The organism is Streptomyces sp. SID9727 (assembly GCF_010550605.1).
Lineage (GTDB): Bacteria > Actinomycetota > Actinomycetes > Streptomycetales > Streptomycetaceae > Streptomyces.
Window position 1 is genome coordinate 56,597 of record NZ_JAAGNI010000106.1, and the last position, 56,903, is coordinate 113,499.

Here is a 56,903-nt window from a genome sequence, read left to right on the forward strand (position 1 = left end):
GGCGACGTCGTAGACGTCAAGGACGGGTACGCCCGTAACTACCTGGTTCCGCGTGGCTTCGCCATCCGCTGGACCAAGGGTGGCGAGAAGGACGTGGCGCAGATCCGCCGCGCCCGCAAGATCCACGAGATCGCCACGATCGAGCAGGCCAACGAGGTCAAGGCCAAGCTGGAGGCCGTGAAGGTCCGTCTGGCCGTTCGCTCCGGCGACGCCGGACGCCTCTTCGGCTCCGTCACCCCGGCCGACATCGCCTCGGCGATCAAGGCCGCCGGTGGCCCGGACGTCGACAAGCGTCGCGTCGAGCTGGGCTCGCCGATCAAGACGCTCGGCGGGCACCAGGTGTCCGTGCGTCTGCACCCCGAGGTCGCTGCGAAGCTCGGCGTCGAGGTCGTTGCTGCCTGATCGGGCCGCACCTCAGCAGAACAGTGAAGGGCCGCACCCTCCGGGGTGCGGTCCTTCGCCGTTTCACGTGAAACGTCCCGGGGCGGTCAACGGGTCGCGCCGGTGACCAGCCACTTTCCCGAGCGGGTACGAAGCCAGAGCGTCGCCATCCGCACGATCATCATCAGTGCCATCGCGCCCCACAGGGCACCGAGCCCTCCGCCCAGGGCGGGGACCAGGAGGGCCGTGGGGGCGAACACGGCCAGCGTCACGAGCATGGCCCACGCCAGGTACGGTCCGTCGCCGGCGCCCATCAGTACGCCGTCCAGGACGAAGACGACGCCGGCGATCGGCTGGGTGGCCGCCACCACCAGCAGTGCGGGCAGCAGGGCGTCCCGCACTGCCGTGTCGCTGGTGAACAAGGGGACGAACAAGGGGCGGGTCAAGACGATCAGCACGCCCAGCACCACACCGGACGCGATTCCCCACTCCACCATCCGGCGACACGCCTCGCGCGCGCCCTGCGCGTCGCCCGCGCCGAGGTAGCGCCCGATGATGGCCTGCCCGGCGATGGCGATGGCGTCGAGGGCGAAGGCCATCAGGCTCCACAGGGAGAGGATGATCTGGTGCGCGGCGATATCGGTGTCGCCGAGCCGGGCAGCGACCGCCGTGGCGATGAGCAGGACCGCCCGCAGCGACAGCGTCCGGACCAGGAGGGGCGCACCCGCCTGGGCACAGGCCCTGATGCCCGCAGCGTCGGGGCGCAGCGACGCGCCGTGGCGTCGGGCCCCCCGGACGACGACGACCAGATACGCCGCGGCCATCGCGAGTTGGGCGATGACGGTGCCCCAGGCCGATCCGGCGATGCCCAGGCCGGCGCCGTAGACGAGGCCGGCGTTGAGGGCCGCGTTGGCGGCGAAACCGCCGATGGCGACGTAGAGCGGCGTGCGGGTGTCCTGCAGGCCTCGAAGGACGCCGGTTGCGGCCATCACCACCAGCATCGCGGGGATGCCGAGGCTGGAGATCCGGAGGTAGGTGATGGCATGGGGCGCCGCTGTGGAGGAGGCGCCGAACACCTCGGTGAGCCAGGGGGCGAGGGGGAGCGTCAGGGCGATGACGGCGACTCCGAGCAGGAGCGCCAGCCAGATGCCGTCCATGCCCTGCCGGATCGCGGAGGCGAGATCGCCGGCGCCCACCCGGCGGGCGACCGCTGCGGTGGTGGCGTACGCGAGGAAGACGAAAATGCTCACCGCGGTCGTCAGAAGGGCGGCGGCGACCGCCAGTCCGGCCAGCTGAGGGGTGCCGAGATGGCCGACGATCGCACTGTCGACCATCACGAACAGCGGCTCGGCCACGAGCGCGCCGAAGGCCGGGACGGCGAGCGCGATGATCTCGCGGTCGTGCCGTCGGCGGCGGGAAGACGGGGTTCCCGGTGGCTGGATCATGGCAGCCAATCTAATCTTCCACAGGTAACAGATGCAATGACGCAGCAGTCCTTACACTTGCTTCCCTGTGGGCAACTCGTGTGCAGGACGCGCGGTGATCTCGCCCCGACTGCCCAACTTTTTCTCCCCCACAGCCGGTGGATGGGAAAAGGGCAGGTCACAGGGGTCTTTGCGGCGGGTCTATGAGTTTGTCCACAGTGCTGTCCCCTGCTCCGTGCACAGGTTCCGGGCGGTTCTCCACAGCATCTGCTCTCTCGTCCACAGGGCCTGTGGATAACCAGATTGGCTGACGGTGCGGAGCCGCCTACCGTAGTCCGGCGCCCCCACCCTGTTTTGGCTCTGCGACACCGCAGAACTCGACACACCGGAACCGGAGTCGGGGGTCTTGTTTGTCGGTGCCGTGCCGTAAGAAAGAGAAGCACGGCTAGGTCCGCGGAGCGGACGGGAGGAGGTGGCCGGATGAGCATTCCCGAACCCTTGGACGACCCCTGGGCGGACACCGGCCCCGGTGACCGGCTGCCCGTATCCCGCCAGCGCAGGGGTGAGGACCGGGACCGTGGCGACCGCCACGACCGCGGTCGCGAGTCGCGCGACTGGGAGGGCGGATCCGCGGGCTTCGAGCGGGTTCCGCCCCAGGATCTGGACGCGGAGCAGTCCGTGCTCGGCGGCATGCTCCTGTCCAAGGACGCCATCGCCGATGTCGTGGAGATCATCAAGGGCCACGACTTCTACCGCCCCGCGCACGAGACCGTCTATCAGGCGATCCTCGACCTCTACGCCAAGGGTGAGCCCGCCGACCCGATCACCGTGGCCGCCGAACTGGTCAAGCGCGGCGAGATCACCAAGGTGGGCGGGGCCCCGTATCTGCACACCCTGGTCCAGTCGGTACCGACGGCCGCCAACGCCTCGTACTACGCGGAGATCGTCCACGAGCGCGCGGTCCTGCGGCGGCTGGTGGAAGCCGGTACGAAGATCACGCAGATGGGATACGCGGCCGACGGCGATGTCGACGACATCGTGAACTCGGCCCAGGCGGAGATCTACGCCGTCACCGAGCAGCGGACCAGCGAGGACTACCTGCCGCTCGGCGACATCATGGAAGGCGCCCTGGACGAGATCGAGGCGATCGGCTCCCGCAGTGGCGAGATGACGGGAGTGCCCACCGGGTTCACCGACCTCGACGCCCTGACCAACGGTCTGCACCCGGGCCAGATGGTCGTCATCGCGGCCCGCCCCGCCATGGGTAAGTCGACCCTCGCCCTGGACTTCGCCCGCGCCTGCTCGATCAAGAGCAACATGCCCAGCGTGATCTTCTCCCTGGAAATGGGGCGCAACGAGATCGCGATGCGTCTGCTGTCCGCCGAAGCGCGGGTGGCCCTGCATCACATGCGTTCCGGCACGATGACCGACGAGGACTGGACGCGGCTGGCCAGGCGTATGCCGGACGTCTCCGCGGCGCCGCTCTACATCGACGACTCCCCCAACCTCTCCATGATGGAGATCCGGGCGAAGTGCCGTCGCCTCAAGCAGCGCAACGACCTCAAACTGGTGGTCATCGACTATCTCCAGCTGATGCAGTCCGGCGGTTCGAAGCGCGCCGAGAGCCGTCAGCAGGAGGTCTCCGACATGTCGCGAAACCTGAAGCTTCTGGCCAAGGAACTGCAGTTGCCGGTCATCGCGCTCTCCCAGCTGAACCGTGGCCCCGAGCAGCGCACGGACAAGAAGCCGATGGTCTCCGACCTCCGTGAGTCCGGCTCCATCGAGCAGGACGCCGACATGGTCATCCTGCTGCACCGCGAGGACGCATACGAGAAGGAGTCGCCGCGCGCCGGCGAGGCGGACCTGATCGTGGCCAAGCACCGAAACGGCCCCACGGCGACGATCACCGTCGCCTTCCAGGGCCACTACTCCCGCTTCGTGGACATGGCGCAGACCTGACCGGCACCGATGCGGCTTCTCACATCCCGTGTCATTTTCTCAATCGCCGCTACGTCATGTGACTGACCGCTCCGCAACGGAATCGATAATCGTCGGTCAATCCCGTGGCTCGTTGGGGCGGCCCAATGGGGGCAGCGGCACTATGCGGGAACCGCCGAAGGGCTCGTCGGGAGCTGACGAGAGAAGACTTCGCGCGCCTCTACGCGGGCGAACACCAGTCCCTCAACCAGATCAGCGCGGCCACCGGTTTCTTGCGTCACGTGCTGACCGCTCGCGCACACGACTACGACGTCCCGCTCCGCGACGGGCCCCAGCACTACCAGCCCCGCGGGACAACCGACCGGAACCGTCTGATCGAGCACTCGGAGCCGCCGACGAGGCTGGCTGCGCATCGCGCATCCTCCGACCCGCACTCACCGGCCGAGGCGCCGACGAACGCCCGTTCCGATTCGCCGCCGCGTTCGCCCGCCCCAGCCTCAGCGCGGCGGCAGCAGCCCTCGGCCTCAAGACCGCCACCCTCGTCGCACAGATCAACCGGATCGAACGCCGCTGCTGGTGCCCGCGTTCACTTGTCGGGGGATTCCGTTGCCCGTGGGATACCGCACCGCCAGCAGTCGTTTGTGTGGTCGTCTTGGCAGACGAAGCGGATGGCACCCTCCACGCACCATTCGGCGGCCTCCTCGGACAGCAGGTCGGGCCCGGCAAGGAGTAGCCGACGAAATTCCTTTATGTCCGCAATATCGGACGGGCGGTTGGTGAACCACTCGTCGAACCAAGGCTTGTCCCGGTGCAGGCGCCAGTGCGCGTTCTCCCGGTCGTCGACAGCCGTAAGGAACCGATCGACGATGCGCCCCCAACTCGGTGCACCGAACCAGCCGTTGTCGGAAGCGCAAAAGTATTCGATCAGGGTCCGCAGGCCGAACTCTTTCTCGTGAAGGCGGTACCTTCGCCCCCAGGAGATCGCGTCCTGTGCCATCTCCGCGAGTTCTTCTCGCGGATCAACCTCGTGCGCCGGGTCGTCAGCGTTGTGGCAGGCCAGCCCGAGCTCGAGCACGGACTGCCCTGTCGGTAGGACCCGGGACGGGTCGACGATCGCGAGACCGACAGCGATCCAGTCGACATGGTCGAACGAAAGCATCGAGCGCACGAGGCGGGTGGTTGCCACGTTGATCCGCATCATCGTGCCGTCGTGGAGCGGACTGATACCGGCATGCCAGTTCTCGACGGGTGTGTTGCGCCACACGGCGAGCGTGACGCGGGTGGCAGCCAGCCACAGCAGGGAGTCGTCGTCAAGGTGCCCGAACCGCTTGGCGCACTCCTGGGCCCCGTAGGGGATCAACTCTCCCGGTTTCGGCCACCTCTGGCTGTCAGGCTCTTCAGGCGCGTACTCGTAGTCGTCGGCGTACTCGTCGAGAATCCCGCTCAACTCGGCCGCGCTGTGAGCCTCGCTGTAATCGGAGCCGTCCGGCCCCTCGACGGTGTACATGTCGTGGTCCCATGACACATATACGTCGTCCCAGAGCACGACGGCTTCGCACTCAATGGCGTTGTCCGTCACAACCGGTCTGATGGTGATGGGCGCAGTACGCCCGTCCGTTCGCTCGCCGTCCTTCTCGGCGGCCCATGCGGTGATGATCCCGAGCGGCCTCGGAAGGAGAGGGCCGACCTCGTTGATGCTGAACGGCTCGTCGTCGTCATCGGTGTCGAACCGGCTGTTGACGAACGCAACCGCCTCGGAGGGCGTGCTGACGATGGACTGGGTACCACTCTGGTTGTCAACGACTCGCCACAACGCGCTGTCCTTCACGCCGCTCTCCTATCGCGGTGCATGCACCCGGGGCGGGTGCGCTGCACCGGCTCGCTCGATACTGACTTCGATCAGGTACTGAAAGGGGCCGGACTGACAGGCTGCACTTGTGGCTCGTCACGATGCCTGGACGCCGGTTGGGTCGAGACCAGTCCGAGCAGGCCGGGGAGGCTGCCGTCTTCCGATGCCGGCGGCCTCGGACCGGCCCCATCTCGCCGCACCCTAAGCGCAGGGTCTGACAATTCAGACCGGGCAGCACCTTCATGTGGTCGACAATGAGCGCATGGACGTCTCTGAGGTGCTCGAAGCAGCCTCTCTGCTGGTTCCGGAAGAGACCGCCACCGAGAACGACATCACGGTGCGAGAAGTCTGGGACTACCTCGACCACGACGAGTGTGAAATGGCCCTGGTCCTGCTGGAAGAGCTCGGGGACGCTCGCTCGCTCCCTGTGGCGTTCTGGGAGCAGCTCGCCGAAGCGGCTGAGGAGCTCCAGCTGGAGCGGAGCGCGAGGTGGTGCGATTGGCGATGCTCCGAGATCCGCAACGGTGTGATCCGGGCGGATCTGACGCTCCGCCCTGCTGCCGAGGTGCGACGCACGACGCCAATTCCCGGCGACGGTGTTCTGCGGCCCATGTGGGACATCGGACGCCTCTCACCCACCGGCGGACGTGCGGTCAGCATCGCTGGGCTCTGGGTGGAGAACATGCCCATGCTGGAGCCTGGTGGGCAAGCCACGGTTCGCCTCGTGCCCCTCACCCCCTCCCACTGGACGCACGTCCAGCCCGGCCAGCAGATCACCATGCACGAGGATCGAACCGTGGCCGGCACCGGAGTCATCTTGGAGGTTTGTCGCCCTGCCACCGCCATGCCCACGCGGTGACATGGGCCGCTGGTGCACATATCTCCGTACGTGGTGGCGTACCCAGGCCGGGCGTGCGGACAGGCAGTGCAGGCTGCTGCACGGTCTGAGGAAATGACACCGATCTGAGACAGCCGTCGGCCGGCATCGGGTGAGGCTGAAGAGGAATGTCAGAGGCTCAGGGTCGGCACGTACATCGAAAGCGAGGACCTGCACCGAAAGCGAGGGCCTACAACCGGGCCGGGAAATGGAGTCGCCATACGCCGGAGCGGGCGGTAGTTGTTGACGATGACTTCTCCAGTTGAACAGTTGCTTCCCGGCACCCGACGGGCCTTGCTGCACCGCGTCGCCACGGCTCAGGCCGAAGGGCGTAGTCCCTCTCTGGTCGCCGCCGTCCAACGACAGGGACAGGTTGTCTGGGAGGGGGCGCGCAGCTGCGTCGACGGTCATGCCCCGGACGCCGACACGCAGTTCAGGATCGGTTCTCTCACCAAGACCTTTACCGCCGTCCTGGTGATGCGGTTGCGTGATGAAGGGCTGCTCGACCTGGCGGATCCACTGGAGAAGCACCTGCCCGGCACCGGCGCGGGCGACGTGACCATCCGCCAGCTGCTCGGCCACAGCGCGGGGCTCGGAGCGGAGACGACCGCGCCCTGGTGGGAGCGGACCCCCGGCAGTCTGCGGCCCACGCTCGCGGACGTGCTCGAGGGTCAGGTCGCGATGCATCCGCCCGGCAACCGGCACCACTACTCCAACCCGGGTTACACGCTGCTCGGGTCACTGGTCGAGACCGTGCGCGCGGTGTCCTGGGAGGAGGCGCTGCGTGCCGAGGTGCTGGAACCCCTCGGCATGCACCGGACCAGTCTTCTTCCGCAGGCGCGGCACGCCGACGGCTGGGCGGTGCATCCCTGGGCGGATGCCTTGCTTCCCGAACCGGTGGAGGACCTGGGGCTCATGGCGCCCGCCGGACAGCTCTGGTCCACGACGGCGGATCTGCTCCGCTTCGCGGCCTTCCTCGCCAGGGGCGACGACCGGGTGCTCGGCGCGGCGTCGGTGGAGGAGATGAAGCAGCCGTCGGCCGCTCCCGCCCCCGGTGAGTGGGTCGATCACTATGGTCTGGGACTGCAACTGGTCAGGCGTAAGGGGCGTACCTTCATCGGGCACACGGGTTCGCTCCCCGGATTCCTGGCCGCCCTCTGGGTCAGCGCCGAGGATGATGTGGCTGCCGTGGTGCTCGTCAACGCGACTTCCGGGGTGGTGATCGGCGAGGTTGCCGCCGACCTCGTGGACATCGTCGCCGAGGCCGAGCCGCGCATCCCTGAGGCATGGCGCCCGCTGCCCGAGGTGGACGGTGAACTTCTCGCTCTGACCGGGCCCTGGTACTGGGCCACGCGCCCCAACATCCTGACGCTGACCGCCGATCGCGGGCTGGAACTGCGGCAAGTCAACGGCCAGGGCCGGGGTGCTCGCTTCGCCGCGCGCACCGACGGCACATGGGTGGGCCTGGACGGCTACTACGCGGGGGAGACGCTGCGGATCGCGCGGAACGCGGACGGCGGGGTGAGCCACCTCGATCTGGGGTCCTTCGTCTTCACGCGTGAGCCGTACGACCCCGCGGCACCGGTACCGGGCGGCGTGGACGAGCAGGGGTGGCGCGGCCTGGGGGACTGAACGCAGCCGGAGGCGCCGGGAACAGATGCTGCCCGTTTCACGTGAAACGGGCAGCACAGCCGCTCAGGCCGTCAACTCCCTTTCCAGCGGGGTCCGGAAGCGTGGGGTGATCCGGGCTTCCCCCACCCAGCCCGCCAGCCGGGAAGCTTCGGCCTCGATCGCCGCCGTGGCCTCCCGGCCCGGATCGGTCAACAGCCGCCAGGTGAGCTCACCGTTGCCACGTTGGGCCCAGCCGCCCACGATCCGGCCGTCCCACCACACCGTGGGGCCGATGTTGCCCGAGCGGTCGAAGAGGGCTGCCCGGTGATCGTCCGGCAGATGGAAGCCACGGTCCGCCCAGCCCATGCCGCTCGGGTCGAGCGCGGGCAGCAGGGTCGCCCAGGGGGCGTGGGCGGGGTCGGGCTCCGTGTCTCCGGGGGCGACCCAGGCCGAGGACCCGTTGTCGAGCCGTACCTCCACGGCTCCGACCGCCGCGAGAGCGGTACGGACCTCGCGGGTGCCCCAGCCGGTCCACCACTTCAGGTCGGCCTCGGTGCCCGGACCGTACGCCCGGAGCCAGCGAAGGGCCAGTTCCGCCTGGGCGGGAGCGGTCTCCTCAGCGGGCCGCGGGCGGGCCGGGGCCCAGCGGAACTGGCTGGAGGTCCAGGAGCCCCGTGGCCGGTCCCTGCGGATCCGGCCCTCGGCGGCCAGGACCCGGATCACCCGGGTCGCGACGCCCTGGACCGTTTCCTGCTTCTTACCGGGAAACACGGTGATCTTGGTGCGAAGGGCGGCCACGCCGGCGGCGAGCTCGCTGCCCGAGACGGGGCCGCTGCCGTCCAGGAAGGCGAGAGCACTCCTTTCGGTCTCGTCGAGCCAGCGTTCGTCCAGGCCGTTGCCGTCCTCGCGGAGATGCTTGAGCAGAGTGCGGCGCTCCTTGGCGGCCACAGCGCGTGCGTTCGCCGCCTCGACGTGCGGGGCCATCTCGGCGGACACGACGAAGAGGGTGTTGCGCATGGAAAGCATTCGGACCAGGGAGACGTCTTCGTAGAGAGACTGCTCGACCTCGGCGACGGCGGGCTCGGCGAGCCTGGCACAGGCCGAGAGGAAGACGGTGGCCGCGTCGGTCGCGTGGAGCGCGACGAGGGCGTCGGCCACCGCGACGGGGGACGACACCCGCTCACCGGGGACCAGCAGATGGCGTCGGGCGATGCGGATCCGCCGCTCTTCGTCACTGATGCGTTGCACGTCGGCTCCTCAGGAATGCGGCAGGCGGGTCGGGGGCGGCAGGCAGTTCAGAGGGCGAGCTTGAAGCCCACATGGCTGGCGACGAACCCCAGCCGCTCGTAGAAGCGGTGCGCGTCGGTGCGGGACACGTCGGAGGTGAGCTGCACAAGTTGGCAGCCCTGGCGACGTGATTCGTCCACCGCCCACTGGATCAGCCGGGTGCCGAGACCGCTGCCCCGTTCGTCCGCGTGGACGCGGACGCCCTCGATCACGGACCGGGTCGAACCGCGCCGGGACAGCCCCGGAATCACAGTCAGTTGCAGGGTTCCTACGACGCGATCCTCGCGCGCGGCGACCATCATGTGCTGATTCGGGTCTTCGGCCAGCCGCCGGAGCGCTGCCCGGTAGGGCGCGAGGTCGTCCGGCGACTCGCGTCGGGCACCCAACGGGTCGTCGGCGAGCAGGGCCACGATCTCGGCCAGATCGTCAGCGGTCGCGCGGCGTATATCCAGGTCGCTCATGATCCGCAGCCTACGCAGTCGGCAAGGGCTGGGGCCGGATGTCAGCGGCCCTGGGCAGGTACTGCCTTCAGTTCCTCGACGGCCCGTACGAGCGGGGCCAGTTCGGGGTTCTCGGCGGCCTCGTCGAGCGCGCTGCGCAGGGCGCGGTCGTTGGTGGGCCGGGCCTCGGAGAGCAGGGTGAGTCCGTCCGGAGTGACGTCGGTGTAGATGCCCCGGCGGTCGGTGTCACAGAGATACCGGGTCAGCAGCCCCCTGTCCTCGAGGCGGGTGACCAGCCGCGTCGTGGCGCTCTGGCTGAGCCCTACGGCGTCCGCCACCTGCTTCATCTGGAGGTGCCCGCCCGGGCCGCTGTGCTGTCGGCTGAGCACGTCCAGCAGGGAGTACTCGCGCACGCTCAGGTCGTGGCCGCTCTGCAGGGCGCGTTCGACGCGGGTCTCGATCTTGCCGTGGAGCAGGGACAGCGCGATCCAGCCCTGGGAGAGGGCGGTCAGGGCCGGGTCCGTGGCTGTCATGGTCTCTCCTCCGTGCCGGAGCTGCTTATGACCAGAGTAGCCCACGACCGCAATAGTCGGCGCTTGCAATTAAAGCGCGTTTGCAATTATTGTCTACGCACGTAAGGCGCAGTAGCAATCGTCTGGGAAGGGAACCCATGCCGCTCGCACTCCTCGCCCTGGCCATCGGGGCATTCGGTATCGGGACCACCGAGTTCGTGGTCATGGGCCTGCTTCCCGAGGTGGCCGCAGAGTTCCAGGTGTCCATCCCCGCCGCGGGTTTCCTGGCCACGGGCTACGCACTGGGCGTCGTGCTCGGGGCGCCGCTGATGACCGCGCTCGGCACGAAGGTCAGCCGCAAGCGGATGCTGATGATCCTTATGGGCCTGTTCATCGTCGGCAATGTGGTCACCGCGGCCGCTCCCGTCTTCGAGGTGATGGTCGCCGGCCGTGTGATCGCCTCGCTCGCCCACGGTGCCTTCTTCGGTATCGGGGCGGTCGTGGCGGCCGATCTGGTCGCCCCACAGAAGAAGGCGGGTGCCATCGCCCTGATGTTCACCGGCCTCACCGTCGCCAACGTCGTCGGGGTGCCGGTGGGCACCTCCATCGGACAGCACGCCGGCTGGCGGGTCACGTTCCTCCTCGTCGCCGCGCTGGGCGTCCTCGGGCTGCTCGGCGTTGCCCGTCTCGTCCCCGAACAGCCCCGTGCCGAGGGCATCAGGCTGCGGCAGGAAATCGCCGCCTTCCGCAATGTGCAGGTGCTGCTCGCCATGGCGATGACGGTCCTCGGATTCGGCGGCGTCTTCGCGGCGATCACCTACATCACGCCGATGATGACGGAGACCGCCGGATACTCGGCCTCCGCCGTCACCTGGCTGCTGGTCCTCTTCGGTCTCGGCATGGTCGGCGGGAACCTGGCCGGCGGCAGGTACGCCGACCGCCGCCCGACGCTCATGCTCTCCGTGTCATTGAGCGGCCTCGCCCTGGTCCTGGCCCTCTTCACGTTGACCGCCCACAACAAGGTCGCGGCGGCGGTCACCCTCGTCCTGATCGGTGCCTTCGGCTTCGCGACCGTGCCTCCGCTCCAGAAGCGGGTGCTCGACCAGGCGGTGGACGCCCCGACGCTGGCCTCCGCCATGAACATCGGAGCCTTCAACCTCGGCAACGCACTCGCGGCTTGGCTCGGCGGGATCGTCATCGGTGCCGGCCTCGGTTACACGGCCCCCAACTGGGTGGGAGCGGTGCTCGCCGCGTCGGCTCTGGTCCTCGCCCTCGCCTCCAGTGCGCTGGAGCGCCGTACAGCCGCACCGAGCCGCCTCGTCGCCGCCCATACCGCCGAGCAGACGGCGGTTCCCGAGCCCCGAGCCTGATTCCGGAAGGTCAGCCCGTGGCCAGGCTGAAGGGCGCGAAGTACCGTTGCCAGTCCGTGTGCCGGCGCCCGCCGAGGGACATCACCGTGGTCTCCGAGTCCGACCGCAGCCCACAGCGGCCGAGCCAGTCCAGCAGGTCCTCGTGACGGGCATCGACGTCCACGCGCAGCGGCCGGTCCGTCGCCTCGGCCAGCGAGGCCACGAGACGCTTCGCCGTGGACGTGTCCTTGGCGATCAGCGGCCCGACGGCATGGTTCGCCCCGCTCGGCGAGAGCGCGGCAAACCCGGTCAGCTCGCCGTCCTCCTCAGCGACCCGCAGGTGGTCGGCGAACGTCGGGAGCCGGGTCAGCAGATGCGTTCGGTCGAGTCCGAAGACGAGCGAGTCCAACCGCACCACGGCCCGCAGATCGTGGGCGGACACGGACCGGATGACGGTCTCGGAGGTGCCGAGAGCCTCGGGTGGCCGGAGGGCCCCGCTCAGGCGGATGGTGCGCCCCAACGGCGCGAATCCGAGCTTTTCGTAGAGGGGGCGGCCCGAGGCCGTCGCGTGCAGGCTGAGCGGGGTGTCCCCGGCGGACTCGATCACCCGCTGCATCAGGTACCGACCGACTCCGCGCCGGGCATGGCGCCCGGCGACCAGCAGCATACCGACGGCGGCCATCTCGGGTCCGTACGAGAGCACCACGCAGCTCGCCATCAGGCCCTTGCTGTCGGGGTCATCGATGCCGTAGCCGGTCCCGGCGGCGAGCAGCAGCGTCCAGCGCTCCTCGTCGCGCGGCCAGCCCCGGTCCTCGCTGAGGTCGGCACAGGCGACCAGGTCGTCCCGGGTGAGGCGCCGGATGGGGAGATCGGACAGCGGGCGGGGCAATGAGCTGGGCATACGGGCCAGGCTCTCCGACCGTTGATCGCCCGTCCACCGCTTTACCGTAACTGGCCAAGACCCGCAGCGAAAAAATTCGAGCCCGGGCCTTGGCCGCGAACGGTTTCACGTGAAACACGGGCAGGCGTGAGAGTCGGCACGGTCCGAACCGGCCCGCTGGGGCGAGTGGCCGACCGGCGCAACGCGAGAGCCGAGCCGACCGGACCCGGCGGCGGGTCCGGAGCCGCGGGAGAGGTCGGCATCAGCCCAGGTCAGCGGCGTGCAACGCCCGGACCCCCTCGATATTGCCGTCCAGATAGTGCCGCAACGACAGCGGTACCAGGTGCACCGCGGCGATGCCGACCCGGCTGAAGGGCACGCGTACGACCTCGTATTCGCCGCAGGGGGCGTCGATCTCGGGGCCGTGGCGCAGGGACAGGTCCATGGAGTCGAGGCGGCAGACGAAGAAGTGCTGGACCTTGACGCCCTTCACGCCACCCTCCTCGACGTGTTCCACGGTGTCGACGAAGCAGGGCACCACGTCGGTGATCTTGGCGCCCAGCTCCTCGTCCACCTCCCGGTGCAGGGCGTCGACAACGGTGGCATCCTCGGGCTCGACCCCGCCACCCGGAGTGACCCAGTACGGATCCACCCCGGGCTTGGTGCGCTTGATGAGGACGAGGTCGTCGCCGTCGAGCAGGATGGCGCGTGCGGTGCGCTTGACCACAGGACGTTCGGTCATGGCAGAAGCGTGGCCCATGGGGCCCGTTCTGAAACACCGGGGCGCTGCCGGGCGCTCCTGCGCTCACCAGTCGGCCGCCGCCCGAAGCAGCCATTCGTGCGCCCGGGCGAGAGGCGGAAGCGCGAGCGTGCCGGTTCGCGCGGTCAGGAAGTAGGTGCGCAGCGGTGGGACGGGAGGGTCGAGAAGCGCCACCACCTCGCCGCGTTCCAGCGCGTCCTCACACAGGTAGCGCGGCAGCACGGCCAGCCCGGCACCGGCGGCCGCGCACTCCAGGACCGCCCGCAGATCCGGGGCGATCACGGCGCCGGCGGCCGCGGGCGCACGGTCGAAGACGGCGGCCCAGTAACGGGAGACGAGTGGGAGGCTCTCGTGCACCTCCACCACAGGCAGCTGCTCCAGGACCACGGGACCGTTGCGCCGCAGCGTGCCCGGCGCCAGCCGCCCTGCCCACCGGGGAGCGGCGACCAGGACGTGCTCCTCGTCGCAGAGCGGGGTGGCCGTGAGCAGCTCGCCGCGCGGACGGGCCGTCACGACGGCCAGGTCGTGGTGCCCGGCGGCCAGGCCCCCCAGGATCTCGTCCGTGTCCGCGGAGAACGAACCGCGCAGTGCGAGGCCCTGGGCGATGAGCGGTGTGAGCACGGGCAGGACACGCACGGAGAGAAACTCCGGCGGGCCGGCCAGATGCAGGGTCCGTACACCTGACTTCTCGTCGAGGCCGGTTTCGGTGATCTCGACCAGCGCGTCCAGATGCGGAGCGGCCCGGTGCGCGAGTTCGTCGCCGATCGTCGTGGGGGTCACTCCCCGGGCCCTGCGTAGGAACAGCGGACGGCCCAGCTGCCGTTCCAGGGTCCGTATCTGAGAGGTCACAGCGGGCTGGGAAAGGCCCAGGAGCGCGGCGGCGCGGGTGAACGAGCCGGCTCGATGGACGGTGACAAAAGTGCGCAGCAGGGCCAGATCCACGTCTCGTCCTTCCGCCCTCACGCAGTGACGCATCCGATGGGACCCGAACAACCATAAATATGTCGATAGGTCGCTGCCGCTACTGTGATTGGACACTGACGCGGAGTCAACTAGCCTTGACAAGGCGGTCCTTCACGTGGAAAACGCGAAGGTCCGGGCGGTCCGAGCCACGAGGGGGGAGGCTCGGACCGCCGTACCGCGCGACGGGAGGCGGCGGAATCAGCTCCCGGCGGTGGCCGCGGCCAGCGCCTGTTCGACGTCGGCCACCAGATCGGCGGCGTTCTCGGCGCCGACCGAGAAGCGGATGAAGCCTTCCGGTACCGCGTCGCCGCCCCAGCGGCCCCGGCGCTCGGCGGTGGAGCGTACGCCTCCGAAGCTCGTGGCGTCCTCGACCAGCCGCAGGGCCGCCAGGAAGCGCTCCGCGGTCCCCCGGTCGTTGAGCGCGAACGACACCACGGAGCCGAAGCGCCGCATCTGGCGTACCGCGTTCGCGTACGAGGGGTCGGTGGGCAGGCCGGGATAGCGCAGCCCGGACACGGCCTGGTGCTCGGAGAGCACCTCGGCGAGCGCGAGGGCGTTGGCGCACTGCCGCTCGATCCGCAGCTCCAGTGTGGCCAGCGAGCGGTGCGCGAGCCATGCCTCCATCGGGCCGGGAATCGCGCCGGCGATCTTGCGCCAGCGCCGCACCCCCGACGTGAGCTCGGGGTCGCGGCAGGTCACGTGGCCGAGCAGCAGGTCGCCGTGGCCCGTCATGCCCTTGGTGTCACTGGCCACCGAGAAGTCCGCGCCCAGTTCCAGCGGACGCTGGCCGAGCGGGGTGGCGAGGGTGTTGTCGACGGCGACCAGTGTGCCGCCGGCGTGCGCGGCCTCCACGAGGCGCCGCACGTCGCAGACGTCGAGGCCCGGGTTCGAAGGTGTCTCCAGCCACAGGAGCTTCGCGCCCTCCAGCACGGCGAGCTGGGCGTCGCCACCCGTCGGCGCGGTCCGCACCTCGACTCCGTACGCCTCCAGCTGCTCGCGCAGCAGGGGAAGTGCCTGGTAGCCGTCGTCGGGGAGGACGACGGCGTCGCCGCTGCGCATCTGGGAGAGCAGGACGGCCGAGATCGCCGCCATTCCGGAGGCGAAGACGCTGGTCTGCACGTCCTCGCCCGGTGCTTCGAGTTCCCCGATGGCCTGTTCCAGCCGGGTCCACGTGGGGTTGCCGTCCCGGCCGTAGGTGTAGGGGCCGGTGGGCTCGCCGGACAGGTGGTAATGCGCGGCGAAGACCGGCCCGGGGAGGGTGGGCTCGTACTGCCGCGGCTCCGGCAGCCCCGCGCGTACCGCACGCGTTCCGTCGCCCTTGGTGCTCATGGTTCGTCCTCGCTTCTCTCCCCGGCCGGTCACCGGTCCTGGTCGCACTGTCTCAGGTGGACGCGGGACGCTTCCCGCCGGGCGGATCAGTCCTCGTCCGGGAGGACGACGTTCAGTGCCCAGGACACGATCGAGACGATCAGGCCGCCGAGTACGGCGGTCCAGAAGCCGTGGACGTGGAAGCTCAGGTCGAGCACTCCGGCCAGCCAGGAGGTGAGCAGCAGCATCAGGGCGTTCACCACGAGGGTGATCAGGCCCAGCGTGAGGATGAAGAGCGGCAGGGTGAGCAGCTTCACGATCGGCTTGACCACGACGTTGACCAGGCCGAAGACCAGCGCGACGAGGATCAGCGTCAGGGCCTTGCGGCCGGTGCTGCCACCGGTCAGCGTGATGTCCTGGACCAGCCAGATGGCCACAGCGAGCGCACCCGCGTTGGCGATCGTCTTGACTACGAAATTCTTCATGTGTCTGATCGTGGCAGACATGATCGGTGGCGGACACCGGCTGGGATGAGGCAAGGGGCGGACGGTCCATGAAGGCATTCAGGCTGGACGAACTGGAGGCGGAACGGGCCGCCAACGACGGCGCGTACCTGCAGTTCATCCGTGAGCGGAACATGTCGGTCGGTCTGTACGCCCTGGACGCCGGCGACCTCGATCCGCAGCAGCCGCACGGCCAGGACGAGGTCTACTTCGTGGTCAGCGGTCGCGCTTCGATCACCGTCGGCATGGAAACGACACAGGTGGGGAGAGGGAGCGTCGTGTACGTACCCGCGGGGACGGCGCACAAGTTCCACCACATCACCGAGGACCTGCGCGTGATGGTGGTCTTCTCGCCGCCCGAGGGATGAGTCCGCGGCCGGGGAGTCCCAGGGTTCCCTAAGGGATCGATCAGGGGAGGACAAGGGCTTCCTGGGGGTCCGGCGGCCTTCTTCCGCCTCTAGCATCGAAGCAGGAACTCACAGAGACGAGGTAAGGACGATGGCCGTGCGGGAGATATTCGCTGGGATGCCCTGGTGGGTGAAGTGGATCGCGGTGCCCGTGCTCGCGATCGTCGTGTTCGGTGGTCTGATCGCCAGCCTGGTCGCGTTCGTGGTCGGTCTGCTCTTCAAGATCCTGATCTTCGTGATCCTGGTCGGCGGGCTCGTCTTCGTCGTACGGAAGTTCATGTCGTCGTCCTCCCGAAACGGCTGGTGACCGCACGCCCGACGGGGGATTAGCCCAGCTGAGCTAAGGGAAAGGCGAATCGGCACCCGGTCACAGGGCGGCCGATACAGTGACAGTCCTCTGCCACCGCCTGGGAAAACACCGTAAGTCACCACCCCGACCAGTGGTTTGTACGGGATCCGGCCTCCGGACCCCCAGGTCCGCGGCAGACCTGTGGGGGCGGCCCCCACGGGCGGGCTGACCGCCCGTCACCACGCCTGGGGGTGACCGTTGACCACGGCATCGAGTACGGCTGTTCCGACGCTCATCGGGTCGGTGCAGCGGGCGCTGAGGCTGCTGGAGGCTGTGGGCACCCATCGCGACGGCGCCCCGGCCAAACAGCTCGCGAGGGAAGCGGGGCTCCCCCTTCCCACCGCCTACCACCTGTTGCGGACTCTGACCCACGAGGGGTATCTGCGCCGGGAGAACGGCGTCTTCCACTTCGGCGCCGCCGCCGAACGGCTGATGGGCGACCGCGCCCTGCAGAGCCGCCGCAGCGTCATGGCCCGTTCGCTCGGCCGCTGGCGGGACATCGTGGGAGCCCCGGTGTACTGCGCCATCTACCGGGAGGGTGAGATCGAGCTCCTGGCCGTGGCGGACACCCCCGAGCGTCCGGCGGTCGACGAGTGGGCGGCGTTCCGCGAGACCGGGCACGCGCACGCGATCGGCCAGTGCCTGCTGAGCCGGCTGGACGAGAAGGCCCGCGAGGACCACCTGGACCGGCACCCGGTGCGCCCGTTGACCCGGTACTCCGTGCGTGACCGCGCGGCGTTCCTCACCCGGCTGCGGTCGCTGGAACGCACCGAACCGGTCATCGAGCGACAGGAGTACGCGCTCGGGACCGTGTGCGCGGCCATCCCGATCACGGCCGGATTCACCGCCGCCGCGATGGCCATTTCGGTCCCCCTCCACGAGGAAGATCGGTTGCTGCCCGCAGTCGAACGACTACGCGGTGAAGTGTCGAGCCTCTTGCGTTCGTTCGTGTTCTCTATCAGTATCTGAAAAATCACTCCTTGTGATCTGCTATCGCGTGCACCACGATGGCGTCAATAGGGCCATGGGGGATCATTCCTGGCCAGATTCATCTACTGCGGGGTTGAACGATGCGCGAGTCGGTTCAAGCTGAGGTCATGATGAGCTTCCTCGTCTCCGAGGAGCTCTCATTCCGTATCCCGGTGGAGCTCCGGTACGAAGTGTGCGATCCGTACGCGATCCGGATGACCTTCCATCTGCCCGGCGACGCCCCCGTCACCTGGGCCTTCGGCCGTGAGCTGTTGCTCGACGGCCTCAACAGCCCCAGTGGTGACGGTGATGTGCACATTGCGCCGACCGAGCCGGAGGGGCTGTGCGATGTCCACATCCGGTTGCAGGTGGGCGCCGACCGTGCGCTCTTCCGGGCGGGCACGGCACCTCTTGTCGCCTTCCTCGACCGCACGGACAAGCTGGTGCCCCTCGGACAGGAGTGCACACTGGGTGACTTCGACGGCAATCTGGAGGAGGCGCTGGGACGCATTCTGGCCGAGGAGCAGAACGCGGGCTGAAGCGGTTCGCGGTCCGGGGAGCGCCTTGCCACTCGAACACGGCGCCTGCCGATCGGGTGAATCACGCTGTGTGCTCCGGTCACGACCGCGCCCGCCGTCGCCGGCCCCTGCCGCTCCGCACGGGTGCCGAAGCCCCGGCTTCCGCGCCGACCCCCGTGCGGTCCGCGGAGACGACCAGTGCCGCGAGTGCTGTCGTCACCGGCACGGAGGCGACCAGTCCGATCGAGCCGACGAGGGTGCGCACGATCTCCTCCGCCACCAGTTCGCTGTTGGCGACCGTCCCCACGCTGCTCTGCGCGACCGTGAACAGCAGCAGGAGGGGCAGCGCGGCGCCCGCATAGGCGAGCACCAAGGTGTTGACCACGGAGGCGATGTGATCGCGGCCGATTCTGATCCCTGCCCGGTAGAGCTGCTTCGCACTCATGGTGGGGTTCGCCTGGCGCAGCTCCCAGACCGCGGAGGTCTGGGTGACCGTGACGTCGTCGAGCACTCCCAGGGAGCCGATGATGACGCCGGCCAGCAGGAGTCCGCTCATGTCGATGTGCGGATACAGACCGTGGATGAGGCCGGTGTTGTCGTCGGTGTTCCCGCTCAGGCTCGCCCAACCGATGAAGAGCGAGCCGAGCAGCCCGATCAGGAGCAATGAGATCAGGGTGCCGATGACGGCGACGGAGGTGCGAGCGGTCGGCCCGTGGCAGATGTAGAGCGCGATCAGCATGATCGCCCCGGCCCCGACGACCGCCACCAGCAGCGGATTCGAGCCCTGCAGTATGGCCGGAAGGATGAACAGGGTCAGTACGGCGAATGACAGGGCGAGTGCCACCAGGGCCATGACCCCGCGCATCCTGCCCACGAGCACCACCGCGAGGGCGAAGATCCCGGCCAGCAGGTACAAGGGGAACTTCCGGTCCACGTCCGTCACCGAGTACTGGAGGTCGTGGGGCGCGTCGGGGGCGTACGCCACCACCACCCCCTGGCCCTCCCGCAGTTGCCTCGGCGCGTCCGGCTGGACGACCTCGACGAACCGGCGCCCCGAGTCGGGGCCGCTGGTGACCTCGACGGTGGCCTTCTCGCAGAGGGTCCCGGACGCCGGTCGGCCGTCGGGGGGCTGGGTCTCGCCGCTGACGGGAAGCTGGGCCGCGTTCACGTCCTTGCAGTCGACCTTGACGACGCTCACCACCTTTCCCTGCTGGGTCTGCCGGTCGAAACCGACTCCGGTTCGTTCGTGCGCCGGCGCACCACCTGGCCAGAGCATCACGAGACCGACGATCACGGCGGTCGCGAAGGGGATCAGTACGGCGGCGATCACCTTGCGCAGATGGATGGAGACGGGCGCGGCCGGGCCGTGGCTGTGCGTGTGCGCGTGCTGATGGCCCTGTGGTTCCGGGTCGCGATGAGGGGACGTCACCGGCCGATCATCGCAAGAAGGAAGGGGCCCTCTGTTCAGCTCGCCCCTCCGCGGGCTAGCGTGGTGGCACCTTTGCACACGCGGGAGCTCGGAGCACCGGGCTGAGAGGGCGCTGACCGCCGTACGAACGTACGGGAGACGCTGCGCCGACCGCCGAACCTGTTACCGGGTAATGCCGGCGTAGGGAGTAGGTCTCATGACCACATCGGACACACGCACGCCTGCCTCCAATCAGGGCGACGAGGCCGGGAAGCCCATCGGCTGGCACAAGGGATACGTCCAGGGCCCGCGCCCCGACATCCGAGTGCCGGTCCGCCAGGTGCACCTGACCAACGGCAAGGACGTGACGCTGTACGACACGTCCGGGCCGTACACCGACCCCGCGACCGAGACCGACGTCCGGCGCGGTCTCGCACCGCTCCGGGAGAACTGGATCATCGCCCGCAGCGACACCGAGGAGTACGCGGGCCGCCCCGCCCGTCCCGAGGACGACGGGCTCAAGCACACCTCGCCGCGGGGTGGGCTGCGCAATCTGGACGCGGTGTTCCCCGGTCGGCCGCGCCGCCCGCGGCGGAGCCGGGACGGCCGGCCCGTCACCCAGCTCGCGTACGCCCGCAGGGGGGAGATCACCCCGGAGATGGAGTACGTCGCCGTCCGCGAGAACGTGGCGGCGGAAGTGGTGCGCGAGGAGATCGCGGCCAGCCGCGCGGTTCTGCCGGCCAACGTCAACCATCCGGAGATCGAGCCGATGATCATCGGCAAGCGGTTCCTGGTGAAGGTCAATGCCAACATCGGCAACTCCGCGGTGACGTCCTCCATCGAGGAGGAGGTGGACAAGATGACCTGGGCGACCCGGTGGGGCGCGGATACGGTCATGGACCTTTCCACCGGCCGCAACATCCACACCACCCGTGAGTGGGTTCTTCGCAATTCACCCGTACCGATCGGAACCGTCCCGCTCTACCAGGCCCTTGAGAAGGTCGACGGGCGGGCCGAGGAACTGACGTGGGAGATCTACAAGGACACCGTCGTCGAGCAGGCCGAGCAGGGCGTGGACTACATGACGGTGCACGCCGGCGTGCGCCTGCCGTACGTGCCGCTGACAGCCCGGCGCAAGACCGGCATCGTCTCCCGGGGCGGCTCGATCATGGCGGCGTGGTGCCTGGCGCACCACAAGGAGTCGTTCCTGTACGAGCACTTCGAGGAGCTCTGCGAGATCCTCGCCGCGTACGACGTGACGTACTCATTGGGTGACGGGCTGCGGCCCGGGTCGATCGCGGATGCCAACGACGAGGCCCAGTTCGCCGAACTGCGTACGCTCGGTGAACTGAACGCGGTCGCCAAGCGGTTCGGTGTACAGACCATGATCGAGGGACCGGGGCATGTCCCGATGCACAAGATCAAGGAGAACATCGACCTCCAGCAGGAGATCTGCGAGGAGGCGCCGTTCTACACACTCGGTCCGCTGACCACCGACATCGCGCCGGCGTACGACCACATCACCTCGGGGATCGGCGCCGCGATGATCGCCTGGTGGGGGACGGCGATGCTCTGCTACGTGACGCCCAAGGAGCATCTGGGGCTGCCGAACCGGGACGATGTGAAGACCGGTGTGATCACGTACAAGATCGCGGCCCATGCCGCCGACCTGGCCAAGGGGCACCCGGGGGCGCAGGACTGGGACGACGCGCTGTCCGACGCCCGGTTCGAGTTCCGCTGGGAGGACCAGTTCAACCTGGCGCTCGACCCGGACACGGCACGGGAGTTCCACGACGAGACCCTGCCGGCCGAGCCGGCGAAGACGGCCCACTTCTGCTCGATGTGCGGTCCGAAGTTCTGTTCGATGAAGATCAGCCACAGCATCACCGAGCAGTTCGGCGGCGCGGACGGCACGGAGGCGACAGCCGAAGAGGTCGCCGAAGGGATGCTCCGCAAGTCGCGTGAGTTCGCGGCGGGCGGCAACCGCGTCTATCTTCCGCTGGCCGACTGACCTGGCACGGCCGGTCGCGCACGGCTCCGGCGCCATGCGCCGGGGCCGTGGCGGTCAGTCCGGTTCGTGCTCCGGGCCCCCGAAGTCCGGGCTGGTGAAGTCCGGGCTGCTGTACGTGGGCCGGGGTGCCGCCGCCGGGCCCTCGTCCGGACCGGCGAAGTCGGGCCGGCTGTAGCCGATCTTGGGGAGGCGGCCCGTCGGGCGGTACGGGGCGGGGACCACGGGGCCGGTGGCGGGCTCGGTGAGGGCGTCACGGAGGAAGGGCACGATGCCCCGTTCCAGCAGCGCCTGCCGCCAGGCGTCCTTGGCGAGGGCCACTTCGTCGGGCAGCCGCTCGCGGGCTTCCCCGGCGGGCAGGGACGTCGATCCGTTGCGCAGGGCGGCGACGAGCAGGCCGATGGCGGCGACGAGGATGGCGGCGGCCGTGGCGGCGGCGAAGAACCAGCCCGCGTCCACCATGGGGCGGGCGAACGCCGGTGGGGGCTCCAGCATCTTCAGGAGGTAGCCGACCAGCAGGAATATGGCCGCCGCCGTGCCTGCCAGCATGGGCGCAAGGACGGTGACGACCGCTCCTATACCGGCGCCCGTCCGGTCGAGGCCGTCCGGCGCTGTGCCGGCGGTCGTGTCCCGGTCCGCGGCGCGTGCTTCGTCACGGGCCTTCACGTACTGCTCGTACTCGGTGGCGGCCGTGGCGGTGATCAGGGCGACGGCTGCCATCGCCATGGAGCGCAGCTGGACGGCGTTGAGGCGTTCGCCGACGGCGGCCAGTTCCGGTCGTTCGTGTGCGTGACGCAGTGCGTCGTCGAGGAGCCGTTCGTACTCGGGCCGGTCCTCGGTCAGCAGGTGCGGAGCGCTGTTCATCTGCATCCCCCGATGCTCCGTCGGGCCTGTGTGCCCGCTGGGTTCGGGCAGTTCGGGCGGAAACGGAGGAGAGCCTGCTACTGATACGCCGATGGTAGAGCGCGCACGGCGCGGGGTGACAGAGGGTTTACGGAAATAGCCCCCGTACCCGGCGTGGTCAGCCCGCGACGCGTCTTACCCGCAGGGCGTCAGTCAGGCAGGGGGAGTTGGACGACCAGCAGCTTTCCGGCCATGGTCACCCCGCCGTCCATGGCGATGGCGAGCCCGTCCGCGTACACGTGCGGCCCGTCGACCTGCGGCCCGGCGCGGTCCTCGCCGTCCTCGGAGCCGACCTCGCCGGTCAGGTAGGGGATGGGGCTGTGACCATGGACGACGCGTCGGCCGCCGTAGGCCGCCATCAGCTCCTGGACGGCCTGGGCGCCCGAGTCGTCGCGGAAGGCGAACCGCTTGGTGAGCTTGCGGAACAGGTCCCAGCACTCGTCGGCGTCGTTACGCGTCAGGATCGCGTGCACCGTGTCGTTGACGTCCTCGATGGTGGAGCCGTAGTCGAGGTACGCCGTCGTGTCCGAGTGCATCAGGAGGTGCCCGTCCTCCTCGACGACGGCGTCGAGCCGGGACATCCACTGGAGGTGGACGTCCTGAAGGCGCTCCATGTCCGTCTTCTGCCCGCCGTTGAGCAGCCAGGCGGCCTGGAAGGTGGCCGTACCCGCGCCGGAGTTCACCGGGGTGTCACCGAACCGTTTGGCGCCGATGAGCAGCAGCTCGTGGTTGCCCATCAGGGCCTTGCAGTAACCGCCTGCTGCCGCGGCCTCGGCGGAGAGCCGCATGACGAGGTCGATGACGCCGATGCCGTCGGGGCCGCGGTCGGTGAAGTCGCCGAGGAACCAGAGACGCGCGTTGCCCGCCGCCCAGTGGCCTTCGGAGTCGATCAGGCCCTGCTCGGCGAGGGCGGCGAGCAGCTCGTCCAGGTAGCCGTGGACGTCACCGACCACGTACAGGGGGCCGAGGCCCGGGTCGGCCGCGGGGCGCGGTTCGGGCACGGGCTGCGCCTGGGCGGGCTGGTCGACGCTGATGACGGGAAGGTCGCGCGCCGTCGGGGTGTACCCCTCCGGTGTCTCGCCCTCGGGGAAGGCGTTCCCCGGATGGGGAGACGCGGGCGGCGCGGGGGCCTGCGCATAGGGCGGCACGCGGAAGTCGCGCAACGTCGCCGTCCGCACCACGGGTTCCTGACCGGCCCCCTGTGTCATCGACCCCTCCACACCACCGTCGCGCCGCCGTACACCTGGCGGGCCGTGCTGGTCGGTTTGGTCCGCGGTGTCGTGCGCCCATCATAGGAATGCAGATCGTGCTCTGGGACGCACCAGGGGTGGCAAATCCTTCCACATGCCAGGTTCTTCGGTCGATTGGTCCCAATTACGATGATCAGTCCCCTGCCGGGGAACGCGGCGCACTGACCGTGGTGCGCGGCGGCCGGCGTTGCGAGGACGTCCGGACGATGAGTTCCGTCGGCACCACCCGTTCCACCGGCCCGTCCTGATCGATGCCCTCGATGGCGTCGATGAGCAGTTGGACGACTGCCGTGCCGATCCTCCGGGGCTTCAGCGAGAGCGTCGTGATGGGCGGCTCGGTCGTCGCGTACACCGTCGATTCGCTGCAGCAGACGAGGAGCAGGTCCTCCGGGACGCGCAGGCCGTAGCGGCGGGCGGCCGCCAGCAGGTCCGTGCCGTTCGGGTCGAAGAGCCCGTAGACCGCGTCGGGGCGGTCCGGGCGGGCCAGCAGCCGGTCGGCGGCCACCGCTCCCGCGCAGGGGTCGTGGGCGGGGTAGGACTCGTAGACCGGATCCTGGCCCACCCGCTCGCACCAGTGCAGATAGGCGGTGGTGGAGAGCCGGGTGTACGTGTCGGTCGTGGTGCCGGTGAGGAGTCCGATACGACGTGCCCCGGCGGCGGCGAGATGGTCGAGGAGGTCGAGCACGGCGGCCCGGTGGTCGTTGTCCACCCAGGCGGTGACGGGCAGCGACCCGGCGGGGCGGCCGTCGGAGACGACGGGCAGGCCCTGCCGGACCAGTTCGGAGACGACCGGGTCCTGGTCGGACGGATCGATGACGACGGTGCCGTCGAGCGCCACGTTGGACCAGACGTCGTGGCGTGACGTGGCCGGCAGGATGACCAGGGCGTAGCCGCGGGCGAGGGCCGCGGAGGTGGCCGCCCTCGCCATTTCCGCGAAGTACGCGAACTCGGTGAAGGTGAAAGGTTCATCCCCGTACGTCGTCACGGTCAGGCCGATGAGGCCGGACTTGCCGGTACGGAGCGTGCGGGCCGCCGCGGAAGGGCGATAGCCCAGGCGCTCTGCGACCTCGCGGACATGGCGGCGGGTGGCGTCCGGGAGCCTGCCCTTGCCGTTGAGCGCGTCGGAGACGGTCGTGATGGAGACGCCGGCCGCGGCGGCCACATCCCGGATTCCGGCACGTCCCTGCCTGCCGCCGCGCCGGGGGGTCTCCGTCCGGCTCACCTGGTGCTTCCCTGCTGCTGTCATGGCGAGCCGATAGTAGGGGTCGGGCGGGAAATTGGCCCGGTCGCATATGCACGCGTTGACAGGCACGTTTCTGCAAGGTCATCTGGTGAGAAATGCCTTATGAAACAAGGCGGTTGGTGGCCCACACCGACATGTGTCATGCGTCCGGCCGGATGGACCTGCCGAGGAGGCGAGGTCTCGAGGAGGTCTCAACTCACCTTTTCGAGGGACGCGCGCCACGGAGTGAGCCACCAGCGCGCGCCACGCGAGGTCACGCTCCCCCTCATTCCGGGGTTCACCGGACGAATCCGCTGTGCACCCGTTCGCAGCGGCGCCCAATCCTCATAAGGTGAGCAGTATTGATGTGTACGGATGGTCGAGGAGGACCTGCGGTGAGCGAGACGAGCCCCAAGCTGCGCGCCGAGCTGGACGGCGTTCCCGCCTATGTTCCGGGCAAACCGGCGTCGGCGGACGGACCGGCCGCCTTCAAGCTGTCCTCCAACGAGAACCCGTATCCGCCGCTGCCGGGGGTGATGGAGAGTGCGCTCGCAGCCGCTGAGCACTTCAACCGCTACCCGGACATGGCCTGCACCGGTCTGATGAACGAGCTGGCCGACCGATTCGGTGTGCCCGTGTCGCATCTGGCCACCGGAACCGGTTCGGTCGGTGTGGCCCAGCAGCTGCTGCAGGCCACCTCGGGCCCGGGCGACGAGGTGATCTACGCCTGGCGATCCTTCGAGGCGTACCCGATCATCACGCAGGTCAGCGGCGCGACCTCGGTCAAGGTGCCGCTGACCGACGGTTATGTGCACGACCTGGACGCGATGGCGGACGCGATCACCGACCGGACGCGGCTGATCTTCGTCTGCAACCCGAACAACCCGACCGGCACCGTCGTGCGCAGGGCCGAGCTGGAACGATTCCTCGACCGGGTGCCCAGCGATGTGCTCGTGGTGCTGGACGAGGCGTACAAGGAGTTCATCCGGGACACCGAGGTCCCCGACGGTATCGAGATCTACCGGGACCGCCCCAACGTGGCGGTGCTGCGGACGTTCTCCAAGGCGTACGGGCTCGCGGGGCTGCGGGTCGGCTTCGCGGTGGCCCACGAGCCGGTGGCCGCCGCGCTGCGCAAGACGGCGGTGCCGTTCGGCGTCAGCCAGCTCGCCCAGGACGCGGCGGTGGCCTCGCTGCGCGCCGAGGACGAGCTGCTCGGCCGGGTCGGCTCGCTGGTGTGTGAGCGGGACCGGGTCTCCGAGGCCCTGGCTCGGCAGGGCTGGACGGTGCCCGAGTCCCAGGCGAACTTCGTCTGGCTGCGCCTGGGTGAGCGCACCCTGGACTTCGCGGCGGCCTGTGAGAAGGCCGGCGTGGTGGTCCGGCCCTTCGCGGGTGAGGGTGTGCGCGTGACGATCGGTGAGAGTGAGGCGAACGACCTGTTCCTGAAGGTGACGGAGTCGTTCCGCCAGGAGCTGTAGCCGGCGTCGTCCGGCAGCAGGGCCCCGCATCTCGTGAGAGGTGCGGGGCCCTTTCGTATGCCCGGCGCGGGGCCGGCGGGTGGCAGGGGGACCCCCGGGCGAAGGCCCCGAAAGTGTGTGCGCCATAATTGCTTGTGAATGTGAACGCGTTCACAAGCGTGTCCTGCTTCCTCCCGTGATCCCTCGGATTTCACGGACAAATCGCCGCTGCGGCGGCGGTGACGTAAGGAGAAGACGACGTGGAGCTAGCTCTGGCGCCGGAGACCCTGGCGCGATGGCAGTTCGGTACGACGACCGTCTACCACTTCCTCTTCGTTCCTCTGACGATCTCTCTCGCGGCGCTCACCGCCGGCCTGCAGACCGCCTGGGTGCGGACGAACAAGGAGAAGTACCTCAGGGCCACCAAGTTCTGGGGAAAGCTCTTCCTGATCAACATCGCCATGGGTGTCGTCACCGGCATCGTCCAGGAGTTCCAGTTCGGGATGAACTGGTCCGACTACTCGCGGTTCGTCGGTGACATCTTCGGGGCTCCGCTCGCGTTCGAGGCTCTGATCGCGTTCTTCTTCGAGTCCACCTTCATCGGCCTGTGGATCTTCGGCTGGGACAAGCTGCCGAAGAAGATCCACCTCGCCTGCATCTGGATGGTGTCCCTCGGCACCATCCTCTCCGCCTACTTCATCCTGGCGGCCAACTCCTGGATGCAGCACCCGGTCGGCTACCGCATGAACAAGGAACGCGGACGTGCCGAGCTCACCGACTTCTGGCACGTGCTCACGCAGAACACCGCGCTGACCCAGTTCTTCCACACCATCACGGCCGCCTTCCTGGTCGGTGGCGCGTTCATGGTCGGTATCGCGGCCTGCCACCTGGCCCGCAAGAAGCACATCCCGGTGATGCGGACCTCGCTGCGGCTGGGCCTGATCACCGTGGTGATCTCCGGCCTGCTGACCGCCGTCAGCGGTGACCAGCTCGGCAAGGTGATGTTCAAGCAGCAGCCGATGAAGATGGCGGCGGCCGAGGCGCTGTGGGACGGGCAGAACGCGGCGCCCTTCTCGATCTTCGCCTACGGAGACGTCAGCAAGGGCCACAACTCCGTCGAGGTCTCCGTACCCGGGGTGCTGTCCTTCCTCGCCGACGACGACTTCCACTCGTACGTGCCCGGCATCAACGACATCAACAAGGCGGAGCAGGAACGCTTCGGCCCCGGTGACTACCGGCCCAACATCCCCGTGGCCTTCTGGAGCTTCCGGTGGATGATCGGCTTCGGCATGGCTTCGTTCGGCCTCGGCATTCTCGGCCTGTGGCTCACCCGGAAGAAGTTCATGCTGCCGGAGGCGATGCGCACGGGCGAGGACGAGGTGCCGCGTCTGGTCCTGTTCAAGACCAAGGCCCTGAGCCCGCGCCTCGCCCGGTGCTACTGGATCGTCGCCCTGTGGACCCTGCTCTTCCCGCTGATCGCCAACTCCTGGGGCTGGATCTTCACCGAGATGGGGCGGCAGCCCTGGGTGGTCTACGGCGTGCTCCGGACCCGTGACGCGGTCTCCCCCGGGGTCTCCCAGGGCGAGGTGCTGACCTCGCTGATCGTCTTCACCGTGCTGTACGCGGTGCTCGCCGTCATCGAGGTCCGGCTCCTCCTGAAGTACATCAAGGCCGGACCGCCGGAGCTCACGGAGGACGACCTCAACCCGCCCACCCGGATCGGCGGCGACCACGAAGACGCCGACCGGCCCATGGCCTTCTCCTACTGAGAGCGGGAGCCGAGAAATGGAACTCCACGACGTCTGGTTCGTGCTCATCGCCGTCCTGTGGACCGGCTACTTCTTCCTGGAGGGCTTCGACTTCGGGATCGGCGTCCTCACCAAGCTGCTGGCCCGGGACCGCAAGGAACGGCGGGTGCTGATCAACACCATCGGCCCGGTCTGGGACGGCAACGAGGTCTGGCTGCTCAGTGCCGGTGGAGCGACCTTCGCCGCGTTCCCCGAGTGGTACGCCACGCTGTTCTCCGGCTTCTACCTGCCGCTGCTGCTCATCCTGCTCTGCCTGATCGTGCGCGGCGTCGCCTTCGAGTACCGGGCGAAGCGGCCCGAGGAGAAGTGGCAGACGAACTGGGAGCACGCGATCTTCTGGGCCTCGCTGATCCCCGCCGTGCTGTGGGGTGTGGCCTTCGGCAACATCGTGCGGGGCGTGAAGATCGATGCGCACATGGAGTACACGGGCAGCGTTCTGGACCTGCTGAACCCCTACGCGCTCCTCGGCGGCCTGGTCACCCTCACCCTCTTCACCTTCCACGGCGCGGTGTTCGCGGGGCTGAAGACGGCCGGCGACATCCGGGCCCGGGCGCGCGGACTGGCGCGGAAGCTGGGCGTCGTCACGGCCGTGCTCGCACTCGCCTTCCTCATCTGGACCCAGGCCGAGAACGGGGACGGGCGGAGCCTGATCGCGATGGTCGTCGCCGCGGTGGCGCTGGTCGGTGCGATCGTGATGATCGCGGCCGGCCGGGAGGGGTGGTCCTTCGCGCTCTCCGGTCTGGCCATCGCCGCGACGGTCGCCATGTTGTTCCTGACGCTCTTCCCGAACGTCATGCCGTCGTCGTTGAACGACGCCTGGAGCCTCACGGTCACCAACGCCTCGTCCAGCCCGTACACGCTGAAGATCATGACCTGGTGCGCCGGTATCGCCACCCCGGTCGTACTGCTCTATCAGGGGTGGACCTACTGGGTGTTCCGCAAGCGGATCGGCACCCAGCACATCGCCGAGGCGCACTGACGCAGTGAGTGCCCTGACCGAGCCGAGCCGCAAGGGATGTTTCACGTGAAACCGATCGACCCGCGCCTGCTCCGCCACGCCCGCGCCACACGCCTGTTCATGGTGGCCGTGGTGGTTCTCGGCCTGGCCGGGGCGGCGCTGGTCATCGCCCAGGCCATGCTCATCGCCGACATCGTGGTGGGCGGGTTCGAGGAAGGGCTCTCGGCGGCCGGGCTGCGCACTCCGCTCCTGCTGCTCGCGGCGGTCGCGCTCGGGCGGGCCCTGGTCGCCTGGCTCACCGAGCTGGCCGCCCACCGGGCCGGTGCGGCCGTCAAGTCCGAACTGCGCCGACGGCTGCTCGACCGGGCCGCGGAGCTGGGGCCGGACTGGCTGAGCGGGCAGCGCACCGGCTCGCTGGTGACGCTGGCCACCCGGGGGATCGACGCGCTGGACGACTACTTCGCCCGGTATCTGCCGCAGTTGGGTCTCGCGGTGGTCGTGCCGGCGGCCGTGCTGGCCAGGGTCGTGACCGAGGACTGGGTATCCGCGGCGATCATCGTGGTCACGCTGCCGCTCATCCCGCTCTTCATGATCCTGATCGGCTGGGCGACCCAGTCGCGCATGGACCGTCAGTGGCGGCTGCTTTCCCGGCTCTCCGGTCACTTCCTCGATGTGGTGGCGGGACTGCCGACGCTGAAGGTGTTCGGCCGGGCGAAGGCACAGGCCGAATCCATCCGCAGGATCACTGCGCAGTACCGCCAGGCAACTCTGCGCACTCTGAGGATCGCCTTCCTGTCGTCCTTCGCCCTCGAACTCCTCGCCACCCTCTCAGTGGCCCTCGTCGCGGTCACCATCGGCATGCGGCTCGTGCACGGTGAACTCGACCTGTACACCGGTCTGCTGGTTCTGATCCTCGCGCCCGAGGCGTACCTGCCCATCCGACAGGTGGGGGCGCAGTTCCACGCGGCCGCCGAGGGCCTTTCGGCGGCTGAGGAGGTCTTCGGGGTCCTGGAGACGGAACCCCGCCCGAGCGGTACGGGGGAGGTACCCGGATCGCTGCGACTGGAGCTGGAGGGGGTGACGGTACGGCACGAGGGGCGGTCCGAGCCCTCGCTCGCCGCCACCTGGCTCACCGTCGAGGAAGGGGAGACGGTCGCCCTGGTCGGCCCGAGCGGTGTGGGCAAGTCCACGCTGCTGAACGTGGTGCTGGGCTTCACGGCCCCCGACGAGGGCCGGGTACGGGTCGGCTCCACCGATCTGGCGGACGTCTCCCTCGAACGCTGGCGGGAGCGCATCGCCTGGGTGCCGCAGCGCCCCCATCTCTTCGCCGGCACCATCGCGGAGAACGTGAGGCTCGCCCGGCCCGCCGCCGACGACAGCGCGGTGACGGCGGCGCTGCGTGACGCGGGGGCGTACGAGTTCGTGCGAGGGCTCCCGGACGGCGATCGCACGGTACTCGGAGAGGACGGGGCCGGTCTCTCCGCGGGCCAGCGGCAGCGGATCGCGCTCGCCCGGGCCTTCCTCGCCGACCGCCCGGTGCTGCTGCTCGACGAGCCGACCGCGAGCCTGGACAGCGAGACGGAAGCGGGGATCGTCGAGGCCGTACGGAGGCTGGCCGCGGGCCGGACCGTTCTGCTGGTGGTGCACCGGCCGGCGCTGCTGCCGGTCGCGGACCGGGTGGTGACACTGACGTCGTCGGCCGCCGTGACCCGGGAATCCCCTGGCGCGCTGCCCAGGGCGTCCAGTTCCGCGAGCGTGCCCGGCGACATCCTGCCGACCGAGCCGGCGTCCACGGACGAAGCGCCCGGGGAGACCACGTCATCGCGCCGGCACGTGCTGACCCGGATCCGGGACGCCGCGGGCGCCCAACGTGCCCGGTTCGGGCTCGCCCTGCTGCTGGGAAGCCTCGCCCTGGGATCCGCCGTCGGGCTCATGGCGGTCTCCGGCTGGCTCATCTCCCGGGCGTCCGAGCAGCCCCCCGTCCTCTATCTGATGGTCGCGGTGACGGCCACCCGTGCCTTCGGCATCGGCCGGGCGGTCTTCCGTTACGCCGAGCGCCTCGTCTCGCACGACGCGGTCCTGCGGATGCTCGCCGAACTGCGCGTCGCCGTGTACCGCAGTCTGGAGCGCATCGCTCCGGGCGGACTGCGCGGCGCCCGGCGCGGGGATCTGCTCTCGCGGCTGGTCGCGGACGTGGACGCGCTCCAGGACTACTGGCTGCGGTGGCTGCTGCCTGTCGGTACCGCCGTCCTCGTGGGCGCCGCGACCGTCGGCTTCACCGGCTGGCTGCTTCCCCAGGCGGGCCTGGTCCTGGCCGTGGGGTTGCTACTGGCGGGCGCCGGGGTCCCGCTCGTCAGCGCTGCCTGCGCCCGCCGCGCGGAACGCCGACTGGCCCCCGCCCGCGCCGATCTGGCCACCCGGATCACCGATCTGCTGGGCGGGACGGCCGAGCTGACCGTGGCGGGCGCCCTGTCGGGGCGCGCGGCCCGTACCCGTGCGGCCGATGCGGCCCTCACCCGGATCGCGTCGCGTGCGGCGACGGCGACCGCGCTCGGGAGCGGCCTCACCGCTCTGATCGCCGGCCTCACCGTGGTGGCCGCCGCGCTGGTGGCCCTCCCGGCGGTGGCGGACGGGCGGCTCGCCGGTGTGGAACTCGCCGTCGTCGTCCTCACCCCACTGGCCGCCTTCGAGGCCGTGACCGGTCTCCCCCTCGCCGCCCAGTACCGGCAGCGGGTCAGCCGGAGCGCGGAGCGCGTGTACGAGGTGCTGGACGCCCCCGTGCCCGTGCGGGAGCCCGAAGCGCCGGCCGCGACGCCGGCGAGCCCGTTCCCGCTGGAGGTGCGCGGGCTGTCGGCCCGGTACGCGGACGCAACCGACGACGCGCTCGCCTCCGTGGACCTCACGCTGGAGGCGGGCCGCCGGATCGCCGTCGTAGGGCCCTCGGGGTCCGGCAAGACCACGCTGGCCCAGGTGCTGCTGCGCTTCCTGGACGCGCGGACGGGTACCTACCGGGTCGGCGGCGTGGACGCCTCGACGCTGGACGGTGACACCGTGCGGAGGCTCGTCGGGCTGTGCGCCCAGGACGCCCATGTCTTCGACAGCACGCTGCGGGAGAACCTGCGGCTCGCCCGTCCCGCCGCGACCGAGCCCCAACTGCGCGACGCCCTGGCCCGGGCCCGCCTGCTCGACTGGGCGGACGCGCTGCCAGACGGGCTGGACACCCTCGTCGGGGAGCACGGCGCCCGCCTCTCCGGGGGCCAGCGCCAACGGCTCGCCCTGGCCCGGGCCCTGCTCGCGGACTTCCCCGTCCTCGTGCTGGACGAGCCGGCCGAGCACCTGGACCTGCCGACCGCGGACGCCCTGACGGCGGACCTGCTGACGGCGACCCTGGGACGTGCGACGGTTCTGATCACGCACCGGCTCGCCGGTCTCGTAGCCGTGGACGAGGTGGTGGTCCTCGAGGAGGGCTCGATCGTGCAGCGGGGTCCGTACGACGTACTGGCCTCGGTCGACGGGCCGCTCCGCCGGATGCTGGCGCGGGAGCGGGAGAGCATCGGGCGGCCGGAAGGAGCCGTGGGGGCGCGCTCGTAGGCTCTGCCCCGCTGCTGCACCTGCCTTCCGGTCGGAGCGCAACCGCTTCCGACTTTCCAGGTCAAATATGACTAATTAGGCTCACGGTATGTCTGAGGAGGAACCGGCCAGGAGCCTGCAGGGCCTGTCCACCGAGCTCACCGCCCAGGTGCCGCGCCTGCTGGAAGCCATGCGCTCCGTGGGGACCGGCCTCGAACTGCATTCCACGCTCGACCGGATCTGCGAGACGGCGGCGGAGCTGGCCCACGCCCGCTATGCCGCGATCGGAGTCGTCAACGACGAGGGTGAGGGGCTCTCCGACTTCGTCACCTATGGAGTTCCCGACCCGGTGGCGCACGAGATCGGCCGACGGCCCGACGGGCACCGGGGGCTGCTCGGCGCCCTCATCCACGACCCCCGTCCACTGCGCCTCGCGGATCTGACCACCGATCCGAGGTTCGCCGGATTTCCGCCCGGCCATCCGCTCATGCGCACGTTTCTCGGCGTTCCGATCAGGGTCCAGGGCGAGATCTTCGGCAATCTGTATCTCGCCGAGAAGGACGGCGGCGGCGAATTCAGCGACTACGACCTGCACCTGGTGCGGGTCCTCGCGACGGAGGCCGGGATCGCCATCGGCAACGCGCGGCTGTACGAGGCGGCCCGGCAGCGCGAGCGGTGGATCGACGGCTCGGTCGCCGTGACGACCGCGCTGCTCTCCGGCAGCGACGCCGACGAGGCGCTCACGGTCGTCGCGGAGCAGGCCCGCCGTCTCGCGGGTGCCGCGGCCGGCATCGTGCTGTTGCCGGCCGAGGGTGGCGGCCTGGAGATCGTCGCCGTCTCGGCGGATGACCCGGCCGACTCGCTCGGGGTGATCGTTCCGGCCCAGAGCCCCGTGGTGGCCATGCTCCTGAGCGGCGAGGCGGTTTTCGTGGACGACTCGGCCACCGACACCCGGCTGATCACCAGGCTGGCGGATCCGTTCGGTCCGAGCATGCTGCTGCCCCTGCGCAGCGGGGGCCGGGTGCTGGGCGCGCTGGCGATGCCCCGGGCCAGGGGTGACCGGTCCTTCACGGAGACGGAGCGGACGCTGGCCACCCAGTTCGCCTCGCAGGCCGCGCTGGCTCTGATGATGGCCGACGCCCAGCGCGACCGGGAACGCCTCGCGGTCTACGAGGACCGCGACCGGATCGCCCGCGACCTGCACGATCTGGTCATCCAGCGGCTGTTCGCGACCGGGATGATGCTGGAGAGCGCGCAGCGGCGGTCGGACGTGCCGGAGGTGCAGACCGGGGTCGGCCGGGCGGTGGACGAGCTGGACGTGACCATCCAGGAGATCCGGACCGCGATCTTCGCGCTCCAGCAGGAACCGGCGGAGGCGCCGTCCGGGCTGCGCACCCGGGTCCTGCGCGAGATCAACATGGCCGCCGTGCCCCTGGGTTTCAAGCCGTCCCACCGCTTCGTCGGGGCGGTCGACTCCCTGGTCGGCGAGCTGACGGCCAAGAACCTGATCGCGGCGCTGCGGGAGGCGCTGTCCAATGCCTTCCGGCACGCCGCCGCGGCGCGCATCGAGGTGGTCGTGGACGCGACCGTCACGCTGGACGACGGGCGGAACGCGGTGCGGCTCTCGGTTGCCGACGACGGGGTGGGCATGCCGGAGGGCGGACGCCGCAGCGGTCTGCGGAACCTGGCCCGCCGGGCGGAGTCGCTGGGCGGGGCGAGCTGGTTCGAGCAGGGGATCGGGGAGGACGGCGGCGGTACGACGGTGGTGTGGCAGGCACCGCTGTGAGCAATGCCGCGCGGCTTGAGGGGCGGGCTGAGCCCAGGGGGCCCGGGCCGCGGGCCCCCTGGGCTCAGCGTCCCGCCAGGCTTCCCGCTCGTTCGGCGAGGATGCGCTCGATGACCACGGCCACGCCGTCCTCGTTGTTGGTGACCGTGCGGCCGGACGCGGCGGCGAGGGCGGCCGGGTGGGCGTTGCCCATGGCGTACGAGGTGCCGGCCCAGCTCAGCATCTCCACGTCGTTGGGCATGTCACCGAAGGCGACGACCTCGGCGGCCGCGATGCCGCGCTCGGCGCAGCACAGTTCGAGGGTGCTGGCCTTGGAGACGCCCGGCCCACTGATCTCGATGAGTGCGGTGGGGCTGGACCGGGTGAAGGTGGCCCGCTCCCCGGCGGCCGCCCGGGCCAGCGCCAGGAACTCGTCCGGGTCCAGCTCGCCGTGCTTGGCGAGCAGCTTCAGCACGGGCACGCCCTCGCCCGGGACCTCCTCGTGCAGCAGCTTCTCCGCGACCGCGATGGTGGCACCCGGGTCGAGGTGGAAGGGCGGATAGGCGGGCTCGTAGTGGATACCGGTGGCCAGCTCGACGGCGAAGGACGTGCCGGGTGCGGCGGCGCGCAGCGTGTGGACGACGTCCAGGGCCGTCTCGCGCTCAAGGCCCCGCACCTGCAGCAGCCGTCCACCGGCGTGCAGATCGGCGACGGCGGCGCCGTTGGCGCAGATCGCCAGACCGTGTCCGTGGACGTGGTCACTGACGACGTCCATCCAGCGGGCGGGGCGGCCGGTGACGAAGAAGACCTCGACGCCCGCTTCCTCGGCGGCGGCGAGCGCCCGGATTGTGCGGTCCGAGACGGTCTTGTCGTCGCGGAGAAGAGTGCCGTCCAGGTCCGTGGCGATCAGCCGGGGAGCGACAGGCGCGGACTGCTCGATAACGGTGGTCACCCGTACATTCTCGCGCATGAAAGCGCACGGGCGTGCGGGGGGTCGCACATTTGAGAGCCGCAGCTCTGACCTCCGAACATACCCCCGGCATATGTCCGTGTCGCCCCGGAGTCGTGAGGAGTAGACGGGGAACACGGGCGGGATGGGAGAGATCCGGGTCGGCACCTGCTCATGGACGGACAAGGCCCTGTTGGCCAGCGGCTGGTACCCGCGGGGCAGCCGCGACGCGGAGGGCCGGCTGCGGCACTACGCCGCGCGGTTCCCGGTGGCCGAGGTGGACTCCACGTATTACGGGCTGCCCAGCATCCGCAACAGCCGCTTGTGGACCGACCGCACCCCGGACGGCTTCCGGTTCGACGTGAAGGCGTTCTCCCTGCTGACCGGGCACCCCACCCGGCCGGAGGCGCTTCCGCCCGACCTGCGCCCGGCCTTCGCGCGAGGGCGGGCGGGTGCCGACCCCGGACTGCTGGACGAGGTGTGGCAGCGGTACAGCGCCGCGCTCGAACCGCTGCGGGCGTCCGGCCGGCTGGCCACGCTGGTCTTCCAGTTCCCCGCCCGGCTCGTACCGGGGAGACCGGCGGAGGAGTTCCTCCGGCGGTGCCGGGCGCGTGCGGCGGGATGGCCGGTGGCGGTGGAGTTCCGGCATCCGGGCTGGTGGCACGGGGACCGGGCGGATGAGACGGCTGCCCTGCTGACGGATCTGGACGCGGCTGCCGTGGCCGTGGACATGGTCCAGACGCTGCCGTCCTCCGTGCCTCCCGTCGTACGGGTCACCCACCCGCGGTTCGCCCTCGTGCGCCTGCACGGTCGCAGCAGCGCGTGGGGAACGGGGACCAAGGAGGAGAGGTTCCGTCACACGTACACGACCGAAGAGCTCTCCGAGTGGGTACCGCGGGTCCGCGAGATGGCCGCGCAGGCGCACGAGGTCCATGTGCTCTTCAACAACTGCTGCGGCGACGCCGCCGTCCGCGCCGCGCACGCGATGCGGCACCTCCTCGACCTTTCCTAGGGCCGCCCCGTGCGACTGGGCACCGTGATCTGCCGATCCACCGCTGGCACCAGGGCGGACGCGAGCGCGGGCGGCGCGCCGAGGAGCTGGGATTTCACGCCGCCTACACCTGTCCTGGCGGGCCTTCCGGGACAGCCCGTGGTTCGGTGCGCTGCCGACGCTCACGGCAGCCGCTCCCCGAACGCCACAAGATCTTCCTTCAGTTCGGCACTACGGCGTAGTACCTGTGCGAGGTCTGTGACGGGATTCATGTCGCGCTCCGAAGTGCCTCGGCACTCGTCCGATTCCTCTTCATCAGCAACCGGCCCAGCGTCGGTACGCATCGATCCAGCGCGCTCCCGCCGGGGGTGGTTGCGGCAGTGGCGGTTCCGCCAGGCCGATGTCCTGACGGATCCCATTCCGATCGCAACGGGCGACCATGCGGCAGTCGTTCGTGAGGCGGATCTCGACCACGTTCACCTCGACCCCCAGGACGGTCGTGGTGAACGGCACGTCCAGGTGCTCATCGATGACCGCCAGGAATCCGTTGACGGCCTCGACCTCGTCGTACGTGTCGACGGTCGCCTCTTCGATCAGCGCGTCGAGTCCGGCGCCGCTCCTCTTGTCCACGCTGCCAGATCAGCGAGCCGCGCGTGCCCGGTCGCCGGCCTCCACGGGAGTGCCGGTGGGTCGTGCTTCACCGCCGGTGCGCAGTCCATGGCCCATAACATCGTGCTCATGCGTCTGAGTACTGTCATTCTGCCGATCCACCGCTGGGCCGAAGGCCGGAGGGTGTGGGAGAGCGCCGAGGAACTCGGCTTCCACGCGGCCTACACCTACGACCACCTGTCCTGGCGGTCGTTCCGGGACGGGCCGTGGTTCGGGGCTGTCCCCACGCTGACGGCAGCAGCTGCGGTGACGCGGAGTATGCGATTGGGCACCCTGGTGACTTCAGTCAAGCCTCGTTCGCGCATCACGGCATGATTATGGACTCGATCGGCTCGGAGGTAAGCGCCGGTCATTCGTATCGTCATGCCTGCCGCGCCGGCAGGCTGTAACACCTCTCGTTACGCATCCCCAATCTCCCGGGGCGTCACGCCGTGGCGCGTCAAGCCCGAGCGCTGACATCGAGTCCGCGCCGCGCCCTCCCCGTCGGGCCAGGTTCCTTGCTTGTTTGAGGCGGTGTATCGACTACTGCCCATGACCGCCAACCGGCACAACAGCTGTCATCGCGTTGACCTCACCTCGATTGGTGCTGCGGCGGGCAAGCGAATGAGGCCAGCGCCGACGGTGGCTCATTAAATCGATTGGTTGATCGAAAAATTGAAATAATCGACAACGTGTTCTATGTATTTAGGTGTCAGCTCCACATCTATCACCCGCCTGGCCGTGTACTATCCCTCGTATGACCAGTCGACAGCTCTCGCTGGGCAGTGGCTTGACGCCGCCAGCCGAGATCAAGATGACACTTACTCTTGTTACGCCCCAATTGGCAAGGGAATGGTTGAAGCGCAACGTTAAGCATAATCGCCCCATCTCCACTGCGAAAGTGAAGCAGTGGCGAAAGGCGATTGATGAGGGGCGTTGGAAGCTTACGCATCAGGGAATTGCTTTTGACCCTGACGATAATTTGATCGATGGGCAGCACCGCCTCATGGCTATTGCGGCCGGTGATATCCCGATCTGGCTTCCGGTGTTCTATGACGTTCCAGCGGAATGTTTCGCGGTCTTGGACGTCAACTACCATCGAAGTGCCGCAAATTCTCTAAGTATCGCCGGTCATAAAAATACCGCCACGCTTGCCGCTACGATCAAGCTGGTTGCCGCCTATGATGCGAACAGTTTTTCTTCCTCCAGTAGTAGCATGACCAATGAAGAGCACCTAGCGTTGGTCAAGGAGATGCCCGGCATTGAGGAGGCCACGAACTTCGGCCTTCGCCTCTGGAAGGCGATTCAAATTACCCCCTCTGCTGCCGCAGCTAGCGCTCACATCACTAGGCGTGAACGCAGGGATCTCTCTGATACGCAATGGGGAAGCTGGGAGGAGGGGCTCATTACGGGTGCGATGCTACCCGGAAACGATCCTCGATTGAACTTGCGCGAAGCAATGAAAAAGAGGGCGATCGAAAGCATTGCCGCTAAGGCTGCCAGTGATGCTGGCCGAGTGAAGATCCATGCCACTCGCGATATCGCTAAAGGGCAGATCGCCACCTATATTCTGGCTTTCAATGCCTGGATCGAAAACAGGAAACCGCGATCCTTTGCGTGGAACCCGAGCGAGGGTGTCATGCCGATCGTGACATCTGTTCCGTTCGCGCGACGAAGCTGAAATCCTCGCTGGCGCCTCTGGGCTCGCTATGGATACATGAGCTGGTTACTCGTAATCCTGGTGGCCCGGTGTGTCTTGTTGGTTCCCTATAGACCATGCTCGACGTTCCGTAGGAGTAGGTTGAGCGTGGTGCCTGATTCCTGTGCGAGCACCAACCGGCTCCCATCGCATCCTGGCGCAGGATGGGCTACTTATGGCCCCGAGTCACCTGCGTGATCGGCGAATCCTGGGACACTTGGGGTATCCAAGGCGGCGGATTGGCTCTACGTGGACAAGCCCGCTCACGAAGTGCGAGGCTGAAAAGGGACATCGCTGGCGGCTTGGTCGAAATGTCTCCCACCTGATCAATCACCCCGCCGAGCATGACCGTTTATGGCGCCATCCGCCCGCTGACTCTGCTGTAGCTAGGCGTGGCTCGCGGTCAACCGAGCTGAGCCAGCCCATCCGTTGTAATTCGCTCGAAGACGGCCTGGTCGGCGGCGAAGCCGGAGTCGGAAATCGGCCAGTGGATCACGATCTCGGTGAAGCCGAGCTCTTGGTGGCGGCCGGCGAAGTCGACGAAGGCGTCTACGGACTCCAGCGGCCTGTTCCGGTCGGGGGTGAAGCCGTGGAGCAGGATCTTGTCGAGGTCGGCCACGTCACGGTCGGCCTCGACGCACGCCTTGCCGAGCCTCGCGATCTGTCCGCGCAGGGCCTCCACCGACTGATCCGGGGTCCCCTCCTCGTACAGCTTCGGGTCACCGGTCGTCACCCACGCCTGCCCGTACTTCGCTGCGAGCTTCAGGCCGCGTGGGCCGGTCGCAGCCACCGCGAACGGCAGGCGGGGCCGCTGTACGCAGCCGGGGAGGTTGCGGGCCTCCTCGGCCGTGTAGAAATCGCCCTTCTGTGAGACGGCGCCCTCGGTGAGCAGGCGGTCGAGCAGTGGCACGAACTCGCCGAACCGGTCCGCCCGCTCCTTGGGCGTCCACGGCTCCTGGCCGAGTGCGGTGGCGTCGAAGCCGTTGCCGCCGGCGCCGATGCCGAGGGTGACGCGTCCGCCGGAGATGTCGTCGAGCGAGATCAGTTCCTTGGCGAGCGTCACTGGGTGCCTGAAGTTTGGCGACGTAACCAGGGTGCCCAGGCGCAAGCGGTCCGTAGCCGTGGCGGCTGCGGTGAGGGTGGGCAGCGCGCCGAACCACGGGCCGTCGCGGAAGCTGCGCCATGAGAGGTGGTCGTAGGTGTACGCGGCGTGGAAGCCGAGTTCCTCGGCGCGCTGCCACTTGGCGCGGCCACCCTCGTGCCAGCGGTCGACAGGAAGGATCACGGTGCTCAGGCGCAGGCTCATGCCGGTGAGCCTACGTCGAGCGCGTCCTGGTCTCGGCTCGACGTAGGCGAGTCCCCACTGTTCAGGCCCCGGGTGCCGTGTGGCCGCCGGGCAGCCCAGAACAGTGAGAAGATTCACCTCGTGACGGTGGCCGGCCATCCGTAGCGGGAGAAGGAAGGGCCGCCGTCCCTGTACGCAGCGAGGGCTTGCGCGGCGGTCGGGAACGCGGGCTCGGGGAGGCATTCGGACGCGAGCCACTGAACCGCCAGGTGCTTGTCCGGTTCGGCGTTGGTCAGTTCACCAGTCCACGTGTCGGTGGCGAAGGCGAAGAGCACGAACTGCCCAGACCGGTCCCAGCCCTGCTCGACGTGAACGACGTGGACGAGTGAGAGGTCGGCCGGGTCGACGAGAAGGCCCGTCTCCTCCTTGAGTTCGCGGGCGGCGGCCTCATCGAGGGGTTCGCCGGGTTCGGCCTTGCCGCCGGGAAGGGTCCAGACCGGTTTCGGGGACCAGCTACGGGCCCCGTAGAGCAGGGATGCGACCGTGTCGGTGTTTTTGTCGTGGACGATCACGCAGACCGCATTGCGACTGTTCATCACACTGTTGCTGCTCACCGGGTCCGCTCCTTGTCGATGTACTTCGGATTCTTCGGGGTCGTGCCGGCATCAGGGGGTGCCAGCTCCCTCATGCGAGGTGGTCCGCATCGGTGCGCGAGAACACCAGGTCGGTCATCCCCTTGGGGACCGTGGTGCATCGAACGGGCGGCTGCGGGTGGCGCATGGTCCTGGGATAGGTGGCCGGGTCATAGTCGTTGGCGAGGCTGTACGCGTGGAAGCCGTTCTCGCTCAGGATGTCGATGATCCCGGTGGCGCTCTCGCCCTGCTTGGCCAAGAGCCGAGGGGTGACCTCCACGACAAGTTCCGCGTCGTCCGGCAAGTGCGCGAGCGCCGGTAGGAGTCCGCGGAGGGCTGCTGCTTCGGCGCCTTCGACGTCGATCTTGATGACCCGAGTGGTAGCGAACTGGGCGCTGCTGATGAGGCCGGCCAGGGGCGCGGTCTGTACGTCGAAGGTCATGTGGGCGTGGCGGGGCCGCACGGCGGTGGTGTGGCCGAGGTTGGTGGGGTCCTCCAGGTACAGGGTCTGCCTGCCGTGAGTGTCGGAGACTGCCGATCGGATCGACTGGATGTTGGTGCGGCGGTTGGCAGAGATCGCGGCGGTCAGGTCGTCATGGAACCGCGGGAAGGGCTCTACGGCGATGACGTGTCCGTGGGGGCGACTGCGTGGGAGGCGAGGAGGCTGAAAGCGCCTCGGTGGGCTCCGACGTCGATGAAGGTGTCTCCAGGGCGAAGCCGGTCACGGAGGAAGGCGCTCAAGTTGGGCTCCCACTCGCCGAACAGGTACTGGTAGCGCTGGATGACGTCGCTGGTGGTCACGCCGATCTTGTCGCCGGACCGCAGCCCTACGGTGGCGTGGACGGGGTGGGTTCGCAGGTGCTCGTCGAGGAAGCGACCGACGAGCCGGGCCTTGCCCAACGTTCCGGGGGCGTAGCGGACGTAGGCCCGCAGCACGCGGGCGAGTGCGGAGGCGGACACGGGCGGTTCCTTCGGGTGGTGGTCAGGCGGAACGGGGCTCTGGGCCGGCCGACGGTGACAGACTGGCCAGGGGACGTTGGTGGTGTTGAAGGGAGTTGGCGGTGGCCGAGCGCACTCCGGTGGTGTTCCTGCTGGGGGGGCTCACCGGCTCGGGGAAGACCGACCACCTATGCCCAGCGGAGGTTGGAACCGGAGGGCGCTGTGCGGCTGTCGGTGGACGAGGTCGTCCATGAACGGCACGGTCGGTACGGCGTCGACTACCCGGAGAACACCTACTTCGAGAAGGAGGCTCCGGTCGTCGCCGAGCTGCACGAGCGGCTCGCCGAGTTGGTTGCCGAGGGCCGGGACGTGGTGTGGGACCACGGGTTGTGGCCGCGTAAGGACCGCGATGCGATGAAGGAGCTGGTGGAGGCGGCCGGCGGCCGGTGGCGGCTGCTGTACTTCCCGGTGGAGCGCCAGGAGCTGCTGCGCAGGCTGGCGGAGCGCAATGAGCGGGAAGACGCCAACGCGCTGGTCGTGACTCCGGAGGCGCTGGACGACTTCTTTGCCCGCTTCGAGGAGCCTCAGGACGAGGGCGAGGAGACTGTCGAGCCGGGCTGGCTCTGAGCCGTGTGCGGGCGCCAGATGGCTGTGATCTTGGCGGCTTCGGTGGCCCAGCCGCTCGGCAGCCGATCAAGCGTGACGTGCCGGAAGGCCAGACGCGGGTCGGCGACATCGATTCGGCCATTGTGGCGGTCGATGTGCTGCAACAGGCGGGACGCCTCGCTGCGGACAGCCGGGGTGTGTTCAGCCCAATCGCCGGACGTGAACCGGTCGACCCTTCGGCGCAGGTCGTCCAGGATGCCCGAGCGCCACTTGAAGTGGTGCACGCATGCGAGCGTGTTCAGGTCGGGCTTGTGGCCCGGTGCCCGGTGGTTGCCGGACGCAACGGCCACCGAGGAGTGGGTGAGGACGATCTTGCGGGGATCGCCCTTGAGCAGTCGGTGGGTGAGGTGCCCGCCGAGCGGGAAGGACCGGTCCAGTCCGATTTCCGGGCGCCACAGCGCCAAGCGGCCGTCGTTCGTGGCGCGGTCGAGCATCAGCCCACCGATCACCTTGTGCTTGGCGGCCTCGGCCCAGGCGGTCATCTCGGTGAGCGGGGCGGGGTAGGTCTGGAACTCGTCGGAGTCGGCGATCAGGTGCCAGCCGGGGCCTGCCTGCTCGCGCAGGAAGTCGCGGAGCCGGGTGTTGGTGTGCTCGTGCCAGGGGCCGGTGCTGATCCGGGCAGGGACAATGCCGAGGTCGTGGCTGGCCGCGACGAGCTGGTGCCGCCAGGCGTCGTGGATGTGGTCGGGGAAGTGGAAAGCGAGGTGGAACCGCTCGACGCCGAGCCGGCGGTAGTGGGCAGTCCAGGCGGCCAGCAGGGCCGGTTCGACCGGGCCGACCACCGCGACCAGGGCGTGGTGGCTCAGGCAGCCGTTTCGTATCGCGACGCGGTCATCAGGTCGGCCAGCCGTGCCGCGCTGTGAGGGCTGATCGTCGTGGTGAAGCCGGCGCAGACACGCCGCAGGGCCTGGGCTCGGGCTTCCTCGTGTCGTGCGGTTCGGGTCGTGGTGGCGGTTGTCGGTGCTGGGGTCGCCTGGGGCGGCGGGCGCACGGGCAGCTCCTTGCGGCCGGTGCGGGGATGGCAGTCTCCGCACCGCGTGAGGTCGCCGGGCGGTCGGTTGCATCGCGCTGCGTCCAGGTGCTCCAACACCTGTGGCCGCGCGTGCCGCGCTCATGGCCGACTGGCAGGCCGTCCGAACGCGACGCCCTTAAGTTTCCGGAGGATCGCCGGTTGGGTGAACCGGCGATCTCGTGGATAATCCGCCCCCGCCCGAGCCTGCCCGGCCCTCAGAGCTGGTTCTGTTCGATGTCGATGCGGTCCCAGTCGAAGACTCCGCTCGGCTTGCCGGACGCGTCTATGACCACGCCGGCGAAGAGGAAGCGGAGCACCGCGTTGCGCCGCTCGTCCGTCATCTCGTCGGCCTCCCAGGCCGCCCTGGCCCCCGGACCCGTAAGTCCGTCGAGCAGCTTCACCGGACGTACGGCCATCCGCTTCTGGGCCTTGGCGATTCGGTCGGTGATGCCCTTGCGCATCGCCCGGTACTCCGCCGTGGAGATCTCCTTGGCGGTCCACATCTGGTTGAGTTCGGCGAGCTGCCGCTGGTCCGCCTCCACCGCCTCGGTCAGGGCGTTCGTGGGTGTGGCGGAGGAGAGCCGGCCGGAGACGGCGAGGCGGCCGAGCAGGTCGATCGCGGCCTCGGTGACGAACTCCTCCAGCTTCACAGCGGCGATGCGGCGGACGCACTTCTTCTCGTCGTTACGGCTCTTGCGCGTGCACAGGTACGAGGGCACCGCCCCGACCTTGGTGCCGGACATGAGGGTGCCGCAGCGCCTGCACATGACCAGGCCGCGCAGCAGGTAGAAGCGGCGCAGTTCCAGGTTGGTCTGGTGGATCGCGGACCGGTACTCGCGGCGGGCGCGGACCTCGGCCCAGGTGCCGGCGTCGATGATGGCGGGCCACTTCCCAGCGCCGACCTCCTCGCCCTGGTGCATGCGGATGCCGGCGACGTGGCGGGAGTCGAGCAGCGCCCGGACGGTGCCCTGGGTCCACTCCTTGCCGTACACGGTCCGGATGCCGCGTTTGTGGAGGACCAAGGCGATGGCGACCGGGCTCTGGCCCTTGAGGTAGCAGTCGAAGACCTCGCGGACGATCTCGGCCTCGTCCTCCCTGACGGTCATGCCGTCGGGTTCGTACCCGAACCGCCGCTTGCCCGAGTGCGGCATGCCGGTCTCGGCCCGCTCCGCGAGCGCGGATTTCAGGCGCCGGGAGGTGTCGTCGGAGGAGCGGCAGGCGTGGGCGACCTCGATGCGGAGGATGAAGCGGTCGTCGGGGTCGGAGAGGTTCCGGCGGTTCGCCTCGCCGTGCAGCACGATCTCCTGCTCGTCGGAGACCTGGAGCAGCTCCTCCAGGTCGCGCGGCTGCCGCATGAGCCGGTCGGGGTGGTACGCGATGATGTGCCGGAACTCGCGACGCCGGGCGTGTTCGAGGAGCTGGTCCCAGCCGGGTCGCTTGCGGTCGCGGCGCCAGGCGGAGCGGCTGTTGTCAACGAAGACGTGGGTGGGGTCGATGGCCAGACCACGGCGTTCGGCGATCTCCCGGCAGATACGTTCCTGCCGGTCGACGCCGGTCTGGCCGTCATCGTCGGCCTGGGATATTCGGCAGTACAGGGCGGCCGGTTCACCTGGGGTGACGGTCGGCTCTCGGTGCTTGGGGCGGGGCATGGCACCGATGGTCTGAGCAAGGCTTGGGCTCGCCGAACTTCCGCCACCCGGTCACCCTGGCCAAGGAGCTGATCTCGCTCGACGACATCTCGGCGGGCCGGATCACCCTCGGTATCGGCGCGGGCGGCAACGGCTTCGACGCGACGACCCTGCTGAGGAGCGGCGAGGTCCCGTGGACGCCGCGGCAGCGCGCCGACCGCTTCGGGGAGTTCGTCACGCTGCTGGACGCCCTGTTGCGCGAGCCGGCCGACAAGTCGTACGAGGGGGAGTTCTACGCGGCCACCGAGGCACGGAACCTTCCCGGCTGTGTGCAGCGGCCCCGGGTGCCCTTCGCCGTCGCCGCCACGGGTCCGCGCGGTCTGGCGCTGGCCGCGCGCCACGGTCAGGCGTGGGTGACCACGGGGGACCCGAAGCTGTACGAGGCGGGCAGCGGCGCGCAGTCGGCCGAGGCCCTCGGCCGGCAAATGGACGGGCTGGGGCGCGCGTGCGCGGAGACCGGGCGGGACGTGGCCGAGCTGGAGAAGATCCTGCTCACCGGGTTCACGCCGGAGTTCAACCCGGGCCTCGCCGCGGGCGGGAGCCGGCCCTTCGACTCCGTCGACGCGTTCGTGGACTTCGCGGGCAGGCACGCGGAGCTGGGGTTCTCGGAGATCGTCATCCACGCGCCGGTGCCCGCCGACGGACCGGGGTTCGACGCGGCGGTGCCGGACGAGAAGCTGTTCGAGGAGATCGCGACGCGGGGCGCGGCCCAGCTGGCCGGCTGACGGTCGCCCTGGGGTCCGGGGCTCTCGGGACCCGGCTCAGCCCGGCAGGCGCAGGAACTCGGCGGGCACCGCATCCGTGAGCCACACCCCGTTGGCGCTGACCCAGAACGTGTGGCCCGCGCGGTGCATGGCGCCCGCGTCCACGGACAGCACGACGGGGCGTCCGCGCCGGGCCCCCACGCGGGTAGCGGTCTCGCGGTCGGGCGAGAGATGCACGTGGGTACGGTTCATCGGGCGCAGCCCCTCGGCACGGATCGCGTCCAGGGACCGGCCGACCGTACCGTGGTAGAGGTACGCGGGCGGTTCGGCCGGCGGCAGTCCCAGGTCCACGGTCACGGTGTGGCCCTGGCTCGCCCGGATACGGTCGGCGTCCACGGCGAAGCGCTGCTTGTCGTTGGAGGCGACCACATGGTCGAGCTCCGCCCTGCTGATCGGAAAGTGATGGCGAGCCGCCGCGCTCAGCAGTTCCTCGATCGGCACCCAGCCGTGGGCGTCGAGCGTGAGTCCGATCCGCTCGGGCTGGTGCCGCAGGTGTTTGGAGAGGTACTTGGACACCTTGACGGTGCGTCTTTCGTTCATCTCTTGAGCGTGGCTCCGACACGTCCTCGGCGCATCCTCATTTCGTTCGCGCTTCACCTGAACGATGTGCGTGCGCTGGTTTGATCCACAGTCAGTTGGACTTATCCACAGGCGAATTGGCATCTCTGTGGACAACGGACATAGCAAATGGGCGTTTTGCGCAATATGTCTCTACTCGCGACATGATGAGGCGAGCGAGTCCAACATTCTTTTGTTCACCTCTCGTTCGGCCGCGGCGGCGATGAAGGCGCCCACGCCGCTGGATCCAACCAGCCGTTCCACGGCATGGATTGTCGAGGCCGGCACCTGCACGGCGACCTCATTTTCGGCCGCGCGGACGGCCTCGGCGGGCGCACCGGACGCCAGATGCGCCTCCAGGTGCCGCGTCGCGAACATCCGCATCGCACGCGCGAGTTCGGCGTCCACGGTCTGCTGGGCGAGTGGCTTCAGGCGCCGCACCATCGACGCCGCGTCATCCGCTTCGGCGTCGGTCGTGGGCCGATGGCCCAGGTATCGGGCGAAAACGTGCTCGGTCGTGAACTCGAGAAATCGGGAGGCCATCTGCCCGACCTGGCCCCGAACTTCTCGCAGTTGTGCCGCGATCGCGGTCAGCGGCACGCCGACCGCGTACAACTCCGCCGCGACCTCCAGCTCCTGGAGGCTCGGCACGCCGAACTCCTCGTCGCTTCCCGGCAGGCGTTCGAGTACACCGAGCTCGACCGCCTCGCCAATGGCCCGGTCATCGGCTTCTCCCCCGAATGCCGCGATCAGTTGGGCGCGGGTGATGCGACCGGCTCGCTCGTCGGTCCACGGGCCGTGCACCTCGGCGACGAGCCCCAGCACACCTCCCAGCCCGCGCCCGGTGTCCCAGGCATCGAGTAACTCCTTGATGCTGACCAGGGTGTAGCCCCGGCCCAGTAGACCGGCGATCTGCCGGAGACGGAAGAGATGGTCGGGTCCGTATACGTTTGCCCGGCCTCGTCGCTCCGGGGCAGGCAGCAGGCCGCGGTCCTGATAACCCCGGATCGTACGGACCGTGGCGCCGCTGGCGTGCGCGAGATCCTCGATCCGGTACTCGGTTGCCAACCGCTCCGACTCCTGCCCGCGTTCGCCCTCGGAGCCTCCCGCGCCCGCCCGCCTCACAGTGGCGGCTTCAGCCGGGCGATGCCCCGCAGCACGCCGGGACCGACGCGGGACAGAAGGCGTACGGCATGGGACTCCGGCGTCACCGGGACGACGGCCTGATTGCGAACGACCGCGCGGAGAACCGCCTCCGCCACCTTTTCCGGCGGGTAGTTGCGCGCGCCGTAGAGCTTGCCGGCACGCTTTCGCAGCCGCTCCTCCTCCGCCGCGTCCGTCCCCACGAACCGCGCCGTGTCGGTGATGCCGGTGTTGACGATCCCGGGGCAGATCGCGCTGACCCCGATCGACTTCTCGGCGAGCTCGGCGCGCAGACACTCGCTGAGCATCAGTACAGCGGCCTTGGACGTGCTGTACGCGGGGAGGGCACGGGACGGCTGGAAGGCCGCCGCCGACGCGGTGTTGACGATGTGGCCGCCCTGGCCGCGCTCCGCCATCTGCCGCCCGAAGAGCCGGCAACCGTGGATGACCCCCCACAGGTTCACATCGAGAACGTTCCGCCAGTCCTCGGCCGTCGTTTCCAGGAACGGCCCCGACAGCCCGATGCCCGCGTTGTTGACCAGCACGTCGACCACGCCGTACTCATCGGCCACCCGGGCGGCAAGCTTCTCCATGGCCTGCTCGTCGCTCACGTCGACCGCCTCGGCCCAGGCTTCCGGAGCCCCGGTCGCCCGGGCCGACTCCGCGGTCCGCCCGGCCCCTTCGGCATCCCGGTCGACGGCCACCACCCTGGCCCCCGCCCGCGCGAAGGCGAGCGCCGTGGCGCGCCCTATCCCGCCCGCGGCACCCGTCACCAGCACGAGCCGGCCGCCGAACCACTCCGCGTAGGGCCCGTCCGCACGGGCCTCCACCGGAACGCCGGCCGTCCGGGCCGACTCGATGGCCGTCGCGAACTCAGCGATCCACGAGGCCAGCTGGTCCGGGCGGGTGCGCGGCACCCAGTGCTTGGCCGGAAGCGAGCGACGGGTCAGCTGCGGGACCCAGGCCTCGAGGTCGTCGTAGAGCTGTTCCGACAGGAACACGTCCCCGGTCGGTGTGATCAGCTGCACCGGCACGTGCGCGTACGCGTCGGTACGGGGCCTGCGCAGCCGGGAACGCACGTTGTCCCGGTAGAGCCAGGCCCCGTGCGCCGCGTCATTCGGCAGCGAGGGCGTCGGGTAGTCGCCCGGGGGCACCTTCTCCAGCCGCTCCAGGATGCCCGGCCACCGCTTGCCGAGTGGCCCGCGCCAGGCCAGCTCGGGCAGGACCGGGGTGTGCAGCATGTACACGTACCAGGATTTGGCACCCTGTCCGAGGAGCTGACCGACCCGGCCCGGGGTGGGCCGGTTCACCCGGCGCTTGATCCAGTGCCCGAAATGGTCCAGGGAAGGACCGGACATCGAGGTGAAGGACGCGATCCGGCCCTCCGTACGGCTGACCGTGGCGAACTCCCAGGACTGGACCGAACCCCAGTCGTGCCCCACCACATGGACCGGGCGGTCCGGACTCACCGCGTCGGCCACGGCCAGGAAGTCGTCCGTCAGCTTCTCCAGCGTGAAACCGCCGCGCAAGGGCTTCGGAGCCGTCGAGCCGCCGTGCCCGCGTACGTCGTACAGCACGACGTGCCACTCGTCGGCCAGCCGGGCGGCGACCTGCGTCCAGACCTCCTTGCTGTCCGGGTAGCCGTGTACCAGCATGATCGTCGGGCGCTCCGGGTCCCCGAGCTCGACGACGCACAGCTCGATGCCCCCCGTGGCCACCCGGCGTTCGCGCGCGCCCGGCAGATCACGCAGCCGCGGGCCGCCGTTCCCCGCGGACTGCCCCTCGACCGCGGGCCGTTCGCTCTTCCCTCGTGACGCCATGCCACCGTCCGTTCGCTGCTGTGTGCGGTACGTGCTCGTAACGTGACACTGATGAATGTGACAATGACCGGCGGCAACGTCAAGGGGGGTCGGCGGTCTGTGGACAACTCCCCGCGCAGACCGTGAGGGCCGGTGGCAGGGGGCGGCCGTGGTCCTCAGTGGGGTCCCCTTACGGGTCTCCTACAACTCGAGTCTGACGCCGATCCAGCCGTCAGGTCTGACGACTGCTGTGGTCCGCGCCACTACCGTCGTATCCGTGAATGTCATCGCTGCCGAAGGTCTGAGTAAACGGTTCCCCCGGGTGACCGCGCTTGACCGGCTCACCCTGGACATCGGCCCGGGTGTGACCGGGCTGGTGGGCGCCAACGGGGCCGGCAAGTCCACGCTGATCAAGATCCTGCTGGGTCTGTCCCCCGCGACCGAGGGCAGGGCCGCCGTGCTCGGGCTCGACGTCTCGACCAGCGGTCCTGCCATCCGCGAGCGGGTCGGCTACATGCCGGAACACGACTGCCTGCCACCCGACGTCTCGGCCACCGAGTTCGTCGTCCACATGGCGCGCATGTCCGGTCTGCCACCGACCGCCGCCCGTGAACGCACGGCGGACACCCTGCGCCACGTCGGCCTGTACGAGGAGCGCTACCGCCCCATCGGCGGTTACTCGACGGGTATGAAGCAGCGGGTGAAACTGGCCCAGGCGCTGGTGCACGACCCCCAGCTGGTCCTGCTCGACGAGCCGACCAACGGGCTCGACCCGGTGGGGCGCGACGAGATGCTCGCCCTGATCCGCCGGATCCACAGCGACTTCGGCATCTCGGTCCTGGTCACTTCGCACCTGCTCGGCGAGCTGGAGCGCACCTGCGACCACGTCGTCGTCGTCGACGGCGGAAAGCTGCTGCGTTCCAGCTCCACCAGTGACTTCACGCAGACCACGACGACCCTTGCCGTCGAGGTCACCGACAGCGACGTCCATCCCGACGGAACGGGCGCCCTGCGCCGTTCCCTCACCGAGGCGGGCGTCACACTCGTCGGTCTCGACGGACTGGACACCCAGGGCCTGCCCGGTGCCGGTCACATCCTGCTGGTCGAGGCGACCGGCGAGGAGACGTACGACCTCGTGCGCGACAGCGTCGCGGGGCTCGGGCTCGGCCTCGTACGGATGGAACAGCGCCGTCACCACATCGCCGAGGTGTTCCGCAGCGACGAGGAACGGCCCGCTGCCGTGCCGGCCGGAGCCGTACTGCAGAAGGAGGGAGGACGCGATGAGCACTGAGACCGGCGCCGCGACCGGGAACGAGACCTCCCGGATCCACAACATCGGCTACCGCGCCTACGACGGCCCGCGGCTCGGGCGCGCGTACGCCCGCCGCTCGCTGTACTCGCAGACCCTGCGCGGCTCCTTCGGGCTCGGCCGGTCGGCCAAGTCCAAGGTGCTGCCCATGCTGCTGTTCGGCGTGATGTGCATGGTGGCGGCGATCATCGTGGCTGTCGCCATCGCCACCCCGGGGACGACGAGGCTCCCCATCAAGTACACGTCGTTCGCGATCTACCTGCAGCCGGTCATCAGCCTGTTCATCGCCGCGCAGGCGCCGCAGGCGGTCTCCAGGGACCTGCGGTTCAAGACCGTGCCGCTGTACTTCTCGCGGCCGATCGAGCACGGGGACTACGTCCTCGCCAAGTTCGCCGCCATGGCCTCCGCGGTCTTCGTGCTCACCGGGGCGCCGGTCGTGATCCTCTACATCGGCGCGCTGCTGGGGAAGTTCGACTTCGGCGACCAGACCGAGTGGTTCGCCCAGGGGATGGTTTCCGTGCTTCTGCTCTCCGTGCTGTTCGCCGGACTCGGCCTCGTGATGGCCGCGCTGACCCCGCGTCGCGGCTTCGGCGTGGCGGCCGTCATCGCGCTGCTGATGATCACCTACGGGGCGGTTTCGACCGTCCAGGGGATCGCCTGGTCGACGGGTTCGGAGGGGGCGGTGCCGTGGCTGGGGCTGTTCTCCCCGCTCACGCTGGTCGACGGGGTGCAGACCGCGTTCCTCGGAGCGAGTTCGGCCTTCCCCGGCGGCAACGGCCCGGGCTCCGGGACCGGTGTCGTCTACCTGCTCGTTGTCCTCGCGCTCGTCGCCGGCTCGTACGCCGTACTGATGCGCCGCTACCGGAAGGTCGGGCTGTGACCACCATCGAGATCGACCACACCTCCCGCTGGTTCGGCAACGTGGTCGCCGTCAACGACGTCAGCATGACCGTGGGACCCGGTGTCACCGGTCTGCTGGGCCCCAACGGGGCGGGCAAGTCGACCCTGATCAACATGATGGCCGGGTTCCTCGCGCCGTCCACGGGCACGGTCACGCTGGACGGGAAGGCGATCTGGCGCAACGAGGCCGTGTACCGGGAGATCGGCATCGTCCCGGAGCGCGAGGCGATGTACGACTTCCTGACCGGACGCGAGTTCGTGGTGGCCAACGCCGAACTGCACGGACTGGGCGCCGCCGAGGCGGCCGCGGCCCTGGCCACGGTCGAGATGGAGTACGCGCAGGACCGCAAGATCGCGACGTACAGCAAGGGCATGCGCCAGCGCGTGAAGATGGCGTCCGCGCTGGTCCACAACCCGTCCGTGCTGCTGCTGGACGAGCCGTTCAACGGGATGGACCCGCGCCAGCGGATGCAGCTGATGGACCTGCTGCGGCGGATGGGCGCGGAAGGCCGGACGGTCCTCTTCTCCTCGCACATCCTCGAAGAGGTCGAACAGCTCGCCTCGCACATCGAGGTCGTCGTCGCGGGCCGGCACGCGGCGTCCGGTGACTTCCGCCGTATCCGCCGGCTGATGACGGACCGCCCGCACCGCTATCTCGTACGGTCGAGCGACGACCGGGCCCTGGCCGCCGCGCTTATTGCCGATCCTTCGACAGCGGGGATCGAAGTGGACCTGAGCGAGAACGCTTTGCGCATTCAGGCGATCGATTTTGCCCGCTTCACCACGCTGTTGCCCAAGGTCGCACGCGAGCAGGGCATTCGTCTGCTGACCGTGTCCCCGTCCGACGAGTCCCTCGAATCGGTCTTTTCCTATCTCGTAGCGGCCTGAGGCCGACAAGGAGCTGTGACGTCATGTACGACCCCACAGTCGCCCGGCTCACCTACCGGGCGCTGCTCGGCCGGCGCCGGGCCGCCATCCTCTTCGTGCTGCCCGCCCTGCTGATCGTCATCGCGGTGGCGGTACGGATGTTCGCGGGGGCCGACGACCAGGTGGCCTCGGACGTCCTGGGCGGATTCGCCATCGCCACCATGGTGCCGTTGATCGGCGTGATCGCCGGCACGGGCGCCATCGGGCCGGAGATCGATGACGGCTCGATCGTCTACCTGCTGTCCAAGCCGGTGAGCCGGCCGACGATCATCCTCACCAAGCTGATCGTCGCGATCGCGGTGACCATGGTCTTCTCGGCGGTGCCGACGATGATCGCGGGCCTGATCCTCAATGGCAACGGCCAGCAGATCGCGGTGGCCTATACCATCGCCGCCCTGGTCGCCTCGATCGCCTACAGCGCGCTGTTCCTGCTGCTGGGCACGGTCAGTCGGCACGCGGTCGTGCTGGGCCTCGTCTACGCGCTGGTGTGGGAGGCCCTGTTCGGCAGTCTGGTGCCGGGCGCGCGCACGCTGAGCGTGCAGCAGTGGTCGCTCGCCCTGGCGGAGAAGACCGGCGGCAACGGTGCGATCACCTCGGACGTCGGTCTGCCGCTCGCCACGATCCTGCTCGCCGTGGTGACCGTCGCGGCGACCTGGTACGCGGGGCAGAAGCTGCGCACGCTGAAGCTGGCCGGCGAGGAGTGAGCGGACGGCCGTCCGACATGTGACAACCCCCGGTCCATGACCGGGGGTTGTCACATGTCGGACAGTCCTACGCGTAACTGTACGTTTATCGGTGCGTTGTTCACGATGCGTGGAGGCAACTGGAATCCGTGGCGTCGTAGCGTGCGTGAAAAGTGCAGATGGCCGATGCGGTGGGGGGAGAGCCCTCGTCGGTCGGTTCTTCGAGTGAGTGGCAACCGTGAGCGTCCTCCGCCCCTGTAGCCCGGGGAGAGGGCTGTCCGATTCCGCGTAGCTTTCACGAACGGAAGGCAGCTCATGCCGACGGAAGTCGCTCTACTTGAATCGCGCGCGCTGCGCGTCGAACAGATGGGGCGTGTCGACGCCCTGGACAAGGTGAAATGCCTTGTCATGCTCCCAGACGGGATTCACGTTCGCACAGGGGATGTGGCTCGTTACTTCGAAGTATCCACAGAGGTGGTCAAAAAGGTGACCCACCGCCATCGAGTCGAGTTGGAGGAGAACGGGCTAAGGACGCTTCGAGGCTCTGACCTGGAGGCCTTCCATAGGGACATGATGTCCCTATGGGCAGGAGAAGGCGCCGGAAGTTATCCACAGGCAGCCACTCAGCTCCGCCTCTACACCCGCCGGACCGTGCTCAACGTCGCCATGCTTCTTCGCGACAGCGACGTCGCCCGATGCGTGCGTACGTATCTGCTCGACGCCGAGCAGGACCTGCGTGCGGGGTACGCATCGCTCGAACACCGCGTCACCCGGGTCGAGAGCCACCTGGCCGGCGTGGGCACCGCGCTCCAGGAGCTGGGCCCGGTCCTCAGCCGGATGTCGCACCGGCTGGACAGCCTCGACCGGAGGCTGGAGGCCACCCACCAGGTCGTCGGTGCCATGAGTGTGAAGCTCAGCGGGGTCTCGGAGGACGTCGTCCGGCTCGACGACCGCGTGGACGCCCTGGCGCGCAACCTGAAGGAGCTGAACCGCCGCAACAAGCGCTGATCCGACCAGGCAGGCGTGGAAAGGCTCAGGGACCGAGGCGGTGCCCCGGTCCCTGAGCCCCACGCAGAGGGCGGCCGCCTACGACTCCCGCAGCAGCCGCTCCAGCACCACCGCGATCCCGTCGTCCTCGTTCGACGTGGTCGTCTCCTGAGCGACGGCCTTCAGATCGGCGTGGGCGTTGGCCATGGCCACGCCGTGCCGGGCCCAGGCGAACATGGGGATGTCGTTGGGCATGTCACCGAAGGCGATCGTGTCCGCGGCCTTCACGCCCAGCCGGCGGGCGGCGAGCGAGAGGCCGGTGGCCTTGCTCAGTCCCAGGGGCAGGATCTCGACGACCCCCGCCCCCGCCATGACCACGTCCACCAGATTCCCGACCGCCGCCCGCGCGGCCTTGGCCAGTGCGTCGTCATCCAGATCCGGGTGCTGTATGTACACCTTGTTCAGCGGCGCGGCCCACATCTCGGCCGGGTCCTGGACGAAGACGGCCGGACGCGGTCCCTCCTGGACGCGGTAACCCGGCCCGACCAGCACCTCGCCGTCGAGCCCGTCGCGGCTCGCGGCCAGCGCCAGCGGGCCGACCTCGGCCTCGACCTTGGAGAGCGCGAGCCCGGCGAGCTGCCGGTCCAGGGTGAGCGAGGTGAGCAGCCTGCGTTCACCCGCGTGGTAGACCTGGGCGCCCTGCGCGCAGACGGCCAGCCCTTCGTAGCCGAGGTCGTCCAGGATGTGCCGGGTCCACGGGACGGCGCGGCCGGTGACGACGATGTGCGCCGCACCGGCACCGGCGGCGGCCTTCAGGGCCTCGCGTGTCCGCGCGGAGACCGTTTCGTCGTCGCGCAGGAGGGTGCCGTCGAGGTCGGTCGCGACGAGCTTGTAGGGGAAGGTCACTTGGCGACCGGCTCCAGAATCTCGCGCCCGCCCAGGTAGGGACGGAGCACCTCGGGCACCCGCACCGAGCCGTCGGCCAGCTGGTGGTTCTCCAGGATCGCCACGATGGTCCGGGGGACGGCGCAGAGCGTGCCGTTCAGCGTGGCCGGCGGTCGCATGACCTTCTTGCCGTCGCGGTTGTCCCGCATCCGGACCGAGAGCCTTCGCGCCTGGAACTCGCCGCAATTGGACGCCGACGTGAGCTCGCGGTACTTGCCCTGGGTCGGGATCCACGCCTCGCAGTCGTACTTCCTGGTGGCCGAGGCCCCCAGGTCGCCGCTGGCGACGTCGATGACCTGGAAGGGCAGTTCGAGGCCGGTGAGCCACTGCTTTTCCCAGTCCAGGAGGCGCAGGTGCTCGGCCTCCGCCTCCGCGGGGTCGACGTACGAGAACATCTCGACCTTGGTGAACTGGTGCACCCGGAAGATGCCGCGGGTGTCCTTGCCGTACGTCCCCGCCTCGCGGCGGTAGCAGGAGGAGTAGCCGGCGTAACGCAGCGGCAGCTTCTCCGCGTCGATGATCTCGTCCATGTGGTACGCGGCGAGCGGTACCTCGGAGGTGCCGACCAGATACTGGTCGTCCTTGTCCAGGTGGTAGACGTCCTCCGCGGCCTGGCCGAGGAAGCCGGTGCCCTCCATGGCACGGGGGCGGACGAGGGTCGGGGTCAGCATCGGAGTGAAACCGGCCTCGGTGGCCTGGGCGATCGCCGCGTTGACGAGGGCGAGCTCCAGCAGCGCGCCGACGCCCGTGAGGTAGTAGAAGCGCGAGCCGGACACCTTGGCGCCGCGCTCCATGTCGATCGCGCCGAGCGCCTCGCCGAGCTCCAGGTGGTCCTTGGGCTCGAATCCCTCGGCGCCGAAGTCGCGGATCGTCCCGTGCGTCTCCAGGACGACGAAGTCCTCCTCGCCGCCGATCGGCACGTCCGGGTGGACGAGGTTGCCGAGCCGCAGAAGCAGGTTCCTGGTCTCCGCGTCGGCCTCGTCCTGGGCGGCGTCGGCCGCCTTGACGTCGGCCTTGAGCTGCTCGGCGCGGGTCAGGAGTTCGGTGCGCTCTTCGGGCGAAGCCTTGGGGATGAGTTTGCCGAGCGACTTCTGCTCGGAACGGAGTTCATCGAAAGCGGTCCCGGACGACCTGCGCCGTTCGTCGGCGGAGAGCAGGGCATCGACGAGTGCGACGTCCTCTCCCCGGTTGCGCTGGGAGGCGCGAACACGGTCGGGGTCCTCACGAATCAGGCGAAGGTCAATCACTCCTCCAGGCTACCGGTGTCGGCTTCGCCCACTTGAACCGATAGGAACAAGCGTGGCGCTTTGCCCGAATTGCGAGTATTTGGCATTGTGGGGCGAGTGGGTCACGAGGCGTGCGTGGTGGGGTAGTTGGGCGACGCTTTTCCACAGGAGTGGCCGGTCCGTTGAAGTTATCCACAGGCTGTGGGGGAAGTCTGTGGATGCGGGGGAGATCATTCCGGGAGCCTGATGAAAACGCGTGGATTCAAGGTTCAAACCCGTTTCACGCGCTCGTTCGGGTGGGAATTGCTAGCTCTAAAGAGTTGATCAGTGGAATTGGGCTGACACGGGGCGAACAAGTGCCCTGTGGATAGGTGTGAGTGGCCCATGTCGGTTTGTCGACCATGTCGGATTGTGGTGTCGACTTGTCCCCAGGCGCACTCTCCCGCCTGTGGATAACTTTCCCCGGCGCAGACAATCCTCTG

The 56,903-nt window shown here is 69.1% G+C and carries 51 protein-coding genes, 2 pseudogenes and 1 riboswitch (1 of these 54 cut by a window edge); of the genes and pseudogenes, 26 read left to right on the plus strand and 27 right to left on the minus strand.

Features of this window, described 5'->3' with window-relative positions:
• Window positions 1-402: the 3' portion of a 50S ribosomal protein L9 gene (gene rplI / locus G3I41_RS06260; protein WP_018101870.1), read on the plus strand. It extends 45 nt beyond the left edge of the window; the window shows 402 of its 447 coding nt (coding positions 46-447); its start codon lies beyond the left edge, outside the window; its stop codon occupies window positions 400-402.
• A gap of 86 nt (window positions 403-488) precedes the next feature.
• Here the strand turns inward: rplI and G3I41_RS06265 are convergent, their stop codons facing one another.
• On the minus strand, window positions 489-1,826 hold the full coding sequence (locus G3I41_RS06265) for an MATE family efflux transporter (RefSeq protein ID WP_164399291.1): 1,338 nt from the start codon (window positions 1,824-1,826) through the stop codon (window positions 489-491).
• 459 nt (window positions 1,827-2,285) lie between these two features.
• On the opposite strand from G3I41_RS06265, the gene dnaB reads away from it, so the two are divergent.
• Window positions 2,286-3,764: a replicative DNA helicase gene (gene dnaB / locus G3I41_RS06270; protein ID WP_164399292.1), complete on the plus strand. Its 1,479-nt coding sequence runs from the start codon at window positions 2,286-2,288 to the stop codon at window positions 3,762-3,764.
• Window positions 3,765-4,329: 565 nt separating this feature from the next.
• Here dnaB and G3I41_RS06275 read toward each other — a convergent pair.
• A complete protein-coding gene (locus tag G3I41_RS06275) occupies window positions 4,330-5,571 on the minus strand; it encodes a hypothetical protein (protein WP_164399293.1) in 1,242 nt (413 codons plus the stop codon).
• 283 nt (window positions 5,572-5,854) lie between these two features.
• Here G3I41_RS06275 and G3I41_RS06280 point away from each other — a divergent pair, with 283 nt between their 5' ends.
• Window positions 5,855-6,451: a hypothetical protein gene (locus tag G3I41_RS06280; protein WP_164399294.1), complete on the plus strand. Its 597-nt coding sequence runs from the start codon at window positions 5,855-5,857 to the stop codon at window positions 6,449-6,451.
• 267 nt (window positions 6,452-6,718) lie between these two features.
• Window positions 6,719-8,101, plus strand: a complete 1,383-nt coding sequence (locus G3I41_RS06285; protein WP_164399295.1) for a serine hydrolase domain-containing protein — start codon at window positions 6,719-6,721, stop codon at window positions 8,099-8,101.
• Window positions 8,102-8,164: 63 nt separating this feature from the next.
• Here G3I41_RS06285 and G3I41_RS06290 read toward each other — a convergent pair whose 3' ends face one another.
• The 3 genes from G3I41_RS06290 to G3I41_RS06300 are packed head-to-tail and all read right to left on the minus strand — an operon-like array spanning window position 8,165 to window position 10,340.
• Window positions 8,165-9,328 carry a winged helix DNA-binding domain-containing protein gene (locus G3I41_RS06290; protein ID WP_164399296.1) on the minus strand — a complete coding sequence of 388 codons (1,164 nt, stop codon included), beginning with the start codon at window positions 9,326-9,328 and terminating at the stop codon, window positions 8,165-8,167.
• A gap of 47 nt (window positions 9,329-9,375) precedes the next feature.
• The gene (locus G3I41_RS06295; protein ID WP_164399297.1) at window positions 9,376-9,828 is read right to left on the minus strand and encodes a GNAT family N-acetyltransferase; all 453 of its coding nucleotides are present in this window, start codon (window positions 9,826-9,828) and stop codon (window positions 9,376-9,378) included.
• A gap of 41 nt (window positions 9,829-9,869) precedes the next feature.
• On the minus strand, window positions 9,870-10,340 hold the full coding sequence (locus G3I41_RS06300; protein ID WP_164399298.1) for a MarR family transcriptional regulator: 471 nt from the start codon (window positions 10,338-10,340) through the stop codon (window positions 9,870-9,872).
• A gap of 137 nt (window positions 10,341-10,477) precedes the next feature.
• On the opposite strand from G3I41_RS06300, the gene G3I41_RS06305 reads away from it, so the two are divergent.
• Entirely contained in the window at window positions 10,478-11,689 is a 1,212-nt protein-coding gene (locus G3I41_RS06305) for an MFS transporter (RefSeq protein WP_164399299.1), read from the plus strand.
• Between the two features lie 10 nt (window positions 11,690-11,699).
• Here G3I41_RS06305 and G3I41_RS06310 read toward each other — a convergent pair whose 3' ends face one another.
• The 5 genes from G3I41_RS06310 to G3I41_RS06330 all read right to left on the minus strand — a co-directional run bounded on the left by G3I41_RS06310 (window position 11,700) and on the right by G3I41_RS06330 (window position 16,064).
• Window positions 11,700-12,569, minus strand: a complete 870-nt coding sequence (locus G3I41_RS06310; protein ID WP_203600292.1) for a GNAT family N-acetyltransferase — start codon at window positions 12,567-12,569, stop codon at window positions 11,700-11,702.
• Window positions 12,570-12,810: 241 nt separating this feature from the next.
• Window positions 12,811-13,290 carry an NUDIX hydrolase gene (locus G3I41_RS06315; RefSeq protein ID WP_164399300.1) on the minus strand — a complete coding sequence of 160 codons (480 nt, stop codon included), beginning with the start codon at window positions 13,288-13,290 and terminating at the stop codon, window positions 12,811-12,813.
• 63 nt (window positions 13,291-13,353) lie between these two features.
• Entirely contained in the window at window positions 13,354-14,250 is an 897-nt protein-coding gene (locus G3I41_RS06320) for a LysR family transcriptional regulator (RefSeq protein WP_164399301.1), read from the minus strand.
• A gap of 219 nt (window positions 14,251-14,469) precedes the next feature.
• On the minus strand, window positions 14,470-15,600 hold the full coding sequence (locus tag G3I41_RS06325; protein ID WP_164399302.1) for a cystathionine gamma-lyase: 1,131 nt from the start codon (window positions 15,598-15,600) through the stop codon (window positions 14,470-14,472).
• A gap of 86 nt (window positions 15,601-15,686) precedes the next feature.
• Entirely contained in the window at window positions 15,687-16,064 is a 378-nt protein-coding gene (locus tag G3I41_RS06330) for a phage holin family protein (protein WP_164399303.1), read from the minus strand.
• A 68-nt stretch (window positions 16,065-16,132) separates the two neighbouring features.
• Here G3I41_RS06330 and G3I41_RS06335 point away from each other — a divergent pair, with 68 nt between their 5' ends.
• From G3I41_RS06335 to G3I41_RS06350, 4 genes are all read left to right on the plus strand, one after another.
• Window positions 16,133-16,450, plus strand: a complete 318-nt coding sequence (locus tag G3I41_RS06335) for a cupin domain-containing protein (RefSeq protein WP_164399304.1) — start codon at window positions 16,133-16,135, stop codon at window positions 16,448-16,450.
• Window positions 16,451-16,580: 130 nt separating this feature from the next.
• Window positions 16,581-16,796, plus strand: a complete 216-nt coding sequence (locus tag G3I41_RS06340) for a DUF5326 family protein (RefSeq protein WP_164399305.1) — start codon at window positions 16,581-16,583, stop codon at window positions 16,794-16,796.
• A 240-nt stretch (window positions 16,797-17,036) separates the two neighbouring features.
• Window positions 17,037-17,807 carry a helix-turn-helix domain-containing protein gene (locus G3I41_RS06345; RefSeq protein ID WP_343242067.1) on the plus strand — a complete coding sequence of 257 codons (771 nt, stop codon included), beginning with the start codon at window positions 17,037-17,039 and terminating at the stop codon, window positions 17,805-17,807.
• A 101-nt stretch (window positions 17,808-17,908) separates the two neighbouring features.
• Window positions 17,909-18,346 carry an SsgA family sporulation/cell division regulator gene (locus G3I41_RS06350; protein WP_018101854.1) on the plus strand — a complete coding sequence of 146 codons (438 nt, stop codon included), beginning with the start codon at window positions 17,909-17,911 and terminating at the stop codon, window positions 18,344-18,346.
• Window positions 18,347-18,425: 79 nt separating this feature from the next.
• On the opposite strand, the gene G3I41_RS06355 is transcribed toward G3I41_RS06350, so the two are convergent.
• Window positions 18,426-19,754 (minus strand): YibE/F family protein, encoded by a 1,329-nt coding sequence (locus G3I41_RS06355; RefSeq protein WP_164399306.1) that lies wholly within the window; start codon window positions 19,752-19,754, stop codon window positions 18,426-18,428.
• Window positions 19,755-19,824: 70 nt separating this feature from the next.
• Window positions 19,825-19,958: riboswitch (TPP riboswitch) on the plus strand.
• Here G3I41_RS06355 and thiC point away from each other — a divergent pair.
• On the plus strand, window positions 19,951-21,744 hold the full coding sequence (thiC, locus tag G3I41_RS06360; protein WP_164399307.1) for a phosphomethylpyrimidine synthase ThiC: 1,794 nt from the start codon (window positions 19,951-19,953) through the stop codon (window positions 21,742-21,744). It overlaps the preceding riboswitch by 8 nt.
• Before the next feature lie 54 nt (window positions 21,745-21,798).
• On the opposite strand, the gene G3I41_RS06365 is transcribed toward thiC, so the two are convergent.
• The 3 genes from G3I41_RS06365 to G3I41_RS06375 form a co-directional block, all read right to left on the minus strand.
• Entirely contained in the window at window positions 21,799-22,611 is an 813-nt protein-coding gene (locus G3I41_RS06365; RefSeq protein WP_164399308.1) for a hypothetical protein, read from the minus strand.
• A gap of 182 nt (window positions 22,612-22,793) precedes the next feature.
• Complete coding sequence (locus G3I41_RS06370; protein ID WP_164399309.1) at window positions 22,794-23,852, minus strand: metallophosphoesterase; 1,059 nt, start codon at window positions 23,850-23,852, stop codon at window positions 22,794-22,796.
• 175 nt (window positions 23,853-24,027) lie between these two features.
• Complete coding sequence (locus G3I41_RS06375; RefSeq protein ID WP_164399310.1) at window positions 24,028-25,140, minus strand: LacI family DNA-binding transcriptional regulator; 1,113 nt, start codon at window positions 25,138-25,140, stop codon at window positions 24,028-24,030.
• Window positions 25,141-25,511: 371 nt separating this feature from the next.
• Here G3I41_RS06375 and hisC point away from each other — a divergent pair, with 371 nt between their 5' ends.
• The 5 genes from hisC (at window position 25,512) to G3I41_RS06400 (ending at window position 34,692) form a co-directional block, all read left to right on the plus strand.
• Window positions 25,512-26,591: a histidinol-phosphate transaminase gene (gene hisC, locus G3I41_RS06380; protein WP_164399311.1), complete on the plus strand. Its 1,080-nt coding sequence runs from the start codon at window positions 25,512-25,514 to the stop codon at window positions 26,589-26,591.
• A 239-nt stretch (window positions 26,592-26,830) separates the two neighbouring features.
• On the plus strand, window positions 26,831-28,339 hold the full coding sequence (locus G3I41_RS06385; RefSeq protein WP_164399312.1) for a cytochrome ubiquinol oxidase subunit I: 1,509 nt from the start codon (window positions 26,831-26,833) through the stop codon (window positions 28,337-28,339).
• A gap of 16 nt (window positions 28,340-28,355) precedes the next feature.
• Window positions 28,356-29,357, plus strand: coding sequence for a cytochrome d ubiquinol oxidase subunit II (gene cydB, locus G3I41_RS06390; RefSeq protein ID WP_164399313.1), 1,002 nt, complete (start codon window positions 28,356-28,358; stop codon window positions 29,355-29,357).
• A gap of 45 nt (window positions 29,358-29,402) precedes the next feature.
• On the plus strand, window positions 29,403-32,927 hold the full coding sequence (gene cydD, locus G3I41_RS06395) for a thiol reductant ABC exporter subunit CydD (RefSeq protein ID WP_164399314.1): 3,525 nt from the start codon (window positions 29,403-29,405) through the stop codon (window positions 32,925-32,927).
• A gap of 88 nt (window positions 32,928-33,015) precedes the next feature.
• Complete coding sequence (locus G3I41_RS06400) at window positions 33,016-34,692, plus strand: GAF domain-containing protein (protein ID WP_164399315.1); 1,677 nt, start codon at window positions 33,016-33,018, stop codon at window positions 34,690-34,692.
• A 64-nt stretch (window positions 34,693-34,756) separates the two neighbouring features.
• Here the strand turns inward: G3I41_RS06400 and G3I41_RS06405 are convergent, their stop codons facing one another.
• Window positions 34,757-35,641 (minus strand): Cof-type HAD-IIB family hydrolase, encoded by an 885-nt coding sequence (locus G3I41_RS06405; protein WP_164399316.1) that lies wholly within the window; start codon window positions 35,639-35,641, stop codon window positions 34,757-34,759.
• Between the two features lie 124 nt (window positions 35,642-35,765).
• On the opposite strand from G3I41_RS06405, the gene G3I41_RS06410 reads away from it, so the two are divergent.
• Window positions 35,766-36,632: a DUF72 domain-containing protein gene (locus G3I41_RS06410; protein WP_164399317.1), complete on the plus strand. Its 867-nt coding sequence runs from the start codon at window positions 35,766-35,768 to the stop codon at window positions 36,630-36,632.
• A gap of 15 nt (window positions 36,633-36,647) precedes the next feature.
• Window positions 36,648-36,807, plus strand: a pseudogene (locus tag G3I41_RS06415) (LLM class flavin-dependent oxidoreductase); the annotation flags it as partial.
• A 119-nt stretch (window positions 36,808-36,926) separates the two neighbouring features.
• Here G3I41_RS06415 and G3I41_RS06420 read toward each other — a convergent pair.
• Window positions 36,927-37,241, minus strand: coding sequence for a hypothetical protein (locus G3I41_RS06420; protein ID WP_343242068.1), 315 nt, complete (start codon window positions 37,239-37,241; stop codon window positions 36,927-36,929).
• A 108-nt stretch (window positions 37,242-37,349) separates the two neighbouring features.
• Here G3I41_RS06420 and G3I41_RS06425 point away from each other — a divergent pair.
• Window positions 37,350-37,565, plus strand: a pseudogene (locus G3I41_RS06425) (LLM class flavin-dependent oxidoreductase); the annotation flags it as partial.
• 451 nt (window positions 37,566-38,016) lie between these two features.
• A complete protein-coding gene (locus tag G3I41_RS06430; RefSeq protein ID WP_164399318.1) occupies window positions 38,017-38,940 on the plus strand; it encodes a hypothetical protein in 924 nt (307 codons plus the stop codon).
• Between the two features lie 421 nt (window positions 38,941-39,361).
• Here the strand turns inward: G3I41_RS06430 and G3I41_RS06435 are convergent, their stop codons facing one another.
• The 4 genes from G3I41_RS06435 to G3I41_RS36305 form a co-directional block, all read right to left on the minus strand.
• Complete coding sequence (locus tag G3I41_RS06435) at window positions 39,362-40,264, minus strand: LLM class flavin-dependent oxidoreductase (protein WP_164399319.1); 903 nt, start codon at window positions 40,262-40,264, stop codon at window positions 39,362-39,364.
• Window positions 40,265-40,377: 113 nt separating this feature from the next.
• Complete coding sequence (locus tag G3I41_RS06440; protein ID WP_164399320.1) at window positions 40,378-40,857, minus strand: NUDIX domain-containing protein; 480 nt, start codon at window positions 40,855-40,857, stop codon at window positions 40,378-40,380.
• A gap of 70 nt (window positions 40,858-40,927) precedes the next feature.
• The gene (locus G3I41_RS06445) at window positions 40,928-41,500 is read right to left on the minus strand and encodes an FkbM family methyltransferase (RefSeq protein WP_343242073.1); all 573 of its coding nucleotides are present in this window, start codon (window positions 41,498-41,500) and stop codon (window positions 40,928-40,930) included.
• Window positions 41,491-41,835 (minus strand): hypothetical protein, encoded by a 345-nt coding sequence (locus G3I41_RS36305; protein ID WP_203600300.1) that lies wholly within the window; start codon window positions 41,833-41,835, stop codon window positions 41,491-41,493. The genes G3I41_RS06445 and G3I41_RS36305 overlap by 10 nt, the downstream gene beginning before the upstream one ends.
• A 201-nt stretch (window positions 41,836-42,036) precedes the next feature.
• Here G3I41_RS36305 and G3I41_RS06450 point away from each other — a divergent pair, with 201 nt between their 5' ends.
• On the plus strand, window positions 42,037-42,441 hold the full coding sequence (locus G3I41_RS06450; protein WP_343242069.1) for an AAA family ATPase: 405 nt from the start codon (window positions 42,037-42,039) through the stop codon (window positions 42,439-42,441).
• Here G3I41_RS06450 and G3I41_RS06455 read toward each other — a convergent pair.
• Together G3I41_RS06455 and G3I41_RS06460 are read right to left on the minus strand one after the other, a co-directional pair.
• Window positions 42,399-43,262 carry a glycosyltransferase family 2 protein gene (locus G3I41_RS06455; RefSeq protein WP_343242070.1) on the minus strand — a complete coding sequence of 288 codons (864 nt, stop codon included), beginning with the start codon at window positions 43,260-43,262 and terminating at the stop codon, window positions 42,399-42,401. The two genes, G3I41_RS06450 and G3I41_RS06455, sit on opposite strands and share 43 nt — an antisense overlap.
• Before the next feature lie 445 nt (window positions 43,263-43,707).
• Window positions 43,708-45,141, minus strand: coding sequence for a recombinase family protein (locus G3I41_RS06460; protein ID WP_164399321.1), 1,434 nt, complete (start codon window positions 45,139-45,141; stop codon window positions 43,708-43,710).
• A 23-nt stretch (window positions 45,142-45,164) separates the two neighbouring features.
• On the opposite strand from G3I41_RS06460, the gene G3I41_RS06465 reads away from it, so the two are divergent.
• Entirely contained in the window at window positions 45,165-45,905 is a 741-nt protein-coding gene (locus tag G3I41_RS06465; protein ID WP_239081502.1) for an LLM class flavin-dependent oxidoreductase, read from the plus strand.
• 36 nt (window positions 45,906-45,941) lie between these two features.
• On the opposite strand, the gene G3I41_RS06470 is transcribed toward G3I41_RS06465, so the two are convergent.
• The 3 genes from G3I41_RS06470 to G3I41_RS06480 form a co-directional block, all read right to left on the minus strand.
• Entirely contained in the window at window positions 45,942-46,484 is a 543-nt protein-coding gene (locus G3I41_RS06470) for an RNA 2'-phosphotransferase (protein WP_164399322.1), read from the minus strand.
• 171 nt (window positions 46,485-46,655) lie between these two features.
• Window positions 46,656-47,570 (minus strand): MerR family transcriptional regulator, encoded by a 915-nt coding sequence (locus tag G3I41_RS06475; RefSeq protein ID WP_164399323.1) that lies wholly within the window; start codon window positions 47,568-47,570, stop codon window positions 46,656-46,658.
• A gap of 53 nt (window positions 47,571-47,623) precedes the next feature.
• Window positions 47,624-49,396, minus strand: a complete 1,773-nt coding sequence (locus G3I41_RS06480) for an SDR family oxidoreductase (RefSeq protein ID WP_164399352.1) — start codon at window positions 49,394-49,396, stop codon at window positions 47,624-47,626.
• Window positions 49,397-49,766: 370 nt separating this feature from the next.
• Here G3I41_RS06480 and G3I41_RS06485 point away from each other — a divergent pair, with 370 nt between their 5' ends.
• From G3I41_RS06485 to G3I41_RS06505, 5 genes are all read left to right on the plus strand, one after another.
• On the plus strand, window positions 49,767-50,735 hold the full coding sequence (locus G3I41_RS06485; protein ID WP_164399324.1) for an ABC transporter ATP-binding protein: 969 nt from the start codon (window positions 49,767-49,769) through the stop codon (window positions 50,733-50,735).
• Entirely contained in the window at window positions 50,725-51,633 is a 909-nt protein-coding gene (locus tag G3I41_RS06490) for an ABC transporter permease (protein ID WP_164399325.1), read from the plus strand. The genes G3I41_RS06485 and G3I41_RS06490 overlap by 11 nt, the downstream gene beginning before the upstream one ends.
• Window positions 51,630-52,541 (plus strand): ATP-binding cassette domain-containing protein, encoded by a 912-nt coding sequence (locus G3I41_RS06495; protein WP_164399326.1) that lies wholly within the window; start codon window positions 51,630-51,632, stop codon window positions 52,539-52,541. Before G3I41_RS06490 ends, G3I41_RS06495 begins: the two co-directional genes overlap by 4 nt.
• 23 nt (window positions 52,542-52,564) lie before the next feature.
• Complete coding sequence (locus G3I41_RS06500; protein ID WP_164399327.1) at window positions 52,565-53,284, plus strand: ABC transporter permease; 720 nt, start codon at window positions 52,565-52,567, stop codon at window positions 53,282-53,284.
• Window positions 53,285-53,578: 294 nt separating this feature from the next.
• Window positions 53,579-54,271, plus strand: a complete 693-nt coding sequence (locus G3I41_RS06505; RefSeq protein ID WP_164399328.1) for a DUF1664 domain-containing protein — start codon at window positions 53,579-53,581, stop codon at window positions 54,269-54,271.
• A 78-nt stretch (window positions 54,272-54,349) separates the two neighbouring features.
• Here the strand turns inward: G3I41_RS06505 and G3I41_RS06510 are convergent, their stop codons facing one another.
• Both G3I41_RS06510 and serS read right to left on the minus strand, forming a co-directional pair.
• Window positions 54,350-55,156, minus strand: a complete 807-nt coding sequence (locus G3I41_RS06510) for an HAD family hydrolase (RefSeq protein WP_164399329.1) — start codon at window positions 55,154-55,156, stop codon at window positions 54,350-54,352.
• Window positions 55,153-56,442, minus strand: coding sequence for a serine--tRNA ligase (gene serS, locus G3I41_RS06515; protein WP_164399330.1), 1,290 nt, complete (start codon window positions 56,440-56,442; stop codon window positions 55,153-55,155). Before serS ends, G3I41_RS06510 begins: the two co-directional genes overlap by 4 nt.
• Window positions 56,443-56,903: the final 461 nt, after the last annotated feature.

Coding starts and splice junctions, on each gene's coding strand:
- G3I41_RS06265 (WP_164399291.1), bottom strand. CDS start 1,826: ATGATCCAGCCACCGGGAACCCCGTCTTCCCGCCGCCGACGGCACGAC.
- dnaB (WP_164399292.1), top strand. CDS start 2,286: ATGAGCATTCCCGAACCCTTGGACGACCCCTGGGCGGACACCGGCCCC.
- G3I41_RS06280 (WP_164399294.1), top strand. CDS start 5,855: ATGGACGTCTCTGAGGTGCTCGAAGCAGCCTCTCTGCTGGTTCCGGAA.
- G3I41_RS06285 (WP_164399295.1), top strand. CDS start 6,719: ATGACTTCTCCAGTTGAACAGTTGCTTCCCGGCACCCGACGGGCCTTG.
- G3I41_RS06295 (WP_164399297.1), bottom strand. CDS start 9,828: ATGAGCGACCTGGATATACGCCGCGCGACCGCTGACGATCTGGCCGAG.
- G3I41_RS06300 (WP_164399298.1), bottom strand. CDS start 10,340: ATGACAGCCACGGACCCGGCCCTGACCGCCCTCTCCCAGGGCTGGATC.
- G3I41_RS06305 (WP_164399299.1), top strand. CDS start 10,478: ATGCCGCTCGCACTCCTCGCCCTGGCCATCGGGGCATTCGGTATCGGG.
- G3I41_RS06310 (WP_203600292.1), bottom strand. CDS start 12,569: ATGCCCAGCTCATTGCCCCGCCCGCTGTCCGATCTCCCCATCCGGCGC.
- G3I41_RS06315 (WP_164399300.1), bottom strand. CDS start 13,290: ATGACCGAACGTCCTGTGGTCAAGCGCACCGCACGCGCCATCCTGCTC.
- G3I41_RS06325 (WP_164399302.1), bottom strand. CDS start 15,600: ATGAGCACCAAGGGCGACGGAACGCGTGCGGTACGCGCGGGGCTGCCG.
- G3I41_RS06330 (WP_164399303.1), bottom strand. CDS start 16,064: ATGAAGAATTTCGTAGTCAAGACGATCGCCAACGCGGGTGCGCTCGCT.
- G3I41_RS06335 (WP_164399304.1), top strand. CDS start 16,133: ATGAAGGCATTCAGGCTGGACGAACTGGAGGCGGAACGGGCCGCCAAC.
- G3I41_RS06340 (WP_164399305.1), top strand. CDS start 16,581: ATGGCCGTGCGGGAGATATTCGCTGGGATGCCCTGGTGGGTGAAGTGG.
- G3I41_RS06350 (WP_018101854.1), top strand. CDS start 17,909: ATGCGCGAGTCGGTTCAAGCTGAGGTCATGATGAGCTTCCTCGTCTCC.
- thiC (WP_164399307.1), top strand. CDS start 19,951: ATGACCACATCGGACACACGCACGCCTGCCTCCAATCAGGGCGACGAG.
- G3I41_RS06365 (WP_164399308.1), bottom strand. CDS start 22,611: ATGCAGATGAACAGCGCTCCGCACCTGCTGACCGAGGACCGGCCCGAG.
- G3I41_RS06370 (WP_164399309.1), bottom strand. CDS start 23,852: ATGACACAGGGGGCCGGTCAGGAACCCGTGGTGCGGACGGCGACGTTG.
- G3I41_RS06375 (WP_164399310.1), bottom strand. CDS start 25,140: ATGACAGCAGCAGGGAAGCACCAGGTGAGCCGGACGGAGACCCCCCGG.
- cydB (WP_164399313.1), top strand. CDS start 28,356: ATGGAACTCCACGACGTCTGGTTCGTGCTCATCGCCGTCCTGTGGACC.
- G3I41_RS06400 (WP_164399315.1), top strand. CDS start 33,016: ATGTCTGAGGAGGAACCGGCCAGGAGCCTGCAGGGCCTGTCCACCGAG.
- G3I41_RS06405 (WP_164399316.1), bottom strand. CDS start 35,641: ATGCGCGAGAATGTACGGGTGACCACCGTTATCGAGCAGTCCGCGCCT.
- G3I41_RS06410 (WP_164399317.1), top strand. CDS start 35,766: ATGGGAGAGATCCGGGTCGGCACCTGCTCATGGACGGACAAGGCCCTG.
- G3I41_RS06430 (WP_164399318.1), top strand. CDS start 38,017: ATGACCAGTCGACAGCTCTCGCTGGGCAGTGGCTTGACGCCGCCAGCC.
- G3I41_RS06435 (WP_164399319.1), bottom strand. CDS start 40,264: ATGAGCCTGCGCCTGAGCACCGTGATCCTTCCTGTCGACCGCTGGCAC.
- G3I41_RS06460 (WP_164399321.1), bottom strand. CDS start 45,141: ATGCCCCGCCCCAAGCACCGAGAGCCGACCGTCACCCCAGGTGAACCG.
- G3I41_RS06470 (WP_164399322.1), bottom strand. CDS start 46,484: ATGAACGAAAGACGCACCGTCAAGGTGTCCAAGTACCTCTCCAAACAC.
- G3I41_RS06490 (WP_164399325.1), top strand. CDS start 50,725: ATGAGCACTGAGACCGGCGCCGCGACCGGGAACGAGACCTCCCGGATC.
- G3I41_RS06500 (WP_164399327.1), top strand. CDS start 52,565: ATGTACGACCCCACAGTCGCCCGGCTCACCTACCGGGCGCTGCTCGGC.
- G3I41_RS06505 (WP_164399328.1), top strand. CDS start 53,579: ATGCCGACGGAAGTCGCTCTACTTGAATCGCGCGCGCTGCGCGTCGAA.